This window comes from Aestuariivirga sp. (assembly GCF_020252405.1).
Lineage (GTDB): Bacteria > Pseudomonadota > Alphaproteobacteria > Rhizobiales > Aestuariivirgaceae > Aestuariivirga.
The window spans coordinates 165,253-221,183 of record NZ_JADCDA010000008.1; the positions used below are offsets into that span (position 1 = coordinate 165,253).

Annotated in this window: 52 protein-coding genes and 1 tRNA gene (1 of these 53 running past the window's edge); 42 read left to right on the forward strand and 11 right to left on the reverse strand. The window is 66.4% G+C overall.

The window, feature by feature from the left end; genetic code table 11:
* The 9 genes from IOC69_RS02280 to IOC69_RS02320 all read left to right on the forward strand — a co-directional run.
* Positions 1 to 60: the 3' end of a branched-chain amino acid ABC transporter permease gene (locus IOC69_RS02280; RefSeq protein WP_290541894.1), read on the forward strand. Its footprint begins 1,011 nt before the window's first position; 60 of the gene's 1,071 nt are visible here — the last part of the coding sequence; the start codon falls outside the window, past its left edge; it ends in the stop codon at positions 58 to 60.
* A gap of 19 nt (positions 61 to 79) precedes the next feature.
* The gene (locus tag IOC69_RS02285) at positions 80 to 1,276 is read left to right on the forward strand and encodes an ABC transporter substrate-binding protein (protein ID WP_290541895.1); all 1,197 of its coding nucleotides are present in this window, start codon (positions 80 to 82) and stop codon (positions 1,274 to 1,276) included.
* A gap of 193 nt (positions 1,277 to 1,469) precedes the next feature.
* Entirely contained in the window at positions 1,470 to 1,685 is a 216-nt protein-coding gene (locus IOC69_RS02290; protein ID WP_290541896.1) for a hypothetical protein, read from the forward strand.
* On the forward strand, positions 1,670 to 2,749 hold the full coding sequence (gene cax, locus IOC69_RS02295) for a calcium/proton exchanger (RefSeq protein ID WP_290541897.1): 1,080 nt from the start codon (positions 1,670 to 1,672) through the stop codon (positions 2,747 to 2,749). The genes IOC69_RS02290 and cax overlap by 16 nt, the downstream gene beginning before the upstream one ends.
* Before the next feature lie 11 nt (positions 2,750 to 2,760).
* On the forward strand, positions 2,761 to 3,423 hold the full coding sequence (locus IOC69_RS02300) for a VIT1/CCC1 transporter family protein (RefSeq protein ID WP_290541898.1): 663 nt from the start codon (positions 2,761 to 2,763) through the stop codon (positions 3,421 to 3,423).
* Between the two features lie 238 nt (positions 3,424 to 3,661).
* The gene (locus tag IOC69_RS02305) at positions 3,662 to 5,329 is read left to right on the forward strand and encodes a tetratricopeptide repeat protein (RefSeq protein WP_290541899.1); all 1,668 of its coding nucleotides are present in this window, start codon (positions 3,662 to 3,664) and stop codon (positions 5,327 to 5,329) included.
* Entirely contained in the window at positions 5,326 to 6,006 is a 681-nt protein-coding gene (locus IOC69_RS02310; RefSeq protein ID WP_290541900.1) for a glycosyltransferase, read from the forward strand. Before IOC69_RS02305 ends, IOC69_RS02310 begins: the two co-directional genes overlap by 4 nt.
* A 12-nt stretch (positions 6,007 to 6,018) precedes the next feature.
* On the forward strand, positions 6,019 to 8,331 hold the full coding sequence (locus IOC69_RS02315; RefSeq protein ID WP_290541901.1) for a tetratricopeptide repeat protein: 2,313 nt from the start codon (positions 6,019 to 6,021) through the stop codon (positions 8,329 to 8,331).
* Positions 8,332 to 8,361: 30 nt separating this feature from the next.
* Complete coding sequence (locus IOC69_RS02320; RefSeq protein WP_290541902.1) at positions 8,362 to 9,021, forward strand: sulfotransferase family 2 domain-containing protein; 660 nt, start codon at positions 8,362 to 8,364, stop codon at positions 9,019 to 9,021.
* Here IOC69_RS02320 and IOC69_RS02325 read toward each other — a convergent pair.
* A complete protein-coding gene (locus tag IOC69_RS02325) occupies positions 8,979 to 9,656 on the reverse strand; it encodes a sulfotransferase family 2 domain-containing protein (protein ID WP_290541903.1) in 678 nt (225 codons plus the stop codon). The two genes, IOC69_RS02320 and IOC69_RS02325, sit on opposite strands and share 43 nt — an antisense overlap.
* Positions 9,657 to 9,808: 152 nt before the next feature.
* Here IOC69_RS02325 and IOC69_RS02330 point away from each other — a divergent pair, with 152 nt between their 5' ends.
* From IOC69_RS02330 to IOC69_RS02400, 15 genes are all read left to right on the forward strand, one after another.
* Positions 9,809 to 10,546 (forward strand): hypothetical protein, encoded by a 738-nt coding sequence (locus tag IOC69_RS02330; protein WP_290541904.1) that lies wholly within the window; start codon positions 9,809 to 9,811, stop codon positions 10,544 to 10,546.
* A gap of 47 nt (positions 10,547 to 10,593) precedes the next feature.
* Positions 10,594 to 12,033, forward strand: a complete 1,440-nt coding sequence (locus tag IOC69_RS02335; RefSeq protein WP_290541905.1) for a hypothetical protein — start codon at positions 10,594 to 10,596, stop codon at positions 12,031 to 12,033.
* A gap of 27 nt (positions 12,034 to 12,060) precedes the next feature.
* On the forward strand, positions 12,061 to 14,076 hold the full coding sequence (locus tag IOC69_RS02340; protein ID WP_290541906.1) for a tetratricopeptide repeat protein: 2,016 nt from the start codon (positions 12,061 to 12,063) through the stop codon (positions 14,074 to 14,076).
* Between the two features lie 119 nt (positions 14,077 to 14,195).
* Positions 14,196 to 15,290, forward strand: coding sequence for an efflux RND transporter periplasmic adaptor subunit (locus tag IOC69_RS02345; RefSeq protein ID WP_290541907.1), 1,095 nt, complete (start codon positions 14,196 to 14,198; stop codon positions 15,288 to 15,290).
* Complete coding sequence (locus tag IOC69_RS02350; RefSeq protein WP_290541908.1) at positions 15,287 to 18,370, forward strand: efflux RND transporter permease subunit; 3,084 nt, start codon at positions 15,287 to 15,289, stop codon at positions 18,368 to 18,370. The genes IOC69_RS02345 and IOC69_RS02350 overlap by 4 nt, the downstream gene beginning before the upstream one ends.
* 13 nt (positions 18,371 to 18,383) lie before the next feature.
* Positions 18,384 to 18,893 (forward strand): Na+/H+ antiporter subunit E, encoded by a 510-nt coding sequence (locus IOC69_RS02355; RefSeq protein ID WP_290541909.1) that lies wholly within the window; start codon positions 18,384 to 18,386, stop codon positions 18,891 to 18,893.
* A complete protein-coding gene (locus IOC69_RS02360) occupies positions 18,890 to 19,150 on the forward strand; it encodes a monovalent cation/H+ antiporter complex subunit F (RefSeq protein ID WP_290541910.1) in 261 nt (86 codons plus the stop codon). The genes IOC69_RS02355 and IOC69_RS02360 overlap by 4 nt, the downstream gene beginning before the upstream one ends.
* Entirely contained in the window at positions 19,143 to 19,421 is a 279-nt protein-coding gene (locus IOC69_RS02365; RefSeq protein WP_290541911.1) for a monovalent cation/H(+) antiporter subunit G, read from the forward strand. The genes IOC69_RS02360 and IOC69_RS02365 overlap by 8 nt, the downstream gene beginning before the upstream one ends.
* Positions 19,421 to 20,356, forward strand: a complete 936-nt coding sequence (locus IOC69_RS02370; RefSeq protein ID WP_290541912.1) for a hydrogenase subunit MbhD domain-containing protein — start codon at positions 19,421 to 19,423, stop codon at positions 20,354 to 20,356. The genes IOC69_RS02365 and IOC69_RS02370 overlap by 1 nt, the downstream gene beginning before the upstream one ends.
* Positions 20,353 to 20,670, forward strand: coding sequence for an NADH-quinone oxidoreductase subunit K (locus tag IOC69_RS02375; RefSeq protein WP_290541913.1), 318 nt, complete (start codon positions 20,353 to 20,355; stop codon positions 20,668 to 20,670). The genes IOC69_RS02370 and IOC69_RS02375 overlap by 4 nt, the downstream gene beginning before the upstream one ends.
* A complete protein-coding gene (locus IOC69_RS02380) occupies positions 20,670 to 22,175 on the forward strand; it encodes a proton-conducting transporter membrane subunit (RefSeq protein WP_290541954.1) in 1,506 nt (501 codons plus the stop codon). The genes IOC69_RS02375 and IOC69_RS02380 overlap by 1 nt, the downstream gene beginning before the upstream one ends.
* Complete coding sequence (locus tag IOC69_RS02385) at positions 22,172 to 23,785, forward strand: proton-conducting transporter membrane subunit (RefSeq protein WP_290541914.1); 1,614 nt, start codon at positions 22,172 to 22,174, stop codon at positions 23,783 to 23,785. The genes IOC69_RS02380 and IOC69_RS02385 overlap by 4 nt, the downstream gene beginning before the upstream one ends.
* Before the next feature lie 169 nt (positions 23,786 to 23,954).
* Complete coding sequence (locus IOC69_RS02390) at positions 23,955 to 25,361, forward strand: basic amino acid/polyamine antiporter (protein ID WP_290541915.1); 1,407 nt, start codon at positions 23,955 to 23,957, stop codon at positions 25,359 to 25,361.
* Between the two features lie 18 nt (positions 25,362 to 25,379).
* Entirely contained in the window at positions 25,380 to 26,627 is a 1,248-nt protein-coding gene (arcA, locus tag IOC69_RS02395) for an arginine deiminase (RefSeq protein WP_290541916.1), read from the forward strand.
* 12 nt (positions 26,628 to 26,639) lie between these two features.
* A complete protein-coding gene (locus IOC69_RS02400) occupies positions 26,640 to 28,088 on the forward strand; it encodes a Na+/H+ antiporter NhaC family protein (RefSeq protein ID WP_290541917.1) in 1,449 nt (482 codons plus the stop codon).
* On the opposite strand, the gene IOC69_RS02405 is transcribed toward IOC69_RS02400, so the two are convergent.
* Together IOC69_RS02405 and IOC69_RS02410 are read right to left on the reverse strand one after the other, a co-directional pair.
* On the reverse strand, positions 28,079 to 28,747 hold the full coding sequence (locus IOC69_RS02405) for a MarC family protein (RefSeq protein WP_290541918.1): 669 nt from the start codon (positions 28,745 to 28,747) through the stop codon (positions 28,079 to 28,081). The two genes, IOC69_RS02400 and IOC69_RS02405, sit on opposite strands and share 10 nt — an antisense overlap.
* Before the next feature lie 244 nt (positions 28,748 to 28,991).
* Positions 28,992 to 29,066 (reverse strand) — tRNA-Gly (locus IOC69_RS02410).
* A gap of 110 nt (positions 29,067 to 29,176) precedes the next feature.
* Here IOC69_RS02410 and IOC69_RS02415 point away from each other — a divergent pair.
* The 5 genes from IOC69_RS02415 (at position 29,177) to IOC69_RS02435 (ending at position 31,877) form a co-directional block, all read left to right on the forward strand.
* Complete coding sequence (locus IOC69_RS02415) at positions 29,177 to 29,668, forward strand: prolyl-tRNA synthetase associated domain-containing protein (RefSeq protein ID WP_290541919.1); 492 nt, start codon at positions 29,177 to 29,179, stop codon at positions 29,666 to 29,668.
* A 79-nt stretch (positions 29,669 to 29,747) separates the two neighbouring features.
* Entirely contained in the window at positions 29,748 to 30,668 is a 921-nt protein-coding gene (gene trxA / locus IOC69_RS02420) for a thioredoxin (RefSeq protein WP_290541955.1), read from the forward strand.
* Positions 30,668 to 31,336 (forward strand): LON peptidase substrate-binding domain-containing protein, encoded by a 669-nt coding sequence (locus IOC69_RS02425; protein ID WP_290541920.1) that lies wholly within the window; start codon positions 30,668 to 30,670, stop codon positions 31,334 to 31,336. Before trxA ends, IOC69_RS02425 begins: the two co-directional genes overlap by 1 nt.
* A 9-nt stretch (positions 31,337 to 31,345) precedes the next feature.
* Entirely contained in the window at positions 31,346 to 31,531 is a 186-nt protein-coding gene (locus IOC69_RS02430) for a Trm112 family protein (protein ID WP_290541921.1), read from the forward strand.
* Positions 31,524 to 31,877 carry a DUF971 domain-containing protein gene (locus IOC69_RS02435; protein WP_290541922.1) on the forward strand — a complete coding sequence of 118 codons (354 nt, stop codon included), beginning with the start codon at positions 31,524 to 31,526 and terminating at the stop codon, positions 31,875 to 31,877. The genes IOC69_RS02430 and IOC69_RS02435 overlap by 8 nt, the downstream gene beginning before the upstream one ends.
* Here the strand turns inward: IOC69_RS02435 and IOC69_RS02440 are convergent.
* A complete protein-coding gene (locus IOC69_RS02440) occupies positions 31,874 to 33,112 on the reverse strand; it encodes an FAD-dependent monooxygenase (RefSeq protein ID WP_290541923.1) in 1,239 nt (412 codons plus the stop codon). The genes IOC69_RS02435 and IOC69_RS02440 overlap by 4 nt on opposite strands.
* A 241-nt stretch (positions 33,113 to 33,353) precedes the next feature.
* On the opposite strand from IOC69_RS02440, the gene IOC69_RS02445 reads away from it, so the two are divergent.
* The 5 genes from IOC69_RS02445 (at position 33,354) to IOC69_RS02465 (ending at position 39,740) form a co-directional block, all read left to right on the forward strand.
* Positions 33,354 to 33,692, forward strand: coding sequence for a P-II family nitrogen regulator (locus IOC69_RS02445; protein WP_111197642.1), 339 nt, complete (start codon positions 33,354 to 33,356; stop codon positions 33,690 to 33,692).
* A gap of 25 nt (positions 33,693 to 33,717) precedes the next feature.
* Positions 33,718 to 35,253, forward strand: coding sequence for an ammonium transporter (locus IOC69_RS02450; RefSeq protein WP_290541924.1), 1,536 nt, complete (start codon positions 33,718 to 33,720; stop codon positions 35,251 to 35,253).
* 154 nt (positions 35,254 to 35,407) lie between these two features.
* Entirely contained in the window at positions 35,408 to 38,005 is a 2,598-nt protein-coding gene (locus tag IOC69_RS02455; RefSeq protein ID WP_290541925.1) for a DNA translocase FtsK, read from the forward strand.
* A gap of 274 nt (positions 38,006 to 38,279) precedes the next feature.
* Positions 38,280 to 38,927: an outer-membrane lipoprotein carrier protein LolA gene (locus IOC69_RS02460; protein WP_290541926.1), complete on the forward strand. Its 648-nt coding sequence runs from the start codon at positions 38,280 to 38,282 to the stop codon at positions 38,925 to 38,927.
* Between the two features lie 3 nt (positions 38,928 to 38,930).
* Positions 38,931 to 39,740, forward strand: coding sequence for an exodeoxyribonuclease III (locus IOC69_RS02465; protein ID WP_290541927.1), 810 nt, complete (start codon positions 38,931 to 38,933; stop codon positions 39,738 to 39,740).
* Here IOC69_RS02465 and IOC69_RS02470 read toward each other — a convergent pair whose 3' ends face one another.
* Both IOC69_RS02470 and IOC69_RS02475 read right to left on the reverse strand, forming a co-directional pair.
* On the reverse strand, positions 39,741 to 40,208 hold the full coding sequence (locus IOC69_RS02470) for a Crp/Fnr family transcriptional regulator (RefSeq protein ID WP_290541928.1): 468 nt from the start codon (positions 40,206 to 40,208) through the stop codon (positions 39,741 to 39,743). It lies immediately after the preceding gene.
* 146 nt (positions 40,209 to 40,354) lie between these two features.
* Positions 40,355 to 41,041 carry a response regulator transcription factor gene (locus IOC69_RS02475; RefSeq protein WP_290541929.1) on the reverse strand — a complete coding sequence of 229 codons (687 nt, stop codon included), beginning with the start codon at positions 41,039 to 41,041 and terminating at the stop codon, positions 40,355 to 40,357.
* Between the two features lie 105 nt (positions 41,042 to 41,146).
* Between IOC69_RS02475 and IOC69_RS02480 the strand changes: the two genes are divergently transcribed.
* Both IOC69_RS02480 and IOC69_RS02485 read left to right on the forward strand, forming a co-directional pair.
* The gene (locus IOC69_RS02480; protein ID WP_290541930.1) at positions 41,147 to 41,671 is read left to right on the forward strand and encodes a L,D-transpeptidase family protein; all 525 of its coding nucleotides are present in this window, start codon (positions 41,147 to 41,149) and stop codon (positions 41,669 to 41,671) included.
* 86 nt (positions 41,672 to 41,757) lie between these two features.
* Entirely contained in the window at positions 41,758 to 42,879 is a 1,122-nt protein-coding gene (locus IOC69_RS02485) for a hypothetical protein (RefSeq protein ID WP_290541931.1), read from the forward strand.
* On the opposite strand, the gene IOC69_RS02490 is transcribed toward IOC69_RS02485, so the two are convergent.
* Positions 42,867 to 43,535, reverse strand: a complete 669-nt coding sequence (locus tag IOC69_RS02490; RefSeq protein WP_290541932.1) for a YggS family pyridoxal phosphate-dependent enzyme — start codon at positions 43,533 to 43,535, stop codon at positions 42,867 to 42,869. The genes IOC69_RS02485 and IOC69_RS02490 overlap by 13 nt on opposite strands.
* 217 nt (positions 43,536 to 43,752) lie before the next feature.
* Between IOC69_RS02490 and leuS the strand changes: the two genes are divergently transcribed.
* The 4 genes from leuS (at position 43,753) to IOC69_RS02510 (ending at position 48,386) form a co-directional block, all read left to right on the forward strand.
* Positions 43,753 to 46,326: a leucine--tRNA ligase gene (gene leuS / locus IOC69_RS02495; protein ID WP_290541933.1), complete on the forward strand. Its 2,574-nt coding sequence runs from the start codon at positions 43,753 to 43,755 to the stop codon at positions 46,324 to 46,326.
* Positions 46,326 to 46,835 carry a hypothetical protein gene (locus IOC69_RS02500; protein ID WP_290541934.1) on the forward strand — a complete coding sequence of 170 codons (510 nt, stop codon included), beginning with the start codon at positions 46,326 to 46,328 and terminating at the stop codon, positions 46,833 to 46,835. Before leuS ends, IOC69_RS02500 begins: the two co-directional genes overlap by 1 nt.
* Positions 46,832 to 47,869 carry a DNA polymerase III subunit delta gene (gene holA / locus IOC69_RS02505; protein ID WP_290541935.1) on the forward strand — a complete coding sequence of 346 codons (1,038 nt, stop codon included), beginning with the start codon at positions 46,832 to 46,834 and terminating at the stop codon, positions 47,867 to 47,869. The genes IOC69_RS02500 and holA overlap by 4 nt, the downstream gene beginning before the upstream one ends.
* A 64-nt stretch (positions 47,870 to 47,933) precedes the next feature.
* Positions 47,934 to 48,386 carry a hypothetical protein gene (locus IOC69_RS02510; RefSeq protein WP_290541936.1) on the forward strand — a complete coding sequence of 151 codons (453 nt, stop codon included), beginning with the start codon at positions 47,934 to 47,936 and terminating at the stop codon, positions 48,384 to 48,386.
* Here IOC69_RS02510 and IOC69_RS02515 read toward each other — a convergent pair.
* From IOC69_RS02515 to argH, 4 genes are all read right to left on the reverse strand, one after another.
* A complete protein-coding gene (locus IOC69_RS02515; RefSeq protein ID WP_290541937.1) occupies positions 48,380 to 50,914 on the reverse strand; it encodes a TIGR02302 family protein in 2,535 nt (844 codons plus the stop codon). The two genes, IOC69_RS02510 and IOC69_RS02515, sit on opposite strands and share 7 nt — an antisense overlap.
* Before the next feature lie 79 nt (positions 50,915 to 50,993).
* Positions 50,994 to 52,265, reverse strand: coding sequence for a diaminopimelate decarboxylase (lysA, locus tag IOC69_RS02520; protein ID WP_290541938.1), 1,272 nt, complete (start codon positions 52,263 to 52,265; stop codon positions 50,994 to 50,996).
* A 2-nt stretch (positions 52,266 to 52,267) separates the two neighbouring features.
* On the reverse strand, positions 52,268 to 52,387 hold the full coding sequence (locus IOC69_RS02525; protein ID WP_290541939.1) for a lipoprotein: 120 nt from the start codon (positions 52,385 to 52,387) through the stop codon (positions 52,268 to 52,270).
* Positions 52,388 to 52,392: 5 nt separating this feature from the next.
* Entirely contained in the window at positions 52,393 to 53,775 is a 1,383-nt protein-coding gene (argH, locus tag IOC69_RS02530; protein ID WP_290541940.1) for an argininosuccinate lyase, read from the reverse strand.
* Positions 53,776 to 53,810: 35 nt separating this feature from the next.
* On the opposite strand from argH, the gene IOC69_RS02535 reads away from it, so the two are divergent.
* Positions 53,811 to 54,464 carry a TlpA disulfide reductase family protein gene (locus tag IOC69_RS02535; RefSeq protein WP_290541941.1) on the forward strand — a complete coding sequence of 218 codons (654 nt, stop codon included), beginning with the start codon at positions 53,811 to 53,813 and terminating at the stop codon, positions 54,462 to 54,464.
* A gap of 327 nt (positions 54,465 to 54,791) precedes the next feature.
* Positions 54,792 to 55,643 carry a hypothetical protein gene (locus IOC69_RS02540; RefSeq protein ID WP_290541942.1) on the forward strand — a complete coding sequence of 284 codons (852 nt, stop codon included), beginning with the start codon at positions 54,792 to 54,794 and terminating at the stop codon, positions 55,641 to 55,643.
* The last annotated feature ends 288 nt before the right edge of the window (positions 55,644 to 55,931 follow it).

Below are 55,931 nucleotides of genomic sequence, written 5' to 3' on the forward strand. Positions count from 1 at the left end.
CCGCGCAAGCTTTCGCCGGAGGGCAGGCCAGCTGCCCCGGCGGATGGGAAGACTGCATAAACTCAAAAGGAGGACGTCAATGAAGAGCTTTCTGCAACTGGGACTGGGCGCCGCGCTTGGCGCGCTGATGCTCGCGGCGCCGGCGGCCATGGCCGCCGGCGACAAGATCGTCGTGGGCTTCGCCACGGCGCAATCGGGCTTCATGCAGGCTTATGACAAGCCCGCGGAAGATGCCGCCCGCATCCGCATCGATGAGATCAACAAGGCCGGCGGCCTGCTCGGCAAGCAGATCGAGATCGTCGCCGCCGACACCAAGACCGACCGCGCCGAGGGCGCCAAGGCCGGCCTCGAGGTGATCGACAAGGGCGCCGACCTGGTGGTCGTCTCCTGCGACTATGACTTCGGCGCGCCGGCGGCGCTCGCCGCGGAAGCCGCGGGCAAGGTCTCCTTCTTCCTCTGCGCCGAATCGGTCAAGGCCGGCATTCAGGGCGTGGGCCCGCATTCCTTCTCGGCCTCGGTGCTCGCGGCAGTGCAGGGCGCCACCATGGCGGAATGGGCCTATAACAAGAAGAACGCCCGCACCTTCTACCGCCTGCTCGACACGTGGACCGAGTATAACAAGGGCATCTGCGACGGCTTCGACTGGCAATTGCCGAAGCTGAAGGATGCCAGGCTCGTTGGCGAGGACACCTTCAAGAACGATGACGCCTCGATCGCGGCGCAGATCACCCGCATCAAGAGCCTGCCGCAGGAGCCGGACGCCATCATGCTCTGCACCATGATGCCGGGCGGCGTTTCGGCCGTGAAGCAGATCCGCGCCGCCGGCATCAAGTCGATGATCCTCAACGGCTCCGGCATGTCCGGCAGCTACTGGCTCTCGGCCACGCCGGATCTCTCGAACTTCTTCGTGCCCGACCAGGGCTCGGTCCATGGCGATGACCCGAACCCCAAGGTCAACGAGTTCAACGCCATGTACAAGGCGGCAACGGGCTCCGATCCGTCCAGCCAGTATGTTTATCCGGGCTATGTGATGATCGACGTCTGGGCCAAGGCCGTCGAGCGCGCCAAGTCGACCGACGCCGATGCGGTCGTGGCCGAACTCGAGAAGATGAAGGACGAGCCGACCCTCTTTGGTCCGCGCACCTTCACGGCCGAACTGCATCACCAGAACAAGGGCCGCTACCTGATCACCGCCGTCGAAAACGGCAAGGCCCGTGTGGTGGACGAGTGGACGATCTCGGAGCCGATCCCGGTCGACTATCTCGCCAGCAAGTAAGCCCGCACAATCAAGCGAGGCGGCCGCCCGGGCGGCCGTCTTGCCTTCGGCGCATGTTCCGTTCAGGCGGAACCGCCTGGACGGAACACGCGCCAGATCAAAAGCCTGAGCATGATCTTATCGGAAAACCGGTTCCACTTTTGCGGATCATACTCTAACATAAGCCCATGCGGGCACGTCGAAAACTTTCGCCATGCTGACCGGCATCGGAGCCGCCCTGCCGAGCCAGAGCCTGACGCCGGAGCGCATCATGCTGAACCTGCCGCGCTTTTCGGCGCGCGAGGGAGTGGCCCATGAGATGCCGTCCTGTCTTGACGGATCAACAGCCATACGCATCCGCCGGTGCGGGGGCCTGGGCCCGGAGACCATGGTGACCGTCAGGAAGGAAAGCACATGGGCACTCTGCTGAAGGCCGTTCGCGGCAACCGGGTGCTGTGGCTTCTGCCGGCGGTTCCAGCCCCGCTCATCGCGGAAGCCACGGCACCCTCTGCCCATACGCTGACCTTTCTTCTCGCCATTCTCGCCATCGTGCCGCTGGCCGCACTGCTGAGCCTTGCCACCGAACAGGTGGCGGCGCGCACCGGCGACGCCATCGGAGGGCTGCTCAACGCCACGCTGGGCAACCTCACCGAACTGCTGATCGCGCTCGCCGCTTTGCGGGCGGGCGAATATCTGCTGGTGAAGGCGACGATCGCCGGCGCCATCGTCGCCAACGCGCTGTTCATGACCGGCATGTGCTTTCTGCTCGGCGGGCTGCGCCACCATGTGCAGGATTTCAACAGCGCGAGCACGCGGCTGCAGGTGGGGCTGCTGTTTCTCGCCGCTTTCGGCATGATGGCGCCCTCCGCGCTCGCCGGCATGGACCAGCAGACGCTGCCGCCCGCGCTCAGCCCCGCCATCGCGGTCATCCTGCTGGCGACCTATGGCTTCAGCCTGGTGTTCACGCTCGGCACGCACCGCGCCTATTTTTCCGCCGCCGCGCATGAGGCGGAAGAGGGCGGGGCGTGGCCGCTGGGGCCCGCCATCGGCGTGCTGCTCGGGGCCACGGTCGCGGTGGCGCTGGTGAGCGAGGTGTTCGTCGCCTCGCTGACCGGCGCGTCGGCGGAACTTGGCCTGTCGCCGGCCTTCGTGGGTTTCGTGGTGGTGGCGATTGTCGGCGCGGCGGCCGAGATGACGGCCGCCTTCAGCGCGGCGCGCAAGAACCGGCTCGACCTCAGCCTCGGCATTTCCTTCGGCAGCGCCGCGCAGATCGCGCTGTTCGTGGCCCCGGTGCTGGTGCTGCTCAGCCATGTGCTTGGCCCCTCTCCCATGTCGTTGCAGTTCTGGCCCGGCGCGGTGGTGATGATCCTCGTCGCCACGCTCACCGCGGCGCTGACCACGGCGGGCGGCCATGCCGCGTGGTTTCTCGGCCTGCTGATGCTGATGATCTATGCGATCTTCGCGGTGACGCTCTATGTCATGCCGCCCGTGTGAGGCTCCCGGCGATGCCTGAAGCCGCCCCGCCGCCCCGCAACCCCGTGCTCGAACCCGGCGAGCGGCTGGCCGAAATCCTGTTCGGCCTGATCATGGTGATGAGCTTCACCGGATCGCTGAGCGTTGCCACGGCGGACCGCGGCGAGGTGCGGGTGATGCTGATCGCGGCGTTCGGCTGCAACATCGCCTGGGGACTGATCGACGCCATCATGTTCGTGATGGCGCGGCTGAACGGCCGCGGCGGCGACCGCAAAACGGTGCTGGCGGTGAAGCGGGCGCGCAGCCATGCCGAGGCGCGCGCCCTGATCCGCGACAACCTGCCGCCGCTGGTGAGCGGCGAGCTGACGGACGAGATGACGGACCGCATCCGCCAGCGCATCGCGGAGCTGCCGCTCGAATCGACAGCGCCGCCGGTGGCGCGCGACGACCTGCGCGGCGCTTTCAGCGTGTTCCTGATCGTGGTCGCCTCCACCTTTCCGGTGATCCTGCCGTTCGTGTTCATGTCCGACCTCGCGTCGGCGATGCGGGTGTCGAACGCCATCGGCCTCGCCATGCTGGCGCTGATCGGCCATGCCTATGGGCGGGCCTCGGGCTTTTCCCCGTGGTGGACGGCGGGCGCCATGGTGATCCTCGGCGCGGCGCTGGTGGCGCTCACCATCGCGCTTGGCGGCTGAAGCACGATCCGCAAAAGCGGACCCCACTTTTGCGATAAGATCATGCTCAGGCTTCTGATCTGGCGCATGTTCCGCCCAGGCGGTTCCGCCTGAACGGTACAGGCGCTATCTCTATGTTTGGTCGCATTTTCGACGGTCAACCGGTGTCCACTTGACCTGAAAATGCTTTAGACGCTGTTCGTCGGGGGATGGTAAAGAACTCCGCAACACCGCCGCATGAAGGACCGAAGCCAACAACGTGGCCGCGCCGAACGACATCTTCCGCAAGGCCCTGGCGCTGCATCAGGGCGGCGTGCTTGCCCCGGCACAGGCGCTCTATGCGCAGGTGCTGGCGCTGGACCCGCGGCACTTCGACAGCCTGCACCTGATGGGCCTCGCCCTCGTCCAGTCGGGCGAGGCGGCGAAGGGCGTCGAGCTGATCCGCCGCGCCATCGCGCTGCGGCCGGGCTTCGCCGAGGCGCATTACAATCTCGGCAATGCGCTGCTGACGCTGGGGCGGCCCGCCGAGGCGCTGGAGAGCCTGCGCCAGGCGCTGGCCCTCAAGCCCGGTGACGCGCAGTGTCACCTTGAGGCCGGGAATGCGCTGAAGGACCTGAAGCGCGGCGAGGAGGCAATTGCCGCCTATGACGTTGCGCTGCGGCTGGACCCGCGGCTGGCGGAAGCGCACAACAACCGCGGCATCGCGCTCAGGGACGGGGGCCGGCCGGATGAGGCGCTGGCGGACTACGATGCGGCGCTCAGGCTCCGCCCGCGCTATGCGGAGGCGCACAGCAACCGCGGCAATGCGCTGAAGGAGCTGGGCAGGCTGGAGGAGGCGCTGGCCTGCCATGACCGGGCCATCGCTTTGCGCCCGGCCTATGCGGAAGCGCATTACAACCGGGCCAATGCGCTGGCTGAGATGGGGCGTTCCGACGCGGCGCTGGAGAGCTTTGACGCGGCGCTGCGGCTGCGCCCCGATTATGCCGAGGCGCAGCACAACAAGGCCCAGCTGCTGCTTGGTCTGGGGCGCTTCGGCGAGGGTTTCGGCCTTTATCATTGGCGCTGGAAGAGCCCGGCCTTCTCCAGCGCCAGGCCGCCGCTTGCGCTGCCCGCGTGGGACGGCCGCGCGGACGGCCCCGTGTTGCTGTGGGGCGAACAGGGGATCGGCGACGAAATCCTCCATGCCTCGCTGCTGTCACTGCTGCCGGAGGGGCTCAGTGCCACGCTGGCGGTGGACCGGCGGCTCCTCGCCATTTTCCGGCGCTCGTTTCCGCAGGTGCGGGTCATCGATGGCGCGCTGCCGCCCGAAGGGCATTTCACCGCGCAGGCGGCGCTGGGCGACCTCGGCCACCTGCTGCACGCCGATGCGGCGCGGATTGCGGCGCGGCGCATGCCGTTCCTGAGGGCCGACGCGGCGCGGCGCGATGGGCTGCGGCTGGACAATCCGTTCCTCGCCAGGCGGCCGGTGTGCGGCCTGTCGTGGAAGAGCGCCAACAAGAAGTTCGGCGCCGAAAAGAGCCTGCGCCTGATCGACCTCGCCCCGCTCATCGCCACCCCCGGCATGAGTTTCGTGAACCTGCAGTATGGCGAGGTGGAGGATGAGATCGCCGAGGTGCGCGCCGCACTGGGCGTGAGCGTGCATCAGGGCGAAGGGCTCGACGTGTTCAATGACATCGACGGGCTCCTCGCCCTCGTCGATCTCTGCGATGCGGTGCTGACCACCTCCAACGTCACGGCGCATCTGGCGGGCGCGCTGGCGAAACGGGGCGTGGTGCTGGCGCCTTCCGGCAAGGGCTGCCTGTGGTATTGGCAGGGCGGACCCAACGACCTATGGTATCCCAGCCTGCGGCGCATCGCCCAGGACAGGGCCGGGCAATGGCAGGCCGCCATCCGCATGGCCGCCACGGCGATAAAGGACAGTCCATGACAGAGCGCGTCAATCTCATCGTCGGCTTCGACCAGCGCGAGGCCATTGCCTATCACGTGTTCTGCCAGAGCGTGATCGAGAAGGCGAGCCTGCCGGTGCAGTTCATGCCGCTCAATCCGCAGGCCATCGCGGGCTACACCGAGCGCCACCGCGACGGCAGCAATGTGTTCATCTATACGCGTTTCCTGACGCCCTATCTGATGGGCTATCAGGGCTGGGCGATCTTCGCCGACGGCGACATGGTGTGCAACGCCGACATCGCCGGGCTGTGGCGGCTGCGCGACCCTTCGAAAGCGGTGATGGTGGCCAAGCACGACTACAAGACCAAGGCCGCGACCAAGTATCTCGGCAACAGGAACGAGAATTATCCGCGCAAGAACTGGTCCAGCGTCATCCTGTGGAACTGCGCGCATCCCGCCAACCGCCAGCTCGACCCCGGCTTCGTCGAGAGCAAGGACGGCGCTTATCTTCACCGCTTCACCTGGCTCGGCGACGGGCTGATCGGCGAGATCCCGAAGGAATGGAACTGGCTCGCCATCGAGTATGACGCCAATCCGGCGGCCAAGCTGGTGCATTATACGCTCGGCACGCCATGCTTCGCCGGCTACCGCGACACGGACATGGCGGAGCTCTGGCACGGGGCGCTCGGCCGCGCCGAGGAAGGCCTGGGAAAATAGGCTTATCCGCTGATGTCCAACACGCTCATCAGGCTGCGCCGGGCGGTGGGGCTGCTCGAGGCGGGCGACTTTGCCGGCGCCATTGGCGTGGCGCGGACGGTCCTGCTGGCGGAGCCGCGCAATTTCGATGCCTTGCACATCGTGGCGCTGGCGGGCTTGCGCCGCGGCGAGCCCGACACCGCGCTGGCGCACATCGAAAAGGCGCTGAGCGTGCGGCGCGACATGGACGGGGCCTTCAACACCCATGGCATGATCCTGCGCGCGCTCGGCCGCCTGGACGAGGCGGCGGAGGCCCTCGGCAAGGCGGTGAAGCTCAATCCGAAATCGCGCGAGGCGCATTACAACCTCGGCAACTGCCTCCAGGACCTCGGCAGGCCTGCCGCCGCCCTCGAACGCTATGACGCGGCGCTCAGGCTCGACCCGTCCATGCTCATGGCGTGGAACAACCGCGGCCTCGCGTTGCGCCGGCTGGGGCGCGGCGCGGAGGCGGTGGCAAGCTTCGGCGAGGCGATCCGCCGCGCCGCCTCCTTCGCGCCGGCCTATTCCAACCGCGGCGATGCGCTGGCGGCGCTGGGCCGGCGCGACGAGGCCATCGCCGATTATGACCGCGCCATCGCGCTCAAGCCCGATTTCGCCGAAGCCCATTGCAACCGCGCCAACGCGCTGATGGAACAGGGCGAGACGGCGGCGGCGATCGCCGGCTATGACCGCACGCTGGCGGTGGCGCCGCGCTTCTTTCAGGCGCAGATGGGCCGCGGCATCGCCCTGGCCGCCCTGGGGCGCCCCGCGGAGGCGGAGGAGTGGATCCGCCGCGCCGCCGCCCTCGAGCCAGGCTCCGCCGAGGCGCAGTACAATCTCGGCAAGCTGCTCCGCGAGCAGGGGCGGCCCGGGGAGGCGTTGGCGGCCTATGACCGGGCCATCGCCAGCAATCCCGGCCATGCCGAATCGCACGGCAACCGCGGCACCGCGCTGAAGGAGCTGGGCCGGATGGACGAGGCGCTGGACAGCCTTGACCGCGCCATCGCGCTCAACCCCGATTTCGCCGAGGCCCACAGCAACCGCGGCAATGTGCTGGCCGAGCTGATGCGCTTCGAGGCGGCGCTGGCCGCTCACGACAGGGCCGTGGCGCTGCAGCCGCAGGCCGCCGAATTCCATGTCAACCGCGGCGGCGCGCTGAAGGAGATGAACCGCCTGGAGGAGTCGCTGGCCTGTTTCGACCGGGCCATCGCGCTCCGGCCGGACTATGCCGAGGCCTATTCCAACCGCGGCAACGTGCTGCGCGAGCTGGGCCGGCTCGACGAGGCGCATGCGAGTTTCGACCGCGCCATCGCGCTCAGCCCCGGCGCGGACGCGATGCGCTACAACAAATCGATTTTGGCCCTCGAGTCGCAGGACCTGGCGCTTGGCTTCGCGCTCTACCGCACCCGCTGGAACACGCCGGACTTGTTGGGGCAAAGGCCGCGCAGCGCAATACCCGGCTGGGACGGCAGCGCGCCCGGCGGGCCACTGCTGCTGTGGGGCGAGCAGGGGGTCGGCGACGAGGTCTTTTATGCCTCGCTGCTGTCGCTGCTCGATCCGGGCCTGTCCGCCATCACCGTGGCGGCGGACCGGAGGCTCCACCCGATCTTCCGCCGGTCCTTCCCGGGCCTGTCGCTGTGCGACCGCGCGGAGATGCGCGAGGAGATTGCCGGCGATTTCGCCGCGCAGGCCCCGCTGGGCGATCTCGGGCACCTGCTCGGCGTGGATGCCGCGGCGCGCGCCCGGCGGCGCATGCCCTATCTCATCGCCTCGCCGGAGCGGCGGCGGCAGCTGCTCGCCGATAACCCGGTTCTCGTCAGGCGGCCGGTCTGCGGCCTGTCGTGGAAGAGCGCCAACAAGAAGATAGGCCCGAAAAAGAGCCTGCGCCTGATTGACCTCGCCCCGCTCATCGCCACCCCCGGCATGAGTTTCGTGAACCTGCAGTATGGCGAGGTGGAGGATGAGATTGCCGAGGTGCGCGCGGCACTGGGCGTGAGCGTGCATCGGGCCGAAGGACTCGACGTGTTCAATGACATCGACGGGCTCCTCGCCCTCATCGATCTCTGCGATACGGTGCTGACCACCTCCAACGTCACGGCGCATCTGGCGGGCGCGCTGGCGAAACAGGGCGTGGTGCTGGCCCCCGTTGGCAGTGGCCGCCTGTGGTACTGGGGCGGCGAGCGGCAGAGCCTGTGGTATCCGAGCCTCACCCTCGTCCACCAGCAGCGCATCGGCGGGTGGGACGCGGCGCTGGCCGAGGCCTGCCCCCTGATCCGCGGCCTCGACGCGGCGCGTCTTGTGCTCTAGACGTGCCGGTGACACAACGGAAGCGCCGGAATGCCGCTCTACCAGTACCGCAAGGACCCGTTCGAAAGGACCTTCCTGTTCATCCACGTGCCCAAGACGGGGGGCACGGCAATTGAGACTTTTTTCCGCGGCGTGGGCCTTGCCGGCTATTTCGATCCGCCCGCCTATGCGCCGGTGCGGCCCTACATCAAGGTGCCTCCGGCGCATTACGACTATGAGGTGCTGAGCCGCCTGTTCGAGCTCGATCGTCTTTACAGCTTCGCCATCGTGCGCGATCCGGTGAGGCGGATGGTGTCGCAGTATAAGTGGGCGGCCGAGAAATCCACCCAGGCGGAGACGATAGCGAAGATGGATTTCGGAAGCTTTCTGCGCCTCATGTTCGCCGAATACCGCCGCGACGAAAACGTCGCCGCCGGGCATTTCAAGCCGCAGGTGCGCTTCGTGGGCGCCAAGGTGACGAAGATTTTCAGGTACGAGGCCGGGCTCGAGACAATCATCCGCCAGGTGCTGGAGGATGTCGGCTTCAAGCCGCAGGGCGAACTGAGGCTGCCGATGGTGAACACATCATCGGCGCGCAAGGTGGAGCCGACCGCCGCCGACATCGCGCTGATCCGCGACGTCTATGCCGAGGACTGCAAGGCCTTCGGCTATGACGCGGGTCCGCCACCGAACGATGCGATGAAGGCGTAATCTGCTGCATAGACCTCACGGATGAAGTCGAGATGCCTCGGCGCGAGATCGTTGGGGGTGATGAGTTGCGCCGATTTGTTGCGGTGTTGGAGCGGGCTTTTCAAACTGGCCTTGGCCTGGATCTCCGGAAACCGGTTCTTGAGCCGTTCGAGCATGAACAGGTCCTTCACCATGACCCCGCCATCGGGTGCGGTCACGAAATCGACTTGCGGGCGGACGAAGTGGAAATGGTTGCTCGCCGCATTCTGCTGTTCGGGGCCAGCGTTGCCGCACGCCAACTGGCGCGCCAGCCACTTGAACAGGAATGTGTCGACATCGATGGGCCGCTGGTCAGGGCCGGCGATGCGGAGATAGTTGTAGAGCGACAAGGCGCGGGCGGCGGGATCGCGCAGCACGGCGAAGGAATAATAGGACGCGAAGAGTTCGGGGCTCAGATAACAGTAGCTGGCATAGTCCCGCGCCAGCAGATGGGCGAGCCGCGGCGGGCCGAGGCGCGGATCGTCATTGGGCCGCAACAGCAGGGGCGCGCGCAGCTCCCAGCTGAGGCCAAGATCGGTGAGGAAGGCCTGTTCGACGCTCTGGCCGCCGCATTTGGGAATGTGGACGAAGACCGTGCGGTGAAAATGGGAAATCACGACAAAACTCTCTTGGCATGAAGGAAGGATGCTAGGTGAGGGACGCGGCGGACGCAATCGCGATTGCCGGTCGGGACGCTGCCGACCCGGCTGAAATCGGGCTGGCGGTTTGCGGGCGGGTTCAGTAAAGAAATGCTGGCCTTTAGGACTTCGTGGCCAACGCCATACCGCGCGTGGCGCTGAGAGTGGGACCCATGCACGACTTCGGCAAGATCGTCTATCTGGACCTTCAGAAGACCGGCAGCAACTTCGTCTCGCAGTTCCTGAGGGCGGCCTGCATCCATCCCGAGAGGGGCCTCCAAAAGCACAGCTGGGTCGACGCGGACTACCGGGAAGACAGCATCTATTTCATCACCGTCCGCCAGCCGGTGATGCTCTACTCCTCCCTCTACCGCTTCGGCCTGGACCAGCGTGGCGGCGTCTATGTCAATCTCAGGGTTGCCGGCATGCTGTCGGTCTATTCCTCCTTCGAGACCTTCACCGACTTCCTGCTCGATCCGGCGAATGCCGTCTTTCTGCACCCGCACTATGACCGCAGGATTGCTGAGGAGATGGGGTTCATGTCGTTCCGCTTCCTGCTGCTCAACCTGCAGGCCCCTGTGGGCAGGATCGGGCGCTGCGTGGAACAGGGACAGCCGCTGTCCAGCCTGATGCAGCAGTCGATCATCAACCATGTGCTGAAGAACGAAAGCCTAAACTTCGATCTGCTGCGGCTGAGCACCGAAACGCTGCCTGAGCATTTCGACCGGGACAGGGCACGCGCCTTCCTTGCTGCCGCGCCACGCGCCAACCCGAGCAAGATGGCAGCGGACGCGCTGCGCATCGAGTCCCGCGAGCTGCTTGACCGCGTGGCGGCGCGCGAACAGCTGCTCATGACCTGTTATCCATGAACGCCGCCATGCGTACTGCAGTAGCGTGACTTTTGGAGAGGCCCTGAATGGCGCAGCCCAACCCCGCCCGCACCTATGTGATGGCCTATTGGCCCATTCCGGGCAATGCCAAGCGCCCGCTCGATCATTATACCGAGCACCTGGCGCTGAGCCTTCAGATGCTGGCCGGGCAGAACCTCTATTTCATCAGCGGCAACAACAAGGTTCTGTCCTCGGTGGAGAGCCTGTCCCAAACACACGGTATCCGGCTGCACCTGCAAAAGGTGCTGCTCGACGACTTGCCCAAGCGGCCGCAGATGGAGGCGCTGCTGCAGCGCGCCCGGAATTTCGGCGCGAAGTTTGCAGCACCGCCCGCCGACTTCCAACGCGACAAAGGCCTGATCCACTATTGGAGGGACCTGCGGCAGTCGGGCGAGGACACGTTCAAGCGCGTGTTCTGCATCTGGCACAGCAAGATCGGCCTGCTGCACAATGCGGCGGTGGAGAACCCCTTTGGCAGCCTGCACTTCGCCTGGGCCGATGCCTCGATTTCGCGCTTCAACCGGCAGCGGGCGGGCTGGGACTTCCGGGAGATCGAGGCGATCCCCGGCGTCATCCGCCATTATCCGAATGTCATGCGCAAGAACGGACGCGAGCTGGCGCTCAACGCCAGCTTCCTGCTCGGCGACCGCGCCGCCATCGACGCACTCCACGCCGCCTATGGCAAGGCCTTCGCGGCGAGCCTCGGGGAGGACTACCCCAATGACGAGGAGACAGTGCTCGACAGCGTGGTGGCCCGGCAGCCCCAGCTGTTCCGCGCCATTACCGGCGCGGCTGCGGCTCCCACTCCAGCGGCGGGCAGCCGACGGAAGGTTCTCGTGGTGGGCGCGTTCCGCTCCGGCACCAATGCCATGCAGTCCTGCCTCGAGGCGCATTTCGACGTCGAGGTGACCTTCAACGAATGGTTCTGGAAGCATGGCGTTCCGCCCACCGGCATCCAGTGCCCGGTGCCGCCCGACGTGCCAGTGGTGGTGATGGCGAAGTCGCCCTATGCCTTTCATGAATCGCTTTACCCGTTCTGGCTTCACCGGCGGCCGAACCTCGATTCGGGCCCCGATGTCTCGGCCTTCGCGCGCAGGGAACTGCAGGTCTTCGACGTGAGCGGCGGCGATCTGGCCCGCCCGAAATACTGGTTCCGCTGCCCCACCGACTACTGGAACCATTTCTACTTCTCCTGGCTGAGCTGGACGGCGGTGCGGCCGCGCTGCCAGTTCGTGCGCTACGAGGACGTTGACCGATCCACCCATGACGTGATCGCCCGCATTGCGGAGCGCTTCGGTCTGCGCCGCAAGACCTCGGGCCCTATCACGCTTCCGGCCGAACGGGTCGGCCCGCATGTGCCGACGGAGCGCAAGGGCGAGCGCTTCCTGCTGACGGAGGAGGACAGGGCATGGATCCGCGGCATGGTGCATCCGCTGGTCGCGAGATCGCTCGGCTATGAGCTCTGACATCTTCCGCAGCTTTATGCCGGATTGGTGACGGATGAGATGACGTCTTCCGGCCACGACATGTTCCGCAAAGCGCTCGCGCTTCACCAGCGGGGTGACCTCGCGGGTGCGCGGGGGCTTTATGCGCAGGTGCTGAGGAAGGACCCCCGGCACTTCGACAGTCTGCATCTGCTTGGCCTCGTCCTCGTCCAGTCCGGCGCGCTGGCGGAGGGGGCGGATCTCATCCGGGAGGCGATCGGTGTCCGGAGCGATTTTGCCGAGGCGCATTACAATCTCGGCCATGCGCTGCTGAGCCTCGGCCAGCCGGAGGAGGCGTTGGCGGCCTTCGACCGCGCCCTGGCGCTTGGCGCCGCCGACCCGCTTTATCACTTCGAGCGGGGCAACGCGCTGAAGGAGCTGGGCCGCGGGGCGGAGGCCATGGCCAGTTTCGATGAGGCGCTGCGCCTGGCGCCGCGCCTTGCCGAGGCCCACAACAACATGGGCATCCTGCTCAAGGAGGAGGGCCGCCTCGCGGAGGCGCTGGCGTGCTATGACCGGGCGATCGGCCTGAGGCCCGGCTATGCCGAGGCCCATGCCAACCGGGGCAATGTGCTGAAGGAACTGCGCCGCTATGGCGAGGCGCTGGCGAGCAACGACCGCGCCCTTCAGCTGAAACCCGATTATGCCGAAGCCCACAGCAACCGCGGCAATGTCCTGGCGAGGCTGGGCCGCCACGCCGAGGCGCTGGAAAGCCACGACCGGGCGCTGCGGCTCAGGCCTGACTATGCCGAGGGCCACAACAACCGCGGCAATGCGCTGAAGGAGCTGGGCCGCTTCGCGGAGGCGCTGGAGAGCTTCGACCGGGCCATCAGCCTGAAGCCCGGCTATGCCGAGGCCTGCTCCAACCGCGCCGGCGCGCTGGAGGAGATGGGCCGCATGGCGGAAGCGCTGGCGGACCACGAGAAGGCCGTGGCGCTGAAGCCCGGTTCCGCCGATGCCTGGTGCGCGCGCGGCAATACGCTGGCCGATCTCGAAAGGCTGGACGAGGCGATGGCGAGCTATGAGCGGGCGATCAGCCTCAAGCCGGGCTTCGCCTCTGCGCATTACAATGCTTCGCTGCTGCTGCTGCGCAAGCGCGATTTCGCGCGGGGCTTTGCGGGCTACATGCAGCGCTGGGCCGCCGAGCAGGACAAGGCGACGAAGCCGCAGACGGCTATTCCCGCATGGGACGGAGGCACAGTCGCGGGCGGGCTTCTGCTCTGGGGCGAACAGGGCCTGGGGGATGAGGTGTTTTTCGCCACGCTGCTGCCGCTGATCGACCCGTCCATCAGCCTCGCCCTGTCGGCGGACCGGCGGCTGCACCCGGCCTTGTCACGCGCCTTGCCGCAGCTGCGGCTGCTGGACCGGAAGGACATGTCCGAAACCATCGCAGGCCCCTTCGCGGCACAGGCGCCGATGGGCGACCTCGGCCACCTGCTGCAGCTGGATGCGGGCCGGATTGCCGCGCGGCGCATGCCGTTCCTGAGGGCCGATGCGGCGCGGCGCGATGCGCTGCGGCTGGACAATCCGTTCCTCGCAAGGCGGCCGGTGTGCGGCCTGTCGTGGAAGAGCGCCAACAAGAAACTGGGCGCGAAAAAGAGCCTGCGCCTGATCGACCTCGCCCCGCTGCTCGCCACCCCCGGCATGAGTTTCGTGAACCTGCAGTATGGCGAGGTGGAGGATGAAATCGCCGAGGTGCGCGCCGCACTGGGGGTGAGCGTGCATCAGGCCGAAGGGCTCGACGTGTTCAATGACATCGACGGGCTCCTCGCCCTCATCGATCTCTGCGATGCGGTGCTGACCACCTCCACCGTCACGGCGCATCTGGCGGGCGCGCTGGGCAAGCCCGCCGTGGTGCTGGCGCCCGTTGGCGGTGGCCGCCACTGGTATTGGGGCGGGGAAAGCCCCAGCCTGTGGTACCCAAGCCTGCAACTCGTCTATCAGACGCAGGCCGGTGACTGGGCAGCCGCCATTGCGGAGGGCACGCGGCGGGCGGTCGGGCTGGTGAAAACCGGGGTCTTGTGAATTCCGCCCACTGGCGCGGAAGTGTCGTTGCAATGCCACAATTCGAAAGGCAGGATTGATTGCAGCTTCAGATTGCTTCAAAAAGAGATCGAAGTTGGGTGTTTGCATCGGGGAAACAAATGACGCGCAGAGGCTGTGTGAGCCTGCCGGGACTGATGGCGATTGTTGTGTTGCTGCCGTTTCTGGCGGCGTGCACGCAGGAGGCCGAAGTGGCAGCGCCGGCGCCGCGCCAGGTGCGCACCACGGTGATCGCCAAGGAGCACGGCGCAACCACTGTCAACCTCACCGGGCGGATCGAGGCAGAGGACGAGGCGCCGCTGGCCTTCCGCATCGGGGGACGGCTGCTGGAGAACGACAGCAAGCTGAGCCAGCGTCTGCAGCGGGGCGACCTTGTCGCAAGGCTCGAATCGCAGAACGAGGAGAACCAGCTGCGCGCCGCCACGGCGTCGCTTGCCGCAGCTCAGGCGCAATACAACCAGGCCGCCGGCCACTTCGACCGCCAGCGCACCCTGTTCCGCCAGGGCTGGGCCACGCGCGCCACCTATGAGGCGGCCGAGAAGGGCAAGAAGACGGCCGCCGCCCAGGTCGACGCCGCCGAGGCGCAACTCGCCGCCGCCGAAGACCTTTTGGGTTTCACCGAGCTGCGCGCCGACCAGGACGGCGTTGTCACCACCGTCGGCCCTGCCGCGGGCGAGGTGGTGACGCCCGGCCAGATGATCGTGCGGGTGGCCCGCCAGGACGGGCGCGACGCGGTGTTCAACGTGCCATCGCAGATGATCCGCCAGGCGCCCGCCAACCCGGACATCACGGTGTCGCTCGCCGATGACCCGGGCGTGACGGCGAGCGGCCGTGTGCGCGAGGTGTCGCCGCAGGCCGATCCCGTCACCCGCCTGTTCGAGGTGAAGGTGACGCTCGACAACCCGCCGGAGGCCATGCGGCTGGGCGCCACCGTCAATGGCGTGATGACCACGGTGCAGGATGCGGTGATCGAGGTGCCGGCGAGCGCGCTCACCCGGACGGAGCAGCAGCCCGCCGTGTGGGTGGTCGACCCGTCGAACCAGACGGTGGCGCTGCGCCCGGTGACGGTGAAGCGCTTCGGCGAATATCTGGTGGCCATCGCCGGCGGGCTGAAGCCGGGTGACGTGGTGGTGACGGCGGGCGTGCAGGCGCTGCACCCCGGCCAGCAGGTCCGGCTGACCGGGGAGCAGCCATGAGCGGCTTCAACCTGTCGGAATGGGCCCTCAGGCACCGGTCCATCACCATCTATCTGATGATCCTCGCGGTGCTCGCCGGGCTTGCCTCCTATTACCGCCTGGGGCGCAGCGAGGACCCGTCCTTCATCATCAAGACCATGGTGGTGCAGGCGCAGTGGCCCGGCGCCACCACCGAGGAAACTCTGAAGCAGGTGACGGAGCGGCTGGAGCGCACCCTGCAGGAAACCCCGCATCTCGACTTCCTCCGGAGCTTCACCCGCGCCGGCGTTTCCACCATCTTCGTCAACCTCGACGGCAAGACCAACGCGCAGGAGGTGGCGGACACCTGGTATCATGTGCGCAAGTCCGTGGGCGACATGCGCCACACCCTGCCCGCCGGCGTGCTCGGCCCCGGCTTCAACGACGATTTCGGCGACACCTTCGGCATCATCTATGGCGTGACGGCCGACGGCTTCAACCAGCGCGAACTGCGCGACCATGTGGAGGCGCTCCGCGACAGGCTGCTCGGCGTGCCCGATGTCTCCAAGATCGAGCTGCTGGGCGTGCAGGACGAGCAGATCTACATCGAATTCTCGATGGAGGAGCTTGCCAAGCTCGGCATCGACCGCGGCCAGCTGCTCGCAGCGCTCCAGGCGCAGAACGCCATCCGCCCGGCGGGCCGCATCGAGACCGGGGAGGAGTCGATAGCGCTCCGCGTTTCGGGCGCCTTCGAGTCCGAGCTGGATATCGCCAATGTCAATTTCGCGGTGGACGGGCGCATGCTGCGGCTCGCCGACATCGCCACCATCCGGCGCGGCTTCTCCGACCCGCCGCAGCCGCTGTTCCGGGTCAACGGCGAACCGGCCATCGGCCTGGCCATCGCCATGCGCGAGGGCGGCGACATTCTGGCGCTGGGCAAGAACATCACCGCCGTGATGAACGCCGCCAAGGCCGAACTGCCTCTGGGAATCGAGCCCATCCTCGTGGCCGACCAGGCGGTGACGGTGGAAAGCGCCATTTCGGAATTCATGGAGTCGCTGTGGCAGGCGGTGGCCATCATCCTCGTGGTCAGCTTCATCAGCCTCGGGGTCAGGCCCGGCCTCGTCATCGCCACCGCCATTCCGCTGACGCTGGCCATCGTCTTCGTGATGATGGATTTCGCCTCGATCGACATGCAGCGCATTTCGCTGGGCGCCCTCATCATCGCGCTGGCGCTGCTGGTCGATGACGCCATGACGACGACGGATGCGATGCTCACAAGGCTCGGCGAGGGCGACGACAGGATGACGGCCGCCACCTACGCTTACCGCACCTATGCCTATGCCATGCTGGCCGGCACCTTCGTCACCATGGCGGGCTTCGTTCCGGTGGGCTTCGCGGCGAGCTCGGCTGGCGAATACACCTTCTCGCTGTTCGCCGTCGTGTCGATCGCGCTGCTCGTCTCGTGGTTCGTTGCGGTGATCTTCGCGCCGCTGCTCGGTGTCGTGATCCTCAAGCCGCCGAAGAAGCGGGAGGGCGGCCCCGGCATCGTGTTCCGCGCCTATCGCGCCTTCCTGTCCGGCGCCATCAGGGTCAAATACCTGACGATCGGGGTGACGGTCGCGATGTTCGCCGCCGCCATCATGGCCATGCCGCTCATCCCGCGGCAGTTCTTCCCGTCCTCCGACCGGCCGGAACTGCTGGTCGACCTCAGCCTGCCTCAGAACTCATCGATCTATGCCTCGGAAAGCGCGGTCGAACGCTTCGACGCGCTGCTGAAGGGCGATCCGGATGTCGATCGCTGGTCGAGCTACGTGGGCCGCGGCGCCATCCGCTTCTACCTGCCGCTCAACGTGCAGCTTCCCAACGATTTCTTCAGCCAGGCGGTGATCGTGGCCAAGGACGTCGCGGCGCGCGAGCGTCTGCAGAAGAAGCTGCAGGAGGCGCTCGCCGCGGAATTCCCCAACGCGGTCGCCCGGGTCTATCCGCTGGAGCTGGGGCCGCCGGTGGGCTGGCCGATCCAGTACAGGGTGAGCGGGCCCAATCTCTCCAAGGTGCGCGAGATCGCGCTCCAGCTCGCATCCACCGTGTCGTCCAATCCCAATGTCGAGAATGTCAACTTCGACTGGCTGGAGCCTGCCCGGCAGCTCCGCATCCGCATCGACCAGGACGAGGCGCGGCAGCTGGGCTTGAGTTCGCAGGCGGTGGCGCGCATCCTCGACACGGTGGTCTCCGGCGTGCCGGTGACGCAGATCCGCGACGATATCTACCTCGTCAACGTGGTGGCGCGCGCCATGGGCGACCAGCGCGTGTCGATCGACGGCTTGCGCACCCTGCAGGTGCCGCTGCCCAATGGCCGCACCGTGCCGCTCGTCCAGTTCGCCACCTTCGACTATGAGCAGGAATATCCGCTGATCTGGCGGCGCGACCGCACGCCGAACCTTATCGTCCAGTCCGACCTCCGCCCCGGCGTGCTGCCGGAGGAGGTGGTCCAGGCCCTCGCCAGGCCCATCGCCCAATTCGCGCAAACGCTGCCCGCGGGCTATGCCATCACCACCGGCGGCACGGTGGAGGAGAGCGCCAAGTCGCAGGCCTCCGTCATCGCGGTCGTGCCGGTCATGCTGATCATCATGCTCACCGTGCTGATGTTCCAGCTGCAGGGCTTCCAGCGCCTGATCATGGTGCTGAGCGTCGGTCCGCTGGGGTTGATCGGCGTCGTCGGCGCCCTGCTGCTGTCGGGCAGGCCACTGGGCTTCGTCGCCATTCTCGGCATTCTGGCGCTGCTCGGCATGATCACCAAGAATGCGGTGATCCTCCTTGGCCAGATCGATGCCGAGCGCGCCGCGGGCAAGGACGTGTGGCATGCCGCGGTCGATGCCAGCGCTGCGCGCTTCCGGCCGATCATGCTCACCGCGGTGTCGACCGTGCTCGGCATGATCCCCATCGCCTGGACCGTGTTCTGGGGTCCCATGGCCTTCGCCATCATGGGCGGGCTGATGGTGGCCACGGTGCTGACGCTGATCTTCCTGCCCACGCTTTATGTCACGTGGTTCGGCTGGCAGGAGAAGAGGCAGGGCGCGAAGCCGCAGGCGTCCGCCGGGGCTCCGGCGCCGCAGGCCTGAGCGGGCAACCGGCATGACGGGCGCCGTGACGCAGGAACGGGGGACGGCCACAGCGCTGCTGTTGCGGGCGGCCCTGTATTTCGTCTTCTGGGTCGTGCTGGCGGGCGCGGGCCTGAAGGACCTCGCGGCGGGCCTCGTCACGGCCGTCATCGCGGCGTGGATCAGCCTGCGGCTTATGCCGGCCGGGGAGCTTGCAGCAAAGCCCGGCCCGGTGCTGGCGCTGTTCGTCCGCTTCCTGTGGCAGAGCGTGGTGGCGGGCGTCACCGTGGCGCGCATCGCGCTGACGCCCGGCATGCCGCTCAAACCCGGCATGGTCGAATATCGCTCCAGCCTGCCGCCCGGAAACCGGCGCTTTCTGTTCATGACCTATGCCAGCCTGTTGCCGGGCACGCTGCCAACCGGAACGGACGGCACGGACCTCATCGAGGTGCATGTGCTTGACGTGGACCAGCCCGTGGCCGCACAGCTGGCGGTGGAGGAAGCGCGGATTGCCGGCGTGCTGGCGGACGGGGCGGCGCCATGACGCCATTCTATTTCGCCGCGGCACTGTTCATTCTGCTCAGCATCGCGGGCGGACTGGCGCGCGTTGTCCGCGGGCCGGGCGGCTCGGACCGGCTGATGGCGGCGCAGCTTGCCGGGTCCGGCGGCGTTGCGGCACTGCTGCTTCTGGCGGCGGCCATGGGGCAGACGGCCATTATCGACGTGGCGCTGATGCTGGGCATTCTTGCGGTCTTTGTCTCCGTCGGTTTCGTCACCTGGCGGAGCGACGGCAATGGCTGACCTCTTCACCATCCTTGCCGTGACGGCGGGCGCGGTGCTGTTCCTGGCGGGCACGGTGGGGCTGCTCCGCTTCCCCGGCACGCTCGCCCGCCTCCATGCGCTGACCAAGGTCGACAATCTCGGCCTCGGCCTCGTGGTGCTGGGGCTGATGCCGCAGATGGGCTTCCTTGCCGCCGCCAAGATGCTGGCGGTGTGGCTGCTGGTGCAGCTTTCCGGCGCCATCGTCACCCAGATCCTGGCGCGCAGCGTGCGCGGCGGGGGGGAACGGTGATGGAGACGGGCTTTGACATCGCCCTCGCGCTGCTGCTCCTGTGCGTTGGCGGCTGGAGCGTCATCGCGCGCAACATGATGACGGCGGTGATCGTCTTCATCGCCTATGGCCTGCTGCTGTCGCTCGCCTGGGTGCGCCTCCATGCCATCGACGTGTCGCTGACCGAGGCCGCCATCGGCAGCGGCGCCACGGGCCTTCTGATGGTGATCGCCGCGCATAAGGTGGCTGGCGATACGAAACGCGTGGTGCAGCTGAGCCGCGGTTTCCATGTGCTCGCCGCCGTGTTTGCGGCGCTTGTTGCCGTCGGCATCGCGGCGCTCGCCTTCGTGCTGCCGGGCGAACCCTCATCGCTTGCCGCCCCCGTGCTGGAGCGGCTGCCCGACAGCGGCCTCGGCAACCCGGTGGCCGGCGTGCTCTTCGTGTTCCGCTCTTTCGACACGCTGCTCGAAAAGGTGGTGCTGCTGCTGGCGCTGATCGGCGTCTGGGCTCTGGCGCGCGACGCGGACTGGGGCGGGGTTCCCGGCCTCCGCCTGTTCCGGGAGCGCCACAGCGTGCTCACCCTGCTCGCCCGCACACTGCCGCCCATCGGCTTCGTCTTCGCCATCTACATGACATGGGCCGGAGCGGATGTGCCGGGCGGCGCATTCCAGGGCGGCACCGTGCTGGCGGCGATGTGGATCCTCGTGATGGTGGCGGGGGTGCGGAGGCCGCCGCGGATCTCCTCGCCGCCGCTGCGCCTCGCCATCGTGGCCGGGCCCGTCGTCTTCCTGGCGATCGGCTTCCTCGGCTTTCTCGCGCCGGGCGCCTTCCTTGCCTATCCGGAAGGCTTCGCCAAGCCGCTGATCGTGGCGATGGAGACCGCGCTCACCCTGTCCATCGCGGTGATCCTCGGGCTGCTTATCGCCGGGCCGCCCAAAGGGGAGGATGCCCCGTGAGCGCGGCGCTGCTGTTCTGGCTGGCGGGTTCCGGCCTCATCGGGCTTTCGGTTTACGGTCTGATCGTCAACCCGCATCCGCTGTGCAAGCTCCTGGCGCTCAACCTGCTGGGGTCGGGCGTGTTCCTGCTGTTCGGCGTCATCGCGCGCCGGGGCGCTTCGGCGGGGCTGGGCGGCGACCCGGTTCCGCAGGCGCTCGTCATCACCGGCATTGTCGTCGCTTTCTCGGCCACGGCGATTGCGGTGGCGCTGCTCCTGCGGCTCCACACCGAGGCGGGCGAGGCCTCGATCGACGAGGAGGACGGCCAGCCGTGATGCCGCTTCAGGCCCTCGCCGTGACGGAGACGACGCCCGGCGGTTCCCTGCTGGTGCTGGGCATCGTCATGCCGGCCGTGGCGCTGGTGGCGCTCATCGGACTGGGCGGCCGCGGCGCGCGGGCGATTGTCATCGCGGCGCTGCTGTTCCAGCTTTATGTCGCGGTGCGCGTGGCGCTGCTGGTGGCGGGCACGCAGAGCCCCCTTGCCTATGTGGTGGGCGGCTTTCATCCGCCGCTTGGCATCACCCTCAGGGCTGACGGCATCTCGGCGCTGATGATGGTGGTGAGCGCGGCAATCTTCCTTGCCGCCGCGGGCTTCGCCTGGAAGGATTTCGCCCAGCCGGGGGGCAAGCCCGAGGCGCGGGCCCCGCTCATCTTCTGGTCGGCCATGCTGGCCATGGCGAGCGCGCTGAACCTGCTGTTCACCAGCAGCGACCTGTTCAACCTCTATGTCGGGATCGAGCTTCTCACCTTCGCGGCGATTCCCGTCACCGCCATCAAAGGGGGTGCGGACACGCTGCGCGCGGCGCTGCGCTATCTGCTGTTCGCGGTGTTCGGCTCCATGCTCTATCTATTCGGCATCGTGCTGCTCTATGGCGCCTATGGCACGCTGGATATCTCCGGCATTGCGGCACAGCTTCAGCCCAATGCCGCGACGCTGGCGGCGGCGGGCTTCGTCACCGTGGGGCTGCTCGCCAAGACGGCGCTGTTTCCCTTCCATCTCTGGCTGCCGCCGGCGCATGCGGGCGCGCCCGCGGCGGGCAGTGCGGTTCTCTCCGCGCTCGTGGTCAAGGGCAGCCTGTTCCTGCTGATGCGCCTGTGGTTCGACACGTTTCCCACGCTGCGCGAACCGGCTGACATGCAGCTTCTCGCGCTGTCGGGCGCGCTGGCGGTGATCGTCGGCAGCGTCACGGCGCTGCGCCAGCAGCGCCTCAAGCTGCTGGTCGCCTATTCGACCGTGGCGCAGATCGGCTATATGTTCTTCGTCTTCAGCCTGGCCCCGAAGGGCACGGGCGAGGCCATTGCCGCCACCGCATGGACCGGCGCCTGGCTGCAGGTGGTGGCCCATGCCTTCGCCAAGGCCGGCATGTTCCTGGCTGCTGGCCTTGCAGCCGAAGTGCTGGGGCATGACCGCATCCGGGACCTGGGCGGGCTGAGCCGCCGGGCGCCTCTGGCCGTGCTGGCCTTCGCCCTGAGCGGGTTGTCGCTGATGGGCCTGCCGCCCAGCGGCGGCTTCAACGCCAAATTCATGCTGCTGGTGGCCGCGCTCGCCGGGGGGCAATGGGTGTGGGGCGCCGTCATCATCGCGGGCGGCGTGCTGGCGGGCGCTTATGTGTTCGGCGTGCTGGCGCGCATGATGGCCGAGCCCGCGGCGGGCGCCAGCCTGCAGGCGGTGGGCCGCGGGCGGCAGTGGATCGCGCTGGGGCTTTCCGCCGTGGCGGTGCTGATGGGCCTGCTGCCGCTTGAGCCCGTGGCCTTCCTCGCGATCGGGAGGGCTTTGTGATCTTCGCCATCATGGCCATGATCCTGCTGCCGCTGGCCATGGCGCTGCTGCTGCTGTCACCCGCGCTGCGGCCCATGGTGGTGCGCGGCCTTGGTCTGGCACCCCTGCCGGCGCTGCTGCTGCCGCCCGCGGCCTGGGAGGGGAGCATCAGCACGGTCAGCTTTTTCGGCACATGGCGCTATGTGCTGGACCAGGCGGGGGCGCTGCTGCTGGGGGCTTGCGCGCTGCTGTGGATCATTGCCGGTTCTGCGGCCAGCAGGTGGCTTGCAGGGCGCGGCGGCCAGGGGCGGTTTGCGCTGTGGTGGCTGCTGACACTCTCCGGCAGCCTCGGCGTTTTCGTGGCGGGCGACGTCGTCAGCTTCTATGCGCTTTATGCGCTGGCGAGCCTGCCGGCCTATGGCCTCATCGCCTTCGGCGGCGGCGGGGCGGAGCGGCGCGCCGGCCGCGTGACGATTGCCGCGGCGCTGATCGGCGAGGGGCTGATCCTCGCGGCCATGGTGCTGCTTGCCGTCAACGCGCCGGGGCAGGGCCTCGCCATCGCGCCGCTGGTGGCGGCGCTGCCATCCTCACCCCATTGTGGCGCTGTCATCGCCCTCCTGGTCATCGGCTTTGGGCTGAAGATCGGGCTCGTGCCGCTGCATGGCTGGATGCCGATGTCCTATGCGGCGGGTCCGCTCATTGCCACGGCGGTGCTGAGCGGGGCCACGTCCAAGGCGGGCCTCATCGGGCTCATCCGCTTCCTGCCGCTCAGCGAGGCGATGCCGGTGGCGGGCGGCATGATCCTTGCCGCGGGTCTGGTTTCGGCGCTTTACGGCGCGCTGCTTGGCCTCACGCAAGCAAACCCGCGCAGCGTGCTCGCCTATTCGAGCATCAGCCAGCTTGGCCAGATGGCGGCGGTGCTGGGCGCGGGGCTTGCCGCCGGAGCGCCGGGGGCAGGCGTCATCGCCGCCTATTACGCGGTCTATCATGTTCTTGTGAAGGGCGGGCTGTTCCTGTGGCTTGGCGCGCAGGGGCGGAGGATTGCGGCGTGGCAACTGGGTCTCGTGGGCTTTGCGGCGCTGGGTTTCGCCGGTCTGCCCCTCACCGGCGGCGCCCTGGGCAAGCTCGCCTTCAAGGACCTCGCGGGAACCGGGGCAACCGGAATGCTGTTCTCGTTCGCCGCCGTTGGCAGCACGCTGCTGGTGCTGCATTTCCTCCGTCTGGCACGGGCGCCGGCGCAAGACCCGCAGCCGCAGCCGCTCTCCCCCGCGGCGTGGATTGCCGCCGTGATTGCCGCGACACTCCTGCAGTGGACGCTTTTTGCCGCCGTAACCGGTGATTCCGCCCGTTCCGCGCTGCGGCCCGGGGCGCTGTTCGATCTCGCCTGGCCCGTGGCGGCGGGCGCTGCGCTTGCGTGGGGACTCGCCGCCTTGGGAACGAGGCTGCCCGCATTCCCGCCGGGGGATATCGGAGAGCGGCTCATTGCCATCATCGAGCGGCAGGCAACGCGCATCGCAAGCGCCATTCTGCGCGCCGAGACCCAGGCCCACCAGTGGCAGGTGTCGACGCTCGCCCTCGCTGCGGCCCTCATCCTGTTCGTCGCGCTGCAAACTGTGTTCGGCCCGCGCTGAGGCCTGAGGGGATACAAAAATCTACCCCCCGGTGACAGCACTGCCACTTGTATCCACGGTAAATCTAAAGTTAAACTATCCGCGTCGGGGCAGGATCAACCCGCACGACGGGGCGCAACCCGCGCTCGGGGGAGGTATTGACGTGAGCCAAACGCCGCAAGCCGGAAAAATGTCTTTCGTCGCCCTCACCGGCATGGTGGTGGGCTCCATGGTGGGCGCGGGCATTTTCAACCTGCCGGGCAGATTCGGCGCCGCCACCGGGCCGTTCGGCGCGATCATCGCCTGGACCATCGCCGGCACCGGCATGTATATGCTGGCGCGCGTGTTTCAGGCGCTGGCCGAAAGAAAGCCCGATATCGACGCGGGCGTCTTCGCCTATGCCAAGGCAGGCTTCGGCGATTACACGGGCTTCCTTTCCGCCTTCGGCTATTGGCTCGGCTCCTGCCTCGGCAATGTGTTCTACTGGGTGCTCATCGGCTCCACGCTGGGCGCCTTCTTCCCCATTTTCGGCGGCGGCAACACGCTCACCGCTATCATCGTGTCGCTCGTCGGCATATGGACCTTCCATTTCATGATCTTGCGCGGCGTGGAGCAGGCGGCCTTCGTCAATTCCGTGGTGACGGTGGCCAAGATCGTGCCGATCCTCGTCACCATCATCGCGCTTGTCTTTGTATTCAACTATTCGCAGTTCGCCGATAATTTCTTCGGCGGGGCGGACATGCCGGTGAAGCCCCTGTGGGCGCAGGTGCGCGACACCATGCTGATCACCGTCTTCGTCTTCATCGGCATCGAGGGAGCGAGTGTTTATTCGCGTTTCGCCAAGACGCGTGCTGACGTGGGCCGCGCGACGATCCTCGGCTTCATCGGCGTCACCGGCCTCATGGTGGCGGTCACGCTTCTGCCCTATGCCTCGATGATGCAGTCGCAGATCGCCGGCCTGCGCCAGCCATCTCTGGCGGGCGTTCTCGAATCGGTCGTCGGCCACTGGGGCGCGATCTTCATCTCGGTCGGCGTGCTGGTCTCGGTGCTCGGCGCCTATCTCGCCTGGTCGCTGATCTGCGCGGAGGTGATGTTCGCAGCGGCGAAGTCCAAGGACATGCCGAAGTTGTTCTCGACGCAGAATGCCAACCGTGTGCCGGCCAATGCGCTGTGGATCACCAACATTGTTGTGTCGCTGTTCGTCATCTCCACCTACTGGTCGCAGGACGCCTTCAACTTCATGCTGGATATGACGAGCGTCACGACGCTTCTGCCCTATCTGCTGGTGGCGGGCTATGGCGTGCTGCTGGCGCGCAGCGGCGAGGGCTATGAGGGCGTTGAGGATGAGCGCGGGCGCGACCAGATTTTCGCCTGGATCGCGGTCATCTACGTGCTGTTCATGTTCCTTGCCGCGGGCCTCAAATACGTTCTGCTGGTGGCCGTGCTCTTTGTGCCGGGCACCATCCTCTATGTCTGGGCGCGCCGGGACTGGAAGATGCCGCTGTTCTCGCCCCGCGACCTCGCCATCTTTGGCGTCACGGCGGCAGCGGGCCTCATTGGGGTCTGGGGCCTTGTCTCCGGAACCATCACTCCCTGATCGAAAGGTTGATTGACCATGTCCAGCGAAACCAAATTCGGCGTTCATTCTGAAGTGGGCCAGCTCCGCAAGGTTCTGGTCTGCGCGCCGGGCCGCGCCCACCAGCGTCTGACCCCCAGCAACTGTGACCGGCTGCTGTTCGACGACGTGCTGTGGGTCGAAACCGCCAAGCGCGACCACTTCGACTTCATCACCAAGATGCGCGACCGCGGCATCGACGTCGCCGAAATGCACAATCTCCTCGCCGAAACCATGGCCATCCCCGAGGCGCGCGCCTGGATCTTCGACAACCAGATCGTGCCGGACCAGGTGGGCCTCGGCCTCATCGACGAGATCCGGAGCTATCTCGACGGCCTCTCCAACCGCGACCTGGCGGAGACGCTGATCGGCGGTCTTTCCACCGAGGAATTCCCCGAGGCGATCGGCGGCAAGGCGCTGGAGGTGATCAGGGAAGCCGCGGGCGAGGTTGAATATCTGCTGCCGCCCTTGCCCAACACGCTCTACACGCGCGACACCACCTGCTGGATCTATGGCGGCTGCACGCTGAACCCGTTGTACTGGCCCGCCCGCCACGAGGAGCCGATCCTGACCACCGCCATCTACAAATTCCACCCGGACTTCGCCGGCAAGGTGAATGTGTGGTGGGGCGACCCGACCAGGGACCATGGCCTTGCGACGCTGGAAGGCGGCGACGTGATGCCCATCGGCAAGGGCAATGTGCTGATCGGCATGAGCGAGCGCACCTCGCGCCAGGCCATCAGCCAGCTTGCCGCGGCGCTGTTCGAGAAGGGCGCCGCCGAGCGCGTGATCGTGGCGGCCATGCCCAAGCTGCGCGCCGCCATGCACCTGGACACGGTCTTCACCTTCGCCGACCGCGACTGCGTGCTGCTCTACCCCGACATCGTCAACCACATCCAGGCCTATTCCTACCGCCCGAGCGGCCATTCCTCGGGCGTGGAGCTGCGCAAGGACGAAGGCAGCTTCGTCGAGGTGGTGGCCGAAGCGCTGGGTATCAAGAAGATGCGCGTGGTCGAAACCGGCGGCACCGCCTATATGCGCGAGCGCACCCAGTGGGACAGCGGCGCCAATCTTGTCTGCGCCTCGCCCGGCGTGGTCTATGCCTATGACCGCAACACCTACACCAACACGCTGCTGCGCAAGGAAGGGATCGAAGTCATCACCATCGCGGGCGCCGAGCTGGGCCGCGGCCGCGGCGGCGGCCACTGCATGACCTGCCCGATCATCCGTGACGCCGTCGACTATTAAATCGCACCCGCGATGAGCGAAAAGGGCGGGGATCAGCCGCGGCCTCTTGGCCTCGTGGAGGCCATAGTCCCGGTGGCGAGCCTCATCGTGCTTGTCAGCCTGTCCTATGGTCTGTTCGGGGATGCCGGAATGTCGGGGCCCAGTCAGGTGGCGCTCACGGTGGCCACGCTGATCGCCGCCTTCGTCGCCTGGCGCAACGGCCATTCCCTGGCCTCGGTGAATGCCGCGGCGGTTGAGAGTGTGAGCTCCGGCATCGGCGCGGTCTTCATCCTTTTCGCGGTGGGCGCCTTGATCGGCGCCTGGGCGATGAGCGGCACCCTGGTCGCCATGGTCTATTTCGGCATCCAGCTTCTCAGCCCCAATTATTTCTATCTCACCACGGCCATCGTCTGCGCGGTGATCTCGTCCTCGATCGGCAGTTCCTGGACGACGGCGGGCACCATCGGGGTGGGCTTCATGGGCATTGCCGCCAACATGGGGCTCGACCCCGCCATCACCGCCGCCGCCATCATTTCGGGCGCCTATTTCGGCGACACCACATCGCCCCTGTCGGACTCGACCAACCTCGCCTCCGGCACGGTGGGCGTCGGGCTCTATGAGCACATCCGCGAAACGGCGCTGAGCTCGTCGATCGCACTTGCTTTGTCACTGGTGCTGTTCTGGTGGCTGGGCAGGCCCGGCGATTTCGACGCCAGCGACAAGATCGCCGCCATCCGGGAATTCTTCCCGACCTCGCCGCTTCTGTTCATTCCGCTGGCGCTGGTGGCGGTGATGGCGCTGCTGAAATTTCCGCCTTTCGCGGCGATCTTCGCCGGCGCGCTGGCGGGCGGCGTGGTGGCGGCGGTGGGCTCGCCCGACCGCGTCATCGCCTTTGCCGACGCCGAAGGCCTGCCGCGCATCCTCGGCCTCATCAAGGGCGTGTGGCTGGCGCTGGCCAACGGCTATGAGACGCACACCGGCAATGCCGCCATCGACCAGCTGGTGTCGCGCGGCGGCATGGACAGCATGCTCAACACCATCTGGCTGGTGATGACCGCGCTGGCCTTCGGCGGCGTGGTCGAAAAGGCCGGCGTTCTCGACCGGTTGATCGAGCCCGTCGTGGCGCGCACGAAATCGACGGGCGCGATGATTTCCGCCACCGTCGGCTCGGTTGTGTCCGCCAATCTGGTGACGGCCGACCAATACATCGCCATCGTGCTGCCGGCCCGCATGTTCAAGCCGGCCTTCGCAAGGCTCGGTTTCGCGCCCGTCGTGCTCTCCCGGGCGGTGGGCGCCACCGCAACCCCCACCTCGGCACTGGTGCCGTGGAACAGCTGTGGCGCCTATATGGCGGCAACCCTGGGCGTGGGCACGCTGCATTACGCGCCCTATGCGCTGTTCAGCATGCTGAGCCCGCTGGTCGTCGTGGCGCTGGCCTTCCTCAACATCCGCATGCCGCGCAGCGCGTCTGGTCAGGGATAGACGGCAGGTCCCAGCAGCGGGCCGAAGACGCTGAAGAAGGTCTCGGCCGCGAGCGCCGCCAGAACGAGGCCCATGATGCGGCTCATCACATTGGCGCCGGTGTCGCCGATGGCCTTTTGGATTTTCTCGGCGGAGCGCAGCACGGCATAGATCACCGCCATCACGGCGATCAACACGAGGGCCGTCACGGCCTGATCGGCGATGCTGTTGACGGTGTGGTCGGTCATCGCCACGATGGCGGCAATCGAACCGCCGCCGGCCAGCATCGGCATGGCCAGCGGAAACACCGCCACGTCGCCTGTCTGCGCATCGTCCGGCGAACCGCCCGGCGCCTCGCCGAACACCATGCGAAGCCCCAGGATCAGCAGCACCAGCGCGCCGGCAATGCGCAGGGCGGGCAGGCTGACGCCGATCTTCTCAAGGAAGATCTGCCCGAAGGCGAGCAGGAGGAGCAGGATCACGCTGGCGATGACGCTGGCCCGCAGCGCCGTGCGGTTGCGCTCCGCCGCCGTCATGCGCGAGGTTGCCGAGAGGAACACCGGCATGGCCGCAAAGGGATTGATGGTCACCAGCAGCAGAACGAATTCGCTCGAAATCGACGTCACAATGGCCTCGCGGTCTGTTGAGCCTGCCGCGCCAGCTTCGCACGGATGGCTCATGATTCAAGCCGATCCTTCGGCACACGGCAAAAGGCTTATGCCGGCCTGGTCTTTGACCGGAGGATCATGGCGGTTCATGTCCGGTCATTTGCAGTCCGAAATCGTGGCGGCCGGCTTGCGCGCTCCCAAGCGTTGGAAGGCACGGGAGAGCTGAGCCACGACCGGCGTCCTGCCAGCCTGCGGCGCCAAACCACCGGATACACCCTTCCGGCGCATGCGGTTCTGGACTGTTACTGTGGGAAATTGGAGCGGGCGAGGCGAATCGAACGCCCGACCCTAACCTTGGCAAGGTTATGCTCTACCCCTGAGCTACGCCCGCTTCCATGGCCTGACCGGCACGCACCGGTGGGTGGCAGGCTTATTGCCTAACTCGTTGCCAAATGCAAGAACAAGATCACAGCAAGCCATCTCAAGGGAAATCCGGCCGCCATGCCCGCGACGCGCGACGATCTTTTTGCCCGCTTCAAGGCCTTGGGCATCGAGACCGCCACCCGGGACCATGCCCCCGTCCATACCGTGGAGGAGGCCCGGGCGCTGCGCGGCGAGATTCCCGGCGGGCACTGCAAGAACCTGTTCCTGAAGGACGACAAGGGCAGTATCTGGCTGATCGTCTGCCTGGAGGAGGCCCAGGTGGACCTCAAGGCCGCCCCGGCCAGGATCGGCTCCCGCCGGCTGTCCTTCGGCAAGCCGGAGCTGCTGAAGGAGGTGCTGGGGGTGGAGCCGGGCTCGGTGACGCCCTTCGGGCTGATAAACGACACCGGAAAGCGCGTCACAATTGTGCTGGATGCCGCGATGATGGCGCATGAACTGGTGAACTATCACCCGCTGGAGAACACGGCGACGACGACCATCCGCCCGGCCGACCTCGTCACCTTCATCCGCTCCTGCGGGCATGAGCCGAGGGTGACGGCCGTGGCCTGAGCCGCACCGTCATTGAAAAGAAGAATGGTTTGCTCCACATAGGGGGCATATGACAGTTGCGAAGGGCATTTCCATGAGCATGACATTCGGCGGCCAGCCCACCGGCGGCCCCGCCCCGGCCGCGGCGGGCGAGCTGATCAAGGACTCCAGCACCCAGGCCTTCATGAAGGATGTGATCGAGGCCTCGCGCCAGCAGCCGGTGATCGTCGATTTCTGGGCGCCGTGGTGCGGCCCCTGCAAGCAACTGGGCCCGGCGCTGGAGAAGGCGGTCAAGGCCGCCAATGGCAAGGTGCGCATGGTGAAGATCAATGTGGACGAGAACCAGCAGCTCGCCCAGCAGATGCGCATCCAGTCCATCCCCGCCGTTTATGCCTTTGTCAACGGCCAGCCGGTCGACGGCTTCATGGGGGCGTTGCCCGAGAGCCAGATCAAGCAGTTCATCGACCGCCTCGGCGGCCAGGGCAGCATGGCCGAGGAGATCGAGGCCGTGCTGGCCGAAGCGCGCGATCTTGCCGGGCAGATGGATTACCGGAACGCCGCCCAGCTCTTCGCGCAGATCCTGCAGGCCGACCGCGGGAACGTGGGCGCCATCGCCGGGCTCGCGCGCTGCGAGATGGCGCTGGGCGATCTGGACACCGCGCAGAAGACGCTGGCGCTCGTGCCGCCGGGCAAGGCGAATGACTCCGAGGTGCTGAGCGTCAGGGCGCAGCTCGAACTGGCGCTGAACCCGGTGGACACCTCCGAAATCGGCACGCTGAAGTCCATGGTCGAGGCGAACCCCGACGATTTCCAGGCCAGGCTCGACCTCGCCGTCCTGCTCAACGGGGCGAACGAGCGCGGGGCGGCGACCGACCAGCTCATCTACATCATCAGGAAGATGCGGGCGTGGAACGACGAGGCGGCGCGCAAGCAGCTGGTCAAGTTCTTCGAGGCCTGGGGCCCGAAGGACGAGTTCACCATCGCCGGCCGCCGCAAGCTCTCTTCCGTGTTGTTCGCCTGATGAGTATCTTCGGGCGCTATCGCGGGCCCCAGGATTTGCCGCAGCGCATTCCGGTGTTTCCTCTCGCGGGCGCGCTGCTGCTGCCGCGCGCCGACCTGCCGCTCAATATCTTCGAGCCGCGCTATCTCGCGATGATCGAGCATGCGCTCGCCAACGACAGGCTGATCGGCATCATTCAGCCGGCGGCCGGCGAAGAGGTGGGCAATGCCCCCTCCTTGATGAAGGTTGGCTGCGTGGGGCGCATCACCTCATGGGCGGAAACGCCCGATGACCGCATGCTGATCACGCTCACGGGTGTTGCACGCTTCCAGATCGTCGACGAGCTCGACGCCGGAACGCCGTTCCGCCAGGTGATCGCCAACTACCATCCTTTCGCGGCGGACCTCGCCATGGGAGCTGGCGCCGCCGAGGTGAACCGGCCGGCGCTGCTCAAGGTGTTCCGCGACTATCTCGACGCCAACAACATGAGCGCCGACTGGCAGGAAGTGGACCAGGCCCCGACGGAGGTGCTGGTCAACACGCTTTCGCTCCTCGCGCCCTATCCGCCGCAGGAGAAGCAGGCATTGCTCGAGGCGCCGGATTTGAAGACGCGCGCCGACGTGCTGGTGGCCCTGACCGAGGTGGCGCTGAGCAAGATGGGCAGGGGCGCCAAGCCGCGCCTGCAGTGAGGGTTGATCATGGCCGACATCCGCACCGACCCGCGGCTTCTCGAACTGCTGGTCTGCCCCGTCACCAAGACGAGGCTGCAATATGACGCCGAGCAGCAGGAGCTGATCTCGCGCGCCGCGGGCCTCGCCTACCCGATCCGCGACGGCATTCCCATCATGCTCCCCGACGAGGCGCGCGAGATCAACCGTGAGTGAGCCTTGGCCGGAGGAGCTGCGGCTTGCTTCGGGCGGCGGCGAACTGCACGTGCGCTTCGATACGGGCGAGCAGGCGGCGCTGGCGGCGGAATATCTGCGCGTCGAGAGCCCCAGCGCCGAGGTGAAGGGTCATGGGCCCGGCCAGGAGCAGCTGGTGTGGGGCAAGCGCAAGGTGAAGATCGCGCGGCTCGAACCGGTGGGGGCTTACGCGGTGCGCATCGTGTTCGATGACGGGCATGCGACGGGGCTCTATACTTGGCCCTATCTCCTCAAGCTCGGGCGCGAGCACTGCAAGCTGTGGCCCGCCTATCTCGAAAAGCTCAGGGCGGCGGGCTTCAGCCGTTAAACCCTCTCACCGCGCAACAGCCGCGGCAGGTCGCCCGCAATGCCTGCGGCTTCGGAGACGAACATCGACTTCATCCCGCCCATGCGATTGACGGCCAGCAGCCCGGCGCGGCGCAGCAGCGTCAGCACCGGGTTGGTGTTGGCGAAGAGCCGGTTCATGCCGTCCATCATGGCGCCCGTCGCCACCGTGTCGAAGCGGCGCCACTGGGTGTAGCGGTCAAGCACCGCCTCGCCGCCGATGTCGAGCCCCAGGCCTGCCGCATCATGGATGCAGTCGGCCAGCGCCGCGACATCGCGGAGGCCGAGGTTGAAACCCAGCCCTGCGAGCGGGTGCAGGACGTGGGCGGCATCGCCGACAAGCGCCAGACGCGGTGCGGTGAAGGTCTCCGCGAGATACATGGCGAGCGGATAGCCGTGGCGGCCCGAGATCAGCCTCACCGCGCCCAGGTGGGCGCCGAAGCGCAGCTTCAGTTCCGCCTCGAAGTCTTCCATCGGCAGCGCCAGCATGCGCCGGGCACTCTCGGTGCGCTCCGACCAGACGAGCGAGGAGCGGTTGCCGGGCAGCGGCAGAATGGCGAAGGGGCCGGATGGCGTGAAGTGTTCCTCCGCACGGCCATGGTGGGGGAGTTCGTGTTCCACGGTGGCGACGAGGCCCATCTGGTCATAGGGCCAGCCGACAAGCTTGATGCCCGCCGCCTCGCGCGCCGGCGAGTTGCGGCCATCGGCGGCGACGATGAGCGGGGCCTTGAGTATCGCGCCATCGGCCAGCGTCACGGCGGCAAGGCCGGGCCTGAAGTGACAGTGCTCCACCGCCTGGCCCACGCAGAAGCGGATGTGCGGGGACTTCCGCGTTTCCTCCAGCATGGCGCCATGGAGGAAGCGGTTCTCGATCATATGGGCGGAGGGGCCGCCCTTCATGTCGGCCTCGCCGAAGTGCAGCAGCACCGGGCGCGCGCCGCCGGGAATGGCGCTGTCGGTGACGATGATGTCCGCCATGGGCTGGGCGTGGTGCGCCACCTTGTCCCAGATGCCGAGCGACTGGAACATGCGGCGCGCGGCGGCCGTGATGGCGGATGCGCGGCCATCGAAGGCATTGGTGGAAAAGACGCGCGGGTCCTTCACATCGACGACCACCACGTCCAGCGGGCGCCTCACATGGGCGCCGCCGAGGGCGAGGGCGGCGGCCAGACCGTTCAGCGCGGCGCCGATGACGATGATGTCGGAAGGCTTGCTCATCTGGGGCGCGCTCATGGTGCCTGTTTCGCCGGTTTGCGGAGGGCATTACAGGTGGTGCAGCGTCGCGGATCAATGCCTATTATTTGTGCGGCTTCGCTCTGCATCGCATGAACTGCTGAAAAATTAATCATTGATCCGATTGGTGACTCTATTTTCATCATGAGATTCAACGGTTTAGCTGGAACGTGCAAGTGGCATGAAACTTGTGATGGGACTGTCACACCAATCACGGGGAGCAGGCATGAAATTCATCATTGCAGTGATCAAGCCCTTCAAGCTTGAGGAAGTGCGCGAGGCGCTGGGGGCGCTGGGCATCCAGGGCATCACGGTGACCGAGGTGCGCGGACATGGCCGGCAGCGCGGCCACACCGAATTCTACCGCGGCGCGGAATACACCGTGAGCTTCGTGCCCAAGGTGAAGCTCGAACTCGCGGTCGACGAGCACATGGCCGACAAGGTCATCGAGGCGATCCAGACCACCGGCCAGACCGGCCAGATCGGCGACGGCAAGATCTTCGTGCTGCCGCTCGAACAGGCTGTCCGCATCCGCACCGGCGAGTCCGGCACGGCGGCCCTCTAATCACAGCATCAAGGAGCAGTTTCCGATGATTTCTCCGACCTTCACCAAAAGGCTGGCGCCCGCCGCGGCGGGACTGGGCCTCACTCCGCTTTTCGTCACCGCGGCGGAGGCCGCCGCCACCGTCAACAAGGGCGACACCACCTGGATGTTGATCGCCACCTGCATGGTGGTGCTGATGACCGTGCCGGGTCTCGCGCTGTTCTATGGCGGCCTGGTGCGCGCCAAGAACATCCTTTCCGTGTTGATGCAGGTGCTGACGATTTTTTCGATCATCTCGATTCTCTGGGTGATCTACGGCTATTCGCTGGCCTTCACCTCCAATGCCAGCGCGGCGCTCAACCCGTTCTTTGGCGGCTTCGGCAAGCTGATGCTGGGGGGCGTCACGACAGCCTCCGAGGTCGGCACCTTCTCGAAGGAAACCAATATCCCGGAACTGGCCTTCGTCATCTTCCAGATGACCTTTGCCTGCATCACGCCGGCCCTCATCATCGGGGCCTTTGCCGAGCGCATGAAGTTCTCCGCCGTGCTGCTGTTCATGGTGTTGTGGTTCACCTTCGCCTATCTGCCCATGGCGCACATGGTGTGGTTCTGGGCCGGCCCTGACGCCTATACGCTGTCAGCCGAAAATCTGGCGCTGGTCAGCTCGCTGGTGGGCGAGGAGAAGGCGAAGCAATTGCTCGACGCGCTGGCCGCCGCAACGACGGAGGAGGCAAGGGCCGCGGTGCTCGGCGAATATGGCGCACTGGTCAATGCCGGAAATGGCTATCTGTTCAACCTTGGCGCACTCGACTTCGCGGGCGGCACGGTTGTTCACATCAATGCCGGCGTGGCGGGTCTCGTCTGCGCCTTGTTTCTCGGCAAGCGCGTGGGCTATGGCCGCGACCCGATCACGCCGCACAACCTGACCTTTGTGCTCACCGGCGTCGGCCTGCTGCTGTTCGGCTGGTACGGCTTCAACGCCGGATCGAGCCTCGAGGCCAACGGTCTCACGGCGCTGATCATCCTCAACTCGACGGTCGCGGCGGCCGCGGCGGCCCTTGCCTGGACCGGTGGCGAGTGGATCTTCCGAGGTCACCCGAGCCTGCTCGGCGCCGCCTCCGGCGCGGTGGCGGGGCTCGTCGCCATCACGCCTGCCTGCGGCTTCGTGGGCCCCGGCGGCGCCATCCTCATCGGCATTGCGGCGGGCTTCCTCTGCCTGTGGGCGGTGGTCGCGCTGAAGGCGAGGCTCGGCTATGACGACTCGCTCGACGTGTTTGGCGTCCATGGCGTGGGCGGCATCCTGGGCGCGCTGCTGACCGGCGTTTTCGTCAACCCGGCGCTGGGCGGCACGGGCGTCACCGATTATCTGGCGGCGGGTCCGACCGTGGCGGTCGCCGCCTATTCCTTCGGGGGTCAGATGTTTGCGCAGGTGATGGCGGTGATCGTCGCCGTTGTCTGGACCGCGGTGGTCTCCGCCGCGGCGCTGTTCATCTGCAAGGCGGTCACGGGGCTGCGCGTCAAGGAACAGGAGGAGCGCGAGGGCCTCGACCTCGTCGACCACGGCGAGCGCGCCTACAATTGACCTGATCCCACCTGTGACGGCATAGAACCCGGCGGGGGCGCCTCCGCCGGGTTTCCTCTTGCCCGCTTAAACCCAGCCTTAACCACGGCCCGGCGAAAATGGGCTTAACCATGTGTCAGGGTCGGCGGAGTGTCTCCCCGGCGGAGGCTTTGTGATGGCGTATCAACCGTCCTACGACACCGATGACAGTGCGGTTCCCGCCGCCGTCCGGATCTTCCTCATGCGCCGTCTGTTCGAGGCGGCGGGCGGCGTGCTGTTCCTGGGCCTCATCGCCGCCAGCCTGTCGCTGGCCTCGTGGTCGGTGGATGACCCTTCCCTCAACCATGCGCTTGACCGAACGGCGCGCAACTGGCTGGGCTATCCGGGTGCGGTGGCCGCCGACGAGCTGATGCAGTTTTTCGGCCTCGGCGTGCTGGTGCTGCTGGCGATCCCGATGCGCTGGGCCGCGGGCTTCCTCGCCCATGACGGCCTGCCGCGCCCGCTGCGCCAGTCTTTCTCGTGGATCCTGTGCACCCTCGCGGCCTGCGCCATGCTTGCGGCCGTGCCTGCTCCGTCCGGCTGGCCGCTCACCTCCGGGCTGGGCGGCAATGCGGGGGACGTCATTCATAATCTCATGATGATGGTGCTGTCGATCGCCATCTCCGGCTGGGTCCCGACGCTCGCCACCGGCCTCCTCATGCTGGCTGTGGCGGTGGTCTTCGGGCGGCGTGCGCTGGGTGTCAGCCGGGCCGCCGCCGTCGGGCAGGCCGCGGCCGCGCCAAGCCGAAGCCGCAAGGCCTGGCGCGCCGCAGGCTGGGCGATTGGCGTGGCCTTCCGCGCGCCCGGCAAGCTCCGGTCGCGCTGGCGCGACCTGCGCCGGACGGAAGCCCAGTTCGAGCACCAGCAGGGCGATGCCGACGATATCATCCGCCGCCTTGCCCCGCAGACCGAAATGCCGCGTCGCGGCAGGGGCCAGACGGCGGCGCGCATCGAGCCCACCTTCTCCGCCCGCCGCCCAGCCCCACCCCTCGATGACCGGGCGGAGGAGGAGCCTGCGGCGGAGGACCGTGCCGGGGAGGAAGAGGCCTGCGCCGGGGAAGACGGCTATGAAGCCGAACCGGAGCATGCCGGGGAAGAGGAGGCCGCTGAAGACGAAGCCGCCGCGCCCAAGGTGACGCGCTCCCACAAGCCGCTGAAGCAGGGCAAGCGCCTGAGGAAGGACATGCAGCCACGCCTGGGCTTCGGGGCCGCGCCGGAATACGAGCTGCCGCCGCTGACGCTGCTCGCCGAGCCGAAGCGCGCCGGCAAGCCAGCCGAGCTTTCCGACGAGGCGCTGGAGCAGAACGCCCGCATGCTTGAAGGCGTGCTCGACGACTTCGGCGTGAAGGGTCAGATCATGAAGGTGCGGCCCGGCCCCGTGGTGACGCTCTACGAGCTCGAGCCCGCGCCGGGCATCAAATCGTCCCGGGTCATTTCGCTGGCCGACGACATTGCCCGTTCGATGAGCGCCCTCTCGGCGCGCGTCGCCGTCGTTCAGGGCCGCAACGCCATCGGCATCGAGCTGCCCAATGCCAGGCGGGAAACCGTGTTCCTGCGGGAGATGCTGGGCTCCGAGGCCTTCGAGAAGACCAACCTCAACCTCGCCATAGCGCTCGGCAAGAACATCGGCGGCGAACCGGTCTTCGCCGATCTCGCGCGCATGCCGCATCTGCTGATCGCCGGCACAACGGGCTCCGGCAAGTCGGTGGGCATCAACACCATGATCCTTTCGCTGCTTTACAGGCTGCCGCCGGAACGCTGCAAGCTGATCATGATCGACCCCAAAATGCTGGAATTGTCTGTATACGAAGGAATTCCGCATCTGCTCGCTCCCGTCGTCACCGATCCGCGCAAGGCCGTGGTCGCCCTGAAATGGGCGGTCCGCGAGATGGAAGAGCGCTATCGCAAGATGTCCAAGGTCGGCGTGCGCAACATCGACGGCTACAACGCGCGCCTGAAGCAGGCGGCGCAGAAGGGCGAGGAGCTGCATCGCACCGTCCAGACCGGCTTCGACCCCGAGACGGGCGAGCCCGTCTTCGAGAAGGAGGCGATGGACCTCTCGCCCATGCCCTATATCGTGGTCATCATCGACGAGATGGCCGACCTGATGATGGTGGCGGGCAAGGACATCGAAGGGGCCGTGCAGCGCCTGGCGCAGATGGCGCGCGCCGCCGGCATCCATGTGGCGATGGCCACCCAGCGCCCCTCGGTCGACGTGATCACCGGCACCATCAAGGCCAATTTCCCCACCCGCATTTCCTTCCAGGTGACCTCCAAGATCGACAGCCGCACAATCCTGGGCGAGCAGGGCGCGGAGCAGCTGCTGGGCCAGGGCGACATGCTCTACATGGCGGGCGGCGGGCGCATCTCACGCCTCCACGGTCCCTTCGTGTCGGATGACGAGGTGGAAAAGATCGTCAGCCACATCAAGGCGCAGGGCTCTCCGCAATATGTCGAGGCCGTTACCGAGGAGCCGGAGGACGGCGTCTTCGGCGAGGGCGGCGGCACGGGCGGCGAGGGCGGCGCCTCTGGCGATGACCTCTATGATCAGGCGGTGCAGGTCGTGCTGCGCGACAAGAAGGTCTCGACCTCCTATGTGCAGCGCCGCCTGCAGGTGGGCTACAACAAGGCCGCAAGCCTTATCGAGCGGATGGAGCGGGAAGGGCTGATATCCGCCGCCAATGCCACGGGAAAACGCGAAATCCTGGCGCCGGGGGACAGCGCCCGGGACTGACATTTCCGTTATCTCCGGGCCTTGCCTCAAAATCGGCCCGTTCTTGCGGGTAAGCCTGCGTTTGCCTAAAGCATTTTCAGGTCAGGTGGACACCGGTTGACCGTCGAAAATGCGACAAAACAAAGAGATGAAGCATTTTCAGGTCAGGTGGACACCGGTTGACCGTCGAAAATGCGACCAGACAAAGAGATGGAGCAGGTTTCGATTCCACTGAACCGAAACCTGCTCTAGAAACCCTGGCGATTTGCACCGCCCCCAATCCGGAAGGAACAGGATGACCAGTCACTTTCAGCTCTCGCGCCGCGCCTTCCTGGGAGTGGCCCTCGCCACAGCCGCCGCCCTTCCGGCCATGGCCGCGGAGCCGATCGCGCTCAGCGCGGAGCAGAAGACGGCGGTTGACGCCATTTCCGGTTATCTCAACAGCTTCAGGACCTTGCAGGGCGAATTCACGCAGATCAGCCCGAAGGGCAACATGTCGCAAGGGATTTTCTACATCTCGAAGCCGGGCAAGATGCGCTTCGAATATGCGCCGCCCAATCCATTCCTGATCGTGGCGGACGGCACCTGGCTCACCATCAAGAACGTCAAGAAGGAGAAGGGCGACCAGTTCCCGCTCTCCCAGACGCCGCTGCGGCTCGTGCTGGGCGACAAGGTGGACATTCTGGGCGATACAAAAATCATCGACTTCCAGGACCAGGACGGCATCATCACCGTCACCGTGGAGGACAAGAAGAACACGCTGGGCAACGGCCAGCTGACGCTGGTCTATGACCAGGTCCGCAACGCGCTGCAGCAGTGGATCGTCACCGACAGCAAAGGCCGCAAGACCAGCGTTTCGCTCGAGAACCTGCAGGCCGGCATCAATCCGGATCCCAAGCTCTTCGTGGTCAAGATCAAGCGCGAGAGCAAGAGCGGGCCTTAGGGCATGAGCCTCAAGGTCGCCACCTGGAACATCAATTCGGTCCGTCTCCGCATCGGGCTGGTCGGCAAGCTTCTCGAGCGCTGGCAGCCGGACGTGCTGTGCCTGCAGGAAACCAAGTGTCCGCAGGGCCAGTTTCCGTCGGGTCCCATCCGCGGCGCGGGCTACGAGCACATCGCCGAGTTCGGCCAGAAGGGCTATCACGGGGTAGCCATCGTCTCGAAGCGGCCGTTCCTGGCGCAGTCCACGAAGCCGTTCTGCGGCAAGGAGGATTGCCGCCACATCCAGGTGACGGTCGCCGGCAGGAAGCCGGTGACGATCCATAATCTCTATGTGCCCGCGGGCGGCGACGAGCCGGACCCCAGGATCAACGGGAAATTCGCCCACAAGCTTCAGTTCATCGACGAGCTTGAAGCCTGGTTCGGCAAAGGCTGCGTGCCGAAAGGCCATGAGGGCATTCTCGTCGGCGACCTCAACATCGCGCCGCTGGAGCATGACGTGTGGTCCCACAAGGACCTCCTGAAAGTCGTCAGCCACACGCCGGTCGAGACCGAGGGCCTGCTGCGCATCCAGAAGAAGGGCAAGTGGGTGGACCTCTTGCGCCAGCACGTGCCGCCGGACCAGAAGCTCTATACTTGGTGGAGCTACCGCGCCAGGGACTGGGAAACGAGCGACCGCGGCCGCCGGCTGGACCATATCTGGTCGACGGCGGGGCTGGCGCCCGGCTGCAAGAAGATCGACATTCTCAAGGAAGCGCGCGGCTGGGACCAGCCCTCGGACCACGTGCCGGTGATGGCGAGCTTCGCCGCCGCCTGATCAGATCGACTTGAAGGAACGCGCCTTCTCGAACTGCCTGCGGGCGGCGTCAAGATCGCCCATCACCAGGTCGAGGCGGCGCGACAGCACGCCGAACACGGCGGCGCCGAATTCGGGAAATTCGCGGGCGAGGCGCATGAACAATTCGCGGTCGATGCGGACGGCGGAAATGCCGTTGACGGCCGTGGCCGTGACCGAATAGGGCCGGTCGCCGATCATCGCGATCTCGCCCAGGAGCGAGCCTTCGCCAACGGAGCCGAGTGGCCCCGCATCGGTGGATGAAAGACGGGCCTCGCCGCTGAGAATGAGGAAGGCAGCCGTGCCCTTGTTGCCCTGACGGATCAGGAACTCGCCTACGGAGAAGTTCTGCCGCGCGGCGGAAAAGGCCAGCAGCTGCAGGTGAACGGCATCGCAGTCCGAGAAAATCGGGATGCCGCGCAATGTCTCAACGTCCGCCCTAACGCTCATTAAACCCCAGCCCGGCCCCGGTTGTTTTCGTCCCCGGCGCATGATCCGTTCAGGCGGAATCGCCTGATCTACAAGAACATGAGCCACAGACTTTGAGGGTCGTTTACATGAGGCGGGGCGGGCCGCCAAGCTCAAGGGAGCGAAGCTCAGGGGACGAGCCTGTAGCCACCGCCTTCGGTGATCAGGATCTCGGCACGAGACGGGTCGCGCTCCATTTTCTGGCGGAGCCGGTAGACATGGGTTTCGAGCGTGTGGGTGGTGACCCCGCCATTGTAGCCCCACACCTCCTGCAGCAGCACGTCGCGGCCGACGGTCTGCTCGCTCGAACGGAGCAGGAACTTGATGATGGCGGTTTCCTTCTCGGTCAGCCTGATCTTGCGGTCGCTGCCGTCCATCAGCAGCTTGGCCGAGGGCTTGAAGATGTAGGGGCCGACCTTGAAGGTGGCGTCCTCGCTGTGCGCGTGCTGGCGGAGATGGGCGCGGATGCGCGCCAGCAGCACGGCGAAGCGGAAAGGCTTGGTCACATAGTCATTGGCGCCGGAATCCAGCCCGAGGATGGTGCCGGCCTCGGAGGCCTCGGCGGTCAGCAGGATCACCGGGCTCCTGTAACCGTTCTTGCGGATGATCTTGCAGGCCTCGCGGCCGTCCATGTCGGGCAGGTTCACGTCGAGGATGACGAGGTCGGGCGCGTCCGCCTTGATGGCCTTGACGCCGGCGGTGGCGGTGGCGGCCTCGGTGACGGCGAATTCGTCATGCAGGGAGAATTGTTCGGTCAGCGTCTCGCGCAGCATGTCGTCGTCATCGACGATGATGATCTTCTTCGTACTGCCCATCGCTACCCCTTGCCCTGAAGTCTTTGAAATCGCTTGCTCCAGCCATGGCGGATGTTAAGGTGTCACATGGCCTTTTCAAGGCCGAAGTGCCGGAAATTCCGCCCTGTGAAAAGAACTGTCCAGACCATCCGCGTCCTCACCCGCAACGCGACGGTGGCGACGGGCCTGCTGAAGGTGGGCGGGATGACATTCCCCTGCTCCATCGGCAGATCCGGCAAACGCTTCCTGAAGCGCGAGGGTGACGGGGCGAGCCCCAGGGGCGGCTGGCAGGTTCGCCGCCTGTTCTACCGCGCCGACAGGGGCCTGCCGCCGCGCACCGGCCTCAAAGCGCAGGCGATGCGGGATTTCGACGGCTGGTGCGAGACGGTGGGCGACCGCAACTACAACCGCCTCGTCCGTATTCCCTATGCCACAGCACACGAGACGATGAAGCGGGCGGACCACCTCTATGACGTGGTGGTGGAGCTGTCCCACAACGGGCGGCCGCGGGTGCAGGGGCATGGCAGTGCGGTGTTCTTCCACCTGCGCCAGCCGGACGGCGGGCCGACGGCGGGCTGCGTCGCGGTGTCGATGCGCGACATGCGCATCATCCTGGGCCTGATCGGTCGCCACGCGAGGATTGTCATCTGACCGGATGTCGTGAGTGCCGAGTTGACAGACAGCGTCACGCCAACTACGTCTTACCCCAGCAACTTCATTTGGTAGAGGATTTTCCGGTGCTTCACATTGATCTGCCGGCCACCCAGGACATCGCTGAACTCAGCCGCGAACGTGCTGACGCCTGCGTGTCGATCTACCTGCCCACCACGCCGGTGACCCAGAACATCCGCGCTGCCCGGATTGAATATGGCAATCTGGTCAAGCAGGCGCTGGCGCAGCTCGACGAGGTGGGCTTCGACAAGCGCCGCCGCGCCCTCCTGGAAGAGAACCTCACCACCTTCGCCGAGGACGACGCCTTCTGGGCGCTGCAGGCGCACAGCCTTGCCGTCCTGGCCACGCCGGACAGGCTGCGCACCTACCGCCTCGCCAACAATCTATCGCAGGCGCTGGATGTGTCGGATCGCTTCTATCTCAAGCCCCTGCTCCGGGCGCTCGCCTTCCCGCATGAGGCCTATGTGCTGGCTCTCTCGGAGAATGGCGTGCGGCTGATCGAGGTGCTGCCCGGCGGCGTTGCGCAGCCCGTGAAGGTGCCGGGACTGCCGAAGGACGCGGCAAGCCATTCCGGCAAGTCCTCGCTCAACGACCGTTCGCACAGCGGCCGCATCCATGGTGACGAGGGACAGCGCATCCGCCATCTGCAGTATCTCCACGCCATTGACGGGGCCCTGCGTCCGCTGCTCGTCGGGCACAGCGCGCCTCTGATCGTGGCGGGTGTCAACCCGCTCGCTGTCCTGTTCCATTCGGTCAATCGCTATCATCACCTTGTAAGCCAGATAATCAGTGTCAACCCGGACGAGACCACCGACCAGGAACTCGCGGCGCGCACCGCGCCGCTGCTGGACGAGGTCTATGCCGAAGAGCTTGCCAAGCTGAAGGCGGTCTATGGCAACCGCAGCGGCGTGGGCCGCACCTCAGCCGACCTGAGCGACGTGGCGCGCGCCGCGGTGCGCGGCGCTGTCGAGCTGCTGATGGTGGACATCGACCAGAACGTCCAGGGCTGGATGGACGAGGACGGCGGCATCCGCTTTGCCGCGGCGGACACCGCCAAGAGCTATGACATCGTCGATGAGATCGCCGCTCATGTACTGGCAACCGGCGGCCGGGTTCTGGCGGTCCGCAAGGACGATCTGCCTGTTCCCGGCGCCGCGCTCTGCGCCATCCTGCGCTACGCCGGCTGAGGCCGCGTTCCGAAGATGGCGGAGCCAACCCTCACATGGGTGGCCCCGCAGGCGATTGCCGTGGCGTAGTCGCCGCTCATGCCCATGGAGAGCTGGCTGAGGCCGTTGCGGGCGGCGATCCCGGCCAGCAGGGTGAAATGGGGATTCGGGTCCTCCCCGTCGGGCGGGATGCACATCAGGCCTGAGATCTCGAGACCGTGAACGTCGCGGCACTCCTTCAGAAAAGCATCGGCCTGATCGGGGTCGATCCCCGCCTTCTGCGGCTCGCGGCCGGTGTTGACCTGGACGAAGAGCTTGACCCGCTTTGCCTGCCGGCGCATTTCGCTGGCGATCCCGGCTGCGATTTTCGGGCGGTCCACGGTGTGGATGGCGTCGAAGATTTGCACGGCCTCCGCCGCCTTGTTGGACTGGAGCGGGCCGATCAGGTGCAGTTCAATGTCCGGCCAGGCCATCCTGAGGGCCGGCCACTTGGACTTCGCCTCCTGCACCCGGTTTTCGCCGAACACCCGCTGGCCGGCCTCGATGACCGGGACGATCTCCGGCCCGCCGAAGGTTTTGGACACGGCGATGAGGGTGACGCTTTCCGGCGCCCGGTGGGCCTGCCTGGTGGCCGCCGCCACCCCGTTCAGCAGCTTTTTCAGACCCTCGTGGACCATGCCGGAAACTCCTGTCAGCACGCTGCTTTAGGGCATGATCCGCAAAAGTGGAACCGGTTTTGCGATAAGATCATGCGCAAGTTTTTGATCTGGCGCGTGTTCCGTCCGGGCGGTTCCGCCTGAACGGAACATGCGCCAGGCCAGGCTTGCGGGGCATTTCAAGGACTGGTACCAGCTTCCGCCAGGCCGCCCCCCCCGTTTCGACAGGATAACTGCCGTGAGCATGGAACGTTACAACCCGCGCGACGCCGAGCCGCGCTGGCAGAGGCACTGGAGCGAAAACAAGAGCTTCGAAGCCAGGGAAGACGCCTCGCGCCCGAAATATTATGTGCTCGAGATGTTCCCCTATCCGTCGGGCCGCATCCACATGGGGCATGTGCGCAACTACACGATGGGCGACGTGATTGCGCGCTTCCGCCGGGCGCTGGGCTACAATGTGCTTCACCCCATGGGCTGGGACGCCTTCGGCATGCCGGCGGAGAATGCCGCCATCGACCGCGGCGTCCATCCCAGGTCCTGGACCTACGACAACATCGCCACCATGAAGCGCCAGCTCCAGTCGATGGGGCTGGCGCTGGACTGGAGCCGCGAGATCGCCACCTGCGATCCCTCCTACTACGTGCATGAACAGGCGATGTTCATCGACTTCATGAAGGCCGGTCTCGTCGAGCGCAAGGTTTCGATGGTGAACTGGGACCCGGTGGACCACACGGTGCTCGCCAATGAGCAGGTCATCGACGGGCGCGGCTGGCGCTCGGGTGCGCTGGTCGAGAAGCGCGAGCTCGCGCAGTGGTTCCTGAAGATCACCGCTTACTCGGACGAGCTGCTCTCGGCGCTCGACGGCCTCACCAAATGGCCGGAAAAAGTGCGGCTGATGCAGAAGAACTGGATCGGCCGGTCGGAGGGCATGCGCTTCTCCTTCGCGCTCGAGGACGAGACCGGCAAGGCGCTGGACGAGCGCCTGACCGTCTACACGACGCGCCACGACACGATCTTCGGCGCCAGCTTCTGCGCCATCTCGGCCGATCATGATCTGGCCAAACGCCTTTCCGGGAAGGATGCGGGCCTTGCCGCGTTCCGCCGCGATGTGGCGGCGCTGGGCACGTCCGAGGAAACGATCGAGCGCGCCGAGAAGAAGGGCTATCCGCTGGGCCTTTATGCCCGCCATCCCTTCCGCCTCGGCGTCAGGCTTCCGGTCTATGCCGCGAACTTCGTGCTGATGGGCTATGGCGAAGGCGCCATCTTCGGCTGCCCGGCGCATGACCAGCGCGACCTTGACTTCGCCCGCAAATATGGCCTGCCGGTGATCCCCGTTGTCGCGCCGAAGGGCGCCGCCCCCAGGACTTTCGAGGTGGGCAGCGAGGCCGTCCTCGAGAAGGAAGGCGACAACGCCGTTCTCATCAACTCCGGCTTCCTCGATGGCATGAGCGTGCCGGAGGCGAAGGAGGAGATTGCGAAGCGCATGGAAGAGATGGGCATCGGCGGGCGCAAGGTGAATTTCCGCCTGCGTGACTGGGGCGTCTCGCGCCAGCGCTATTGGGGCTGCCCCATTCCGGTGATCCATTGCCCGTCCTGCGGCATCGTTCCGGTGCCGAAGGAACAGCTGCCGGTGACGCTGCCGGAGGACGTGAGTTTCGACAAGCCGGGCAATCCGCTGGAGCATCACCCGTCCTGGAAGCACGTCAGCTGCCCCTCCTGCGGCGGCAAGGCGAAGCGCGAGACCGACACCTTCGACACCTTCATCGACTCGTCGTGGTATTACGCCCGCTTCTGTTCGCCGCACGCGGCGGACCCGGTCAGCATGCCCGCGGCGGAATACTGGATGAGTGTGGACCAGTATATCGGCGGCGTCGAGCACGCGATCCTGCACCTGCTCTACTCGCGCTTCTATGCGCGCGCCATGACGGCGACGGGCCACCTGGCCGTCAAGGAACCCTTCGAGAGCCTGTTCACGCAAGGCATGGTCATCCACGAGACCTTCCGTACACGGAGTGGCGAGTGGGTGCTGCCGGCCGACGCCGTGAACCGGGACGGCCGGTGGGTGCATGCCGGGACCGGCGAACCGCTCGACGTGGGCGGCGTCGAGAAGATGTCGAAATCGAAGAAGAACGTGGTCGACCCCGATGACATCATCGCCCGCTTCGGCGCCGACACGGCGCGCTGGTTCATGCTGTCCGACACGCCGCCCGAGCGCGACATCGAGTGGACCGAGGCCGGCGCCGAGGGCGCCTGGCGCTTCACCCAGCGCGTCTGGCGTCTCGTCAACGACGCGGCGGATTATCCGGGTGGCGGGGATGCCGGGGCCTCCCTTGACCTGCGCCGCGCCGCCCACAAGGCGCTCGCCGCGGTGACGGACGATCTCTCCTCGCTGCGGTTCAACCGCGCCATCGCCCGCATCTACGAACTGGCCAATGCGCTGGCTGCCGCCCTCGCCGTGGCCAGGGCCGATGCGGCCTCCGTCAAGGAAGCGGCGGAGTTTCTTGTTCTCGCCTCCGCCCCCATGATGCCGCACCTTGCGGAAGAGTGCTGGCAGGCCATGAAAAAACCGGGCTTCGTCGTCGACACCGCCTGGCCCAAGCCGGATCCGGCTCTGCTGGCGGATGACCAGGTGACAATCGCCGTGCAAGTCAATGGCAAGCGCCGGGACGAGATTACGGTGGCGAGGGATCTGGCGCCCAGGGCGGTGGAGGAACTGGTGCTGAAGCTCGCTTCGGTGGCGCGCGCGCTGGAAGGCCGCCCGGCGAAGAAAGTGATTGTGGTGCCCGGCCGTATCGCCAATATTGTCGGCTGATGCCGAGGCTTTCCGCCACCCTGCTGACGGTTGCCGCGCTGGTGCTGGCCGGCTGCGGCTACCGTCCCATGTACGGTTCATCCGCCACCAATCCGGGCGTTGCCGGAAGCCTTGCCTCGATCTCGATCCCGGAGGCGTCCGACCGGCCCGGCCAGATCATCCGCAACGAGCTCATCTCCTCCATGCAGACCGGCAAGGGGCAGGAGGAACGTTATCTGCTGAATCTCACCACCACGGTTGCCGACAATGACGTGATCGAGAACACGCAGCCGGCGGTCACGCGGCAGGCCATCCTGATCACCACCGGCTACGAACTGGTGGACCGCACCACCGGCAAGGTGGTGACCAGGGGCACAACCTTCTCCCGCGTGCCTTATGACGTGGTCCGCCAGCCCTTCGCCGACCTGCAGGCCCAGAAGGACGCCACCGAGCGCGCCGCGCAGGAAGTTGGGGCCGACATCCGCACCAGGCTCGCGGCCTTTTTCGCCAAGCAACAGCAGAGCTCATGACGGCCATCAAGCCCGCGGGGCTCGATGCCTTTCTCCGCAGCCCCGATCCGGCCATCGCCGCCATCCTGATCCATGGCGAGGAGGGCGATGCGGTGCGCGAACTCGCGCGGCGTGCCGTGAAGAAGATTGTCGGCCCGCCCGACGATCCCTTCGCCGTGACGTCGCTGACCGATCAGGACGTCGTTTCGGATCCGGCGCGCCTCATCGACGAGGTGCAGTCGATCTCGATGTTCGGCGGCTCCAGGGCCATCTGGGTGAAGGGGGTGGGCGAGGGCTTCCTTAAGGCCGCGCTGCCGCTGCTCGAAGGCAAGGCGCGGGGCAATCTCGTGGTGGCGGAAGCCGCCGCGCTGCCGAAGAACTCGCAGCTCCGCGCCCAGTTCGAAAAGAGCCCACATGCGCTGATCGTTCCGCTCTACGAGGCGGAGGCGGGCGAGATCGCCGGCATGGTGGAGCAGTTGCTCCGGCAGGATAATCTGAAGATCGGGCAGGATGCGCTGGCGCGCTTCATCGAGCTTGCCGGAACGGCGCGTGGCCTCGCGACGCGCGAGGCGGAGAAGCTGGCGCTCTATTGCCTCGGCCGCGCTCGGGTGAGCGTGGAGGACGTGGAGGCGATCTGCGGCAATGACACAGGCTCGACGCCTGATGCGCTGGCGGATGCGGTGTTCGGCGGCGAGGTGGCGGAGGCGGACCGGCTGTTCCACGATCTGGTGCGCGGCGGGCAGGACGCCGGGCGGCTGCTCGGCGTTGTCCACGGTCAGGCGCTGAGGCTTGCCGAATTCCGCCTCGCCGTCGACCGCGGCGCGACGGCCGACCAGGTGGTCAAGCAGGCGCGCCCGCCGGTGTTCTTCCGCCGCCAGCGGCTGGTCATCGCGCAGGTGCGGGCCTGGGGCCTTTCCGACCTTGTCACGGCCGGCGGCACATTGTCCGCCAACGTGCTGGCGGCGCGCCAAAACAGCGAACTGGCGCAGGCCATTGCCGGGCGCTGCCTTCTGTCTCTGGCGCGCAAGGGCCTGGCGCTGCGGCTTGACCGCTGAAGCGTCCCGCAACGCTGGCGCAAGCTCTCTGGCGCACAGTGCGCCAAGGGGACGGCAGCACGCAATGGCGGAGAAATTCACCGACATCCTCACCTATGTCCTGTCCCTGGCGCTGGCGGCCGGGGTCATCGCCTTTGCCGCCTACAAGGTGGTTGCGCTCAACGGCATGGAAGATCCGCCGCCCAATCTCGGCCTCAATTTTCCGGCGCCCAAGCGCAAGGTGATCATGGATGGCCCGGCAGGCGCCGACCCGCTCACCACGCAGTCGCTCGGCGCGGTTCCCCGCGCTGGCGCCGACGATGCGCCCGGCGCCGTTCTCGCCTATGAGCTTCTCACTGTGTTGGATGGCGTGGCCTTCGTGGCGGTCGATGACGCGGCGGGAAAGACGCTGGTGCCGGTGACCATCGGCAGCAGGCTGCCCGGCGGCCTCACCGTGTCCGGCATGGGCCGCCGCGGCGGGCGCTGGTGGCTGGCCGCCGGCCCGCTGCGGATCGAGCAGGGCCTGCCCGCTCAGTAAAGGCCGTTCAGCAGCCGGTCGATATAGTCGCGCTCGATTTTCGGCAGGTTCGATTCTCCCGCGCGGGAGCGCAGCATTTCAAGGATCTGGCGGGCGCGCTCCATGGCGAGTTCGGAGGGCAGCATGTTCTTGTCCGGGCCCTGGTTCTCGACGCTGCCCGGCAGCGGGCGGCCCAGCGGATCAACGTCATCGCCGCGGGCCTCGCCGTTCTGGCCTTGCGAATCCTGCTGGCCGCGCGACTGCTGCATCAGCTGCTCGGCCATGCCCCTGGCGCCTTCCCTCAGCTTCTGCATTGCCTCGCCCTGTTCGCCCAGCGCCTGCTCGCGGTCGCCCTGGCGCAGCGAGTCTTCGGCGCGGTTCATGTTCTTGCCCGCCTGGCCGAAGGCGCGCGGCGCCTCCATGCCGTTCCGGCCGAACTGCTTCATCATGTCCTCCAGCATCCTGCCCAGCTCCTGCTGGCGGTCGCCGAGGCTTCCCGTGCCGGACTGTTTGCCCTCGCCCGGCTGCTGGCCGTCGTTGGGCTGGTCTTCCCCGCCCATGCCCTGCTGCGGCATGCGCTGGGTCTCGTCCATCAGATTCTGCTGCTGGCGCATCAGGCCGGTGAGCTTGTCGAGCATCTGGCCCAGCGGGCTCTCCTGGCCCTGGCCCTGGCCCTGGCCCTGCTGCGGCATGCCCGGCCTCAGGTTGCGGAGAATGTCCTCGAGCTGCGAGAGCAGCTGCTGGGCGGCTTCATTGTTGCCGCTCTTCGACAGCTTGTCGATCATGTCCAGCATCTTTTGCAGGTCCTGCGGCGTCACCGTCTGGCCCGGCGGCTGGCTGGCCTCCTTCTGCTGCTGGCCTTCGGCGAGGCGCTTCTGCGCCTCCTTCATCTTCGAGTCCATGTAGCGGTCAAGCGCCTGGCGCAGCTTCTTCGTCAGCTCGGCGATGCGCTCCGGCGGCGCGCCCTGCCTCAGCGCCTTGTCGAGTTCCTTGCGCAGCGCCTCAAGCTCCGCCCTGGCATCGGCAGAGGCGCCGTCCTCGATGTTGACGGCGATCTGCCAGAGGTCGCCGATGACGGCGCCGATGTCGGCGCGGTCTTCCGCGGCGCGCAGGCGCGAGCGCACGGCGGCAATGGCGATCTGGGTTCCGGAGCGGTCGATCAGGCCCTTGGGATAGGTGAGGATGGCGTCAAGCATCTCGGCCACGCCGCCCGCCTCCTGCGGATTGAGAATGAGGCGACGGCGCTGCTCGATGAGGGCGCGGGCCAGGGGCTTGGTGAACAGGCGCTCGGGCAGGCGGAAACTGTGCTTGGCGCTCTCGGTGGCGTGGCCCGCGGCATCGCGCGCGGTCAAAGTCATCTCCACCATGAAGCCGGCCCAGGGATGTTCCGCCACATCGGCCTTGGATTCGCCGGTCTCCTCCTTGGGCGAGGCCTTGCGCAGGCCGATCTTGAGCTGCGGAGGATCGAACTCGAAGATGCCGGGGCCGGAGAAGCCCACGCCCCCGTCCTGGTCATCGGCCAGATAGATATCGGCGGTGACGCCGGTGACGCCATAGTCGTCCGACACCTTCCATTTCGCCGTCAGCGTGCCGGAGGAATCGCCCGCGGGGACGGCGGCGATCTCCACCCTGGGCGCGGCATCGGGGATGAGCGCGATGCGCCAGACGCCAAGCTCGCGGCCGCCATCCGACACCCTCACGGTGGCGGGGCGGGTGAGGGTCACGCCGGCCTGGAACAGGCCATCGGCCGATTTCACCTGCGGCTTCAAATCGGCGATCTCGGGCGTTGCCGCATCGCCGTCCACGAGTTCGTGGAAGGTGAGCTTGGGCGCCGCCGCCCCGGCAACGCGCAGCGAAAGCACGGTATTCTCCGGCACAAGCAGTTCCGGGTCCTGCTTCAGGCGTTCCGCCATGGCGGCCCCGGTAAGCAGCAGAGGCGGCTTGCCGGTGTAGGCGGGAGGCTTCAGCCAGGCATCCAGCGCCAGCTCCGGCTGCGCGCCGGGCGGCGCAAAGCTGAAACTGCCGGACAGGCTGCCGCGGATGTCGCCCGGTCCCAGCAGGACCGCAACGGCCAGGGCCAGCGCGACGGGCAGGCGAAGCGCCCGCGGGTCGATGTCGCGCCAGCGGGAGCGCGGAACGCCGGCCTTGAGATCGACCAGGCCCCTGAGCTGGCGCAGGCGGTGCTCCTCCCACAGCGCCTTCTGGAGGGGGTCGTCGATATCGCTGGGGAGCCGGTCGTCGCGCGCCGAGACGGGGCGGTGGAAAAGGCCGGATGTCTGCTCGACGCGGCGCATGGCCTCCTGGCGGCTGGGCCAGCGGAGGCCGAAACTGGGGCGGAGCGACCAGAGGAAGGCCAGCGCCCAGGCCACCATCAGCGTGGCCCGTGCCCAGGCGGGCAGCATCGGCAGCAGGCCGGCGATCACCAGAGCGGCTGCGGCGGCCAGCAGCACCAGCGGCCAGTGCAGGGCCGCCCATACGCGCTCGAACCCCAGGGCCAGGCGGGCCTGGGCAATCTTGTGGTCGATGTGGGTCGCGCGCGGATTTGCCATGATCAGTGTCAGCATAGCACGGATGACGGCCAAAATGCGCCGCGGCGGCGATCACAATCGCGGCAATCCCCCGGACGCGTCACTTTCTGTCCTGCCAGGCGGCAAGGCGGTCCAGTCCGATCAGCTCCTCATAGGTCTGGCGGGGGCGGACCAGGGCCCATTTGCCGCCCTTCACAAGGACTTCCGGCACCAGCGGCCGGGTGTTGTAGGTGCCGGCCTGCACCGCGCCATAGGCCCCGGCCGTCATGGTGGCGAGAAGGTCTCCCGGCGCGACCTTGGGCAGTTTCCGCCCCCTAGCGAGATAGTCACCCGACTCGCAGACGGGGCCGACGACGTCCGTCATCATGGTTTCGTCCGTGGCAGGCGCCGCCACCGGGATGATCTCGTGATGGGCGTCATAGAGGGTGGGGCGGATCAGGTCGTTCATCGCCGCGTCCTGGATGACGAAGTGCTTCCCGGCGCCGTCCTTCACGTAGATCACGCGCGACACCAGCACGCCCGCATTGCCGGCGATCATGCGGCCGGGCTCGAGCACGAACTTGAGGTTCAGATGGCCCAGCGTCTTCCGGACCATGGCCGCATATTCATCCGGGTGCGGAGGAATGTCGTTGTCGCCGCGATAGGGCGCTCCCAGGCCTCCGCCGAGGTCGAGGTGGCGGATTTTGTGGCCGTCCCCGCGCAGCTCCCCGGTCAGCCCGCCCATCAGCCGGAAGGCTTTCTCGAAGGGGGCGAGCTCGGTGATCTGGCTGCCGATATGCATGTCGATGCCGGCCACGTCGATGCCGGGAAGGGCCGCGGCGCGGGCATAGACCTCGCGCGCGCGGCCGTAGGAGATGCCGAACTTGTCTTCGGCCTTGCCGGTGGAAATCTTGTGATGCGTCCTCGCATCGACGTCCGGGTTGACGCGGATCGACACCGGGGCGCGCTGGCCGGAGCGTTTGGCCACGTCCGACAGGAGTTCAAGTTCGGGTTCCGACTCGACGTTGAAGCAGGCAATGCCCTCGCGCAGCGCCAGCGCCATTTCGCGCGCCGTTTTGCCGACGCCGGAGAACACGATCTTGCGGGCGGGCACGCCGGCGGCGAGCGCCCGGCGCAATTCGCCTTCCGAGACCACGTCCATGCCCGCGCCCAGCTCCGCCATGGTGCGGATGACGGCCTGGTTGGAGTTCGCCTTCATGGCATAGCAGATCATGTGGTCGGCGCCGGCGAAGGCGTCGTCCATGACCCTGTAGTGGCGCTCCAGCGTGGCGCTGGAATAGCAGTAGAAAGGCGTGCCGACGTCCTCGGCCAGCGCCTTGAGGCTCACGTCCTCGGCATGGAGCACGCCGTCGCGATAGGCGAAATGATGCATGGCTATTGGGCCTGTTGGGTCTCGGCGGGCGTCTCGGTTGGCTTGGGCGGCTGCGGGTCGCCCTTGATGCCGCAGGCGGCGAGCGCGACAGCGATCGCGGCGAGCAGGAAAATGGTTCTCATCCCGGTCATCCTTTCAGCAGCTTGAGCCAGCGCTTCGCCTCGCGCGCCACGTTCCTGGGCGACGTGCCGCCGAAGCTCGTGCGCGAGGCGGCGGAGGCTTCTACGGTGAGCACCTTATACACGTCCCTCGTGATGCGCTTCTCGACCGACTGCATGGCGGCAATCGGAAGTTCCGGCAAATCGCAGCCCGTCTTCTCGGCCAGCGCCACCAGGCTGCCCGTCACATGGTGCGCCTCGCGGAAGGGAATTTTCAGCGTACGGACCAGCCAGTCGGCGAGATCCGTGGCCGTCGAGAAGCCGGCGGCCGCGGCCTTGCGCATCTCGTCCTTGTTGGGGACCATGTCCCGCACCATGCCGGTGGTGGCGGCAATCGCCAGCGACATGTTGTCGAAGGCGTCGAAGGCGGGCTCCTTGTCCTCCTGCATGTCCTTCGAATAGGCGAGCGGCAGGCCCTTCATCACGGTCAAAAGCGACAGGAGCGCGCCGATGATGCGGCCGGGCTTGGCGCGCACCAGTTCGGCGGCATCGGGGTTCCGCTTCTGCGGCATGATGGAGGAGCCGGTGGTGAACCTGTCCGACAGCTTGACGAAGCGGAACTGGCTCGTCGACCAGATGACGATCTCCTCGGCGAGCCGCGAGAGATGCATCGAACAGATGGCGCAGGCCGACAGTGTCTCGAGCACGAAGTCGCGGTCGGCCACCGTGTCGAGCGAGTTGCGCGTCGGGCGGTCGAAGCCCAGGGCGGCGGCCGTCATGTGGCGGTCGATGGGGAAGCTCGTTCCGGCCAGCGCCGCCGCACCCAGCGGGTTCTCGTTCATGCGCCGCCGCGCATCCGCCAGCCGCGAGCGGTCACGCGCCAGCATCTCGACATAGGCCAGCATGTGGTGGCCGAAGGTGACGGGCTGGGCGACCTGCAAATGGGTGAAGCCCGGCATGACGGTTGCCGCATGGGCCTCCGCCTTCTCCGCCAGCGCCAGCTGCAGCGCCTTCAGCTGCTGGTCGAGGCGGTCAACCGTGTCGCGCACATAGAGCCGGAAATCGAGCGCCACCTGGTCATTGCGCGAGCGCGCGGTGTGCAGGCGCCCGGCGGCGGGTCCGATCAGCTCCTTCAGGCGGGATTCGACGTTGAGGTGGACGTCCTCCAGCGCGCGCGAGAAGGTGAAGGCGCCGGCCTCGATCTCGGCTTGCACCTGGTCGAGGCCCTTCCTGATGAGGGCGGCATCGGGTTTCGAGATGATCCCCTGCTTCGCCAGCATCGCGGCATGCGCTTTCGAGCCTGCAATGTCCTGGGCGAACAGGCGCTTGTCGAAGCCGATCGAGGCGTTGATCTCCTCCATGATCGCGTCCGGCCCCGACTGGAAGCGCCCGCCCCACATCTTGTTGGTCATCGAAAATCCTTCATTCCGTCCGAAACACTCTGCGCATGAGCACCGAAAAGAAAAAATCCAGCCCCCTGGCGCAGATCGCGGCGGGCCTCGTCATTCTCGCAGCGATTACGGGCTATTATCTGTATGAAGCCGCCGGGCGCAAGGCCGGACCTGCGGAAACGGCGGTGGAAACGCCTGCGACCGCGGCTCCGGCGGCCCAGGGCGGCCTCAGCAAAACGCTGTCCACCGGCACGCTTGCCGCCTTCCTGATCCATCCGGAACCCAAGCCGCTCCCTGACATCGCCTTCGCCGATGGGCAGGGAAAGCCTCTGAAACTCAGTGACTGGAAGGGCCGGGTGGTGCTGGTCAACCTCTGGGCCACCTGGTGCGCGCCGTGCCGGAAAGAGATGCCGGATCTGGCGAAGCTCCAGCAGGAACTTGGCTCGGACCAGTTCGAGGTGGTGGCGGTCAGCGTGGACCGGAAGGGGGCTGAAGCCTCCTCCAGCTTCCTGAAGGAAACCGGGGCGGACGCACTCAGTCTCTATGTGGAACCATCGACCAAGATCGTCACGGACCTGCAGTCGGCGGGGCTGCCCGCCACCATCCTGGTGGACCGCCAGGGCCGCGAACTGGGCAGGCTCCTGGGCCCTGCGCATTGGGCCAGCCCCGAGGCCCAGGCGCTCATCAAAGCGGCACTGGCAGAGAAGTAACCTGCAGGCAACGGTTTCCGCTGCTCGCTATGGCGGAACGGCCTGCCCGTTGGGCCGAAAGGCAAACCTTACGAATCAATAGAATCTTCTCTCGCTCAGGCGCAGGTGGGCCTTCCCGCCACCCTACCTGATCGTCTCGCGTGCCGCGAGTTGGGCGATATCCTGCGTGACGCCAGCTCGCGTTTCAGCAAGTTTCATTGACTCAACCTGAGGATTATCTTCAATTCCCAATCTGAAATGCTCGGAGGTCCCATGCTTTTGTGTGTCGAGGATCAAGTCGATTGCTTGCTCCTGATAGATCGTGACTACGAGATGTTTGGGGCCGCAATGATCGCTGACGAGCTAAATCAAGCCCGACCTGAGCTCTCTCTAGATGTACTGGAGGAAAGCGAAGGGGAATATATGGTGCTGAGCGATAGTCTGCGAGAATTCTACGTGCTCATCAGTTTCGTCCAAGAAAAAGTGGACTCTGAGATTTTGGCGCGAGCGCTGTCATCATCTTATGCAACTGCATTATCGGCCGGCATTGAAGAAGCTGCTGAAGAGCATCGAAGCTACATTCATATCACAGCTAGCAACAACCACCCCAGCGAGCATGTCATTGCCGGGGTCCTTGACGAGATCGCACCTGACCTACGCCAGTCGATGCAATCTGTTCGGACTGAATTTGAAGCAGATCAGATCGAAGGCAAGATCGTGGTCTGCCAGCATATTGCAAGGCTGCTCTCAGAAATGCTGCCAGTGGTTGCAGTTCACTGGGGGCAGTCAGACTTGCTCTTAAGTGGGGATTGTTTCGTTGAACAAGATCCAGAGGATTTTCCATCGCTCATACATGTCCACCCGTTTCTCTATCCCGATAAGACCGCCGATGACGGGAGCGCCCTGGGCTTGACGACACGGGGCGCCAGATATGTCATCGGACGGGAAATCGATTTTAGGCCTTGCCGCGCCGAGTTCGCGTGGATGTTTGACCGAACTCTTAGTTTCTTGCGCATGGCCCGGATGAACAATCACAATACTGTCCCTGATGGTCACAGTTTTGGAGAAGACGAGGATGAAGTTATCCGCGTGCGCTATTTGCCGCCCGTGCCCGGGCAGATTCCACTTATTGCTCTTGAAGTGGAAAGAAGCATCGAACACGGCATCGGCGCAAGAGCCAGGAAGCGGAAACCAAACTGATCAATGGATCGGGACGGGCTTTCTGGCGATTGTGAAGGAAAGTAGCGGCCTCGCCCGACTGGCCGAAAAGCAATCATTACGAATTGTAGCTCCGACGTGGCAGAGAGAGGATTTCTGCCTCTAGAGCGGCGGGCGGTCATGCAGAACCGGGGTCTTTTCCCTCCCCCTTGTGGGCAGGCGAATCGCATATTGAAAAAGTCCTTGCGGATCAGGGCCATTGGGACTCGATAGGCAGGCAGCTTCTGTTGGGAGGTTTGCCATGTCTGGTTTGCTGGACTATTTTTCTGA

What these genes read in the sequence shown, in the direction of transcription:
- IOC69_RS02285 (WP_290541895.1), top strand. Translation starts at nt 80, where the DNA reads ATGAAGAGCTTTCTGCAACTGGGACTGGGCGCCGCGCTTGGCGCGCTG.
- IOC69_RS02290 (WP_290541896.1), top strand. Translation starts at nt 1,470, where the DNA reads ATGCTGACCGGCATCGGAGCCGCCCTGCCGAGCCAGAGCCTGACGCCG.
- cax (WP_290541897.1), top strand. Translation starts at nt 1,670, where the DNA reads ATGGGCACTCTGCTGAAGGCCGTTCGCGGCAACCGGGTGCTGTGGCTT.
- IOC69_RS02300 (WP_290541898.1), top strand. Translation starts at nt 2,761, where the DNA reads ATGCCTGAAGCCGCCCCGCCGCCCCGCAACCCCGTGCTCGAACCCGGC.
- IOC69_RS02310 (WP_290541900.1), top strand. Translation starts at nt 5,326, where the DNA reads ATGACAGAGCGCGTCAATCTCATCGTCGGCTTCGACCAGCGCGAGGCC.
- IOC69_RS02315 (WP_290541901.1), top strand. Translation starts at nt 6,019, where the DNA reads ATGTCCAACACGCTCATCAGGCTGCGCCGGGCGGTGGGGCTGCTCGAG.
- IOC69_RS02320 (WP_290541902.1), top strand. Translation starts at nt 8,362, where the DNA reads ATGCCGCTCTACCAGTACCGCAAGGACCCGTTCGAAAGGACCTTCCTG.
- IOC69_RS02335 (WP_290541905.1), top strand. Translation starts at nt 10,594, where the DNA reads ATGGCGCAGCCCAACCCCGCCCGCACCTATGTGATGGCCTATTGGCCC.
- IOC69_RS02345 (WP_290541907.1), top strand. Translation starts at nt 14,196, where the DNA reads ATGACGCGCAGAGGCTGTGTGAGCCTGCCGGGACTGATGGCGATTGTT.
- IOC69_RS02350 (WP_290541908.1), top strand. Translation starts at nt 15,287, where the DNA reads ATGAGCGGCTTCAACCTGTCGGAATGGGCCCTCAGGCACCGGTCCATC.
- IOC69_RS02355 (WP_290541909.1), top strand. Translation starts at nt 18,384, where the DNA reads ATGACGGGCGCCGTGACGCAGGAACGGGGGACGGCCACAGCGCTGCTG.
- IOC69_RS02360 (WP_290541910.1), top strand. Translation starts at nt 18,890, where the DNA reads ATGACGCCATTCTATTTCGCCGCGGCACTGTTCATTCTGCTCAGCATC.
- IOC69_RS02365 (WP_290541911.1), top strand. Translation starts at nt 19,143, where the DNA reads ATGGCTGACCTCTTCACCATCCTTGCCGTGACGGCGGGCGCGGTGCTG.
- IOC69_RS02370 (WP_290541912.1), top strand. Translation starts at nt 19,421, where the DNA reads ATGGAGACGGGCTTTGACATCGCCCTCGCGCTGCTGCTCCTGTGCGTT.
- IOC69_RS02380 (WP_290541954.1), top strand. Translation starts at nt 20,670, where the DNA reads ATGCCGCTTCAGGCCCTCGCCGTGACGGAGACGACGCCCGGCGGTTCC.
- IOC69_RS02390 (WP_290541915.1), top strand. Translation starts at nt 23,955, where the DNA reads ATGTCTTTCGTCGCCCTCACCGGCATGGTGGTGGGCTCCATGGTGGGC.
- arcA (WP_290541916.1), top strand. Translation starts at nt 25,380, where the DNA reads ATGTCCAGCGAAACCAAATTCGGCGTTCATTCTGAAGTGGGCCAGCTC.
- IOC69_RS02400 (WP_290541917.1), top strand. Translation starts at nt 26,640, where the DNA reads ATGAGCGAAAAGGGCGGGGATCAGCCGCGGCCTCTTGGCCTCGTGGAG.
- IOC69_RS02405 (WP_290541918.1), bottom strand. Translation starts at nt 28,747, where the DNA reads ATGAGCCATCCGTGCGAAGCTGGCGCGGCAGGCTCAACAGACCGCGAG.
- IOC69_RS02415 (WP_290541919.1), top strand. Translation starts at nt 29,177, where the DNA reads ATGCCCGCGACGCGCGACGATCTTTTTGCCCGCTTCAAGGCCTTGGGC.
- trxA (WP_290541955.1), top strand. Translation starts at nt 29,748, where the DNA reads ATGACATTCGGCGGCCAGCCCACCGGCGGCCCCGCCCCGGCCGCGGCG.
- IOC69_RS02425 (WP_290541920.1), top strand. Translation starts at nt 30,668, where the DNA reads ATGAGTATCTTCGGGCGCTATCGCGGGCCCCAGGATTTGCCGCAGCGC.
- IOC69_RS02430 (WP_290541921.1), top strand. Translation starts at nt 31,346, where the DNA reads ATGGCCGACATCCGCACCGACCCGCGGCTTCTCGAACTGCTGGTCTGC.
- IOC69_RS02440 (WP_290541923.1), bottom strand. Translation starts at nt 33,112, where the DNA reads ATGAGCAAGCCTTCCGACATCATCGTCATCGGCGCCGCGCTGAACGGT.
- IOC69_RS02445 (WP_111197642.1), top strand. Translation starts at nt 33,354, where the DNA reads ATGAAATTCATCATTGCAGTGATCAAGCCCTTCAAGCTTGAGGAAGTG.
- IOC69_RS02450 (WP_290541924.1), top strand. Translation starts at nt 33,718, where the DNA reads ATGATTTCTCCGACCTTCACCAAAAGGCTGGCGCCCGCCGCGGCGGGA.
- IOC69_RS02455 (WP_290541925.1), top strand. Translation starts at nt 35,408, where the DNA reads ATGGCGTATCAACCGTCCTACGACACCGATGACAGTGCGGTTCCCGCC.
- IOC69_RS02460 (WP_290541926.1), top strand. Translation starts at nt 38,280, where the DNA reads ATGACCAGTCACTTTCAGCTCTCGCGCCGCGCCTTCCTGGGAGTGGCC.
- IOC69_RS02465 (WP_290541927.1), top strand. Translation starts at nt 38,931, where the DNA reads ATGAGCCTCAAGGTCGCCACCTGGAACATCAATTCGGTCCGTCTCCGC.
- IOC69_RS02470 (WP_290541928.1), bottom strand. Translation starts at nt 40,208, where the DNA reads ATGAGCGTTAGGGCGGACGTTGAGACATTGCGCGGCATCCCGATTTTC.
- IOC69_RS02475 (WP_290541929.1), bottom strand. Translation starts at nt 41,041, where the DNA reads ATGGGCAGTACGAAGAAGATCATCATCGTCGATGACGACGACATGCTG.
- IOC69_RS02490 (WP_290541932.1), bottom strand. Translation starts at nt 43,535, where the DNA reads ATGGTCCACGAGGGTCTGAAAAAGCTGCTGAACGGGGTGGCGGCGGCC.
- IOC69_RS02500 (WP_290541934.1), top strand. Translation starts at nt 46,326, where the DNA reads ATGCCGAGGCTTTCCGCCACCCTGCTGACGGTTGCCGCGCTGGTGCTG.
- holA (WP_290541935.1), top strand. Translation starts at nt 46,832, where the DNA reads ATGACGGCCATCAAGCCCGCGGGGCTCGATGCCTTTCTCCGCAGCCCC.
- IOC69_RS02510 (WP_290541936.1), top strand. Translation starts at nt 47,934, where the DNA reads ATGGCGGAGAAATTCACCGACATCCTCACCTATGTCCTGTCCCTGGCG.
- IOC69_RS02515 (WP_290541937.1), bottom strand. Translation starts at nt 50,914, where the DNA reads ATGGCAAATCCGCGCGCGACCCACATCGACCACAAGATTGCCCAGGCC.
- lysA (WP_290541938.1), bottom strand. Translation starts at nt 52,265, where the DNA reads ATGCATCATTTCGCCTATCGCGACGGCGTGCTCCATGCCGAGGACGTG.
- IOC69_RS02525 (WP_290541939.1), bottom strand. Translation starts at nt 52,387, where the DNA reads ATGAGAACCATTTTCCTGCTCGCCGCGATCGCTGTCGCGCTCGCCGCC.
- argH (WP_290541940.1), bottom strand. Translation starts at nt 53,775, where the DNA reads ATGACCAACAAGATGTGGGGCGGGCGCTTCCAGTCGGGGCCGGACGCG.
- IOC69_RS02535 (WP_290541941.1), top strand. Translation starts at nt 53,811, where the DNA reads ATGAGCACCGAAAAGAAAAAATCCAGCCCCCTGGCGCAGATCGCGGCG.
- IOC69_RS02540 (WP_290541942.1), top strand. Translation starts at nt 54,792, where the DNA reads ATGATCGCTGACGAGCTAAATCAAGCCCGACCTGAGCTCTCTCTAGAT.